Source organism: Roseateles aquatilis (assembly GCF_002205645.1).
GTDB classification, from domain to species: domain Bacteria; phylum Pseudomonadota; class Gammaproteobacteria; order Burkholderiales; family Burkholderiaceae_C; genus Roseateles; species Roseateles aquatilis.
The window spans coordinates 1028971-1085271 of record NZ_NIOF01000001.1; the positions used below are offsets into that span (position 1 = coordinate 1028971).

General features: G+C 69.7%; 50 protein-coding genes (1 of these 50 only partly in view). 30 read left to right on the top strand and 20 right to left on the bottom strand.

Annotated elements, in window-relative coordinates:
- The 4 genes from CDN99_RS04390 to CDN99_RS04405 all read left to right on the top strand — a co-directional run.
- Positions 1-398, top strand: the end of a protein-coding gene (locus CDN99_RS04390; protein ID WP_088382871.1) for a sensor histidine kinase. It extends 946 nt beyond the left edge of the window; 398 of the gene's 1344 nt are visible here — the last part of the coding sequence; its start codon lies off the left edge, out of view; the stop codon is at positions 396-398.
- 78 nt (positions 399-476) lie between these two features.
- Positions 477-1448 (top strand): translesion DNA synthesis-associated protein ImuA, encoded by a 972-nt coding sequence (gene imuA / locus CDN99_RS04395; protein WP_141100628.1) that lies wholly within the window; start codon positions 477-479, stop codon positions 1446-1448.
- Positions 1396-2913, top strand: coding sequence for a Y-family DNA polymerase (locus tag CDN99_RS04400; RefSeq protein WP_238139353.1), 1518 nt, complete (start codon positions 1396-1398; stop codon positions 2911-2913). The genes imuA and CDN99_RS04400 overlap by 53 nt, the downstream gene beginning before the upstream one ends.
- A gap of 193 nt (positions 2914-3106) precedes the next feature.
- Positions 3107-6457: an error-prone DNA polymerase gene (locus tag CDN99_RS04405; protein WP_088383412.1), complete on the top strand. Its 3351-nt coding sequence runs from the start codon at positions 3107-3109 to the stop codon at positions 6455-6457.
- On the opposite strand, the gene CDN99_RS04410 is transcribed toward CDN99_RS04405, so the two are convergent.
- Positions 6454-6870, bottom strand: a complete 417-nt coding sequence (locus tag CDN99_RS04410; RefSeq protein ID WP_238139354.1) for a type II toxin-antitoxin system VapC family toxin — start codon at positions 6868-6870, stop codon at positions 6454-6456. The genes CDN99_RS04405 and CDN99_RS04410 overlap by 4 nt on opposite strands.
- Positions 6871-6878: 8 nt before the next feature.
- A complete protein-coding gene (locus tag CDN99_RS04415) occupies positions 6879-7157 on the bottom strand; it encodes a transcriptional regulator (protein ID WP_088382875.1) in 279 nt (92 codons plus the stop codon).
- 248 nt (positions 7158-7405) lie between these two features.
- Here CDN99_RS04415 and CDN99_RS04420 point away from each other — a divergent pair, with 248 nt between their 5' ends.
- Entirely contained in the window at positions 7406-8209 is an 804-nt protein-coding gene (locus CDN99_RS04420) for an esterase/lipase family protein (protein WP_141100629.1), read from the top strand.
- A gap of 236 nt (positions 8210-8445) precedes the next feature.
- On the opposite strand, the gene CDN99_RS04425 is transcribed toward CDN99_RS04420, so the two are convergent.
- Positions 8446-9489 carry an ATP synthase subunit B family protein gene (locus CDN99_RS04425; RefSeq protein ID WP_088382879.1) on the bottom strand — a complete coding sequence of 348 codons (1044 nt, stop codon included), beginning with the start codon at positions 9487-9489 and terminating at the stop codon, positions 8446-8448.
- Positions 9490-9591: 102 nt separating this feature from the next.
- On the opposite strand from CDN99_RS04425, the gene CDN99_RS04430 reads away from it, so the two are divergent.
- The 4 genes from CDN99_RS04430 (at position 9592) to CDN99_RS04445 (ending at position 13496) form a co-directional block, all read left to right on the top strand.
- Positions 9592-9954, top strand: a complete 363-nt coding sequence (locus tag CDN99_RS04430) for a hypothetical protein (protein WP_088382881.1) — start codon at positions 9592-9594, stop codon at positions 9952-9954.
- Between the two features lie 368 nt (positions 9955-10322).
- On the top strand, positions 10323-11789 hold the full coding sequence (locus CDN99_RS04435) for a hypothetical protein (RefSeq protein ID WP_088382883.1): 1467 nt from the start codon (positions 10323-10325) through the stop codon (positions 11787-11789).
- 167 nt (positions 11790-11956) lie between these two features.
- Positions 11957-12838 (top strand): class D beta-lactamase, encoded by an 882-nt coding sequence (gene blaOXA / locus CDN99_RS04440; RefSeq protein WP_158218749.1) that lies wholly within the window; start codon positions 11957-11959, stop codon positions 12836-12838.
- A gap of 145 nt (positions 12839-12983) precedes the next feature.
- A complete protein-coding gene (locus CDN99_RS04445) occupies positions 12984-13496 on the top strand; it encodes a copper chaperone PCu(A)C (RefSeq protein WP_088383414.1) in 513 nt (170 codons plus the stop codon).
- 101 nt (positions 13497-13597) lie between these two features.
- On the opposite strand, the gene CDN99_RS04450 is transcribed toward CDN99_RS04445, so the two are convergent.
- The 3 genes from CDN99_RS04450 to CDN99_RS04460 are packed head-to-tail and all read right to left on the bottom strand — an operon-like array spanning position 13598 to position 16208.
- Positions 13598-14245, bottom strand: coding sequence for a GntR family transcriptional regulator (locus CDN99_RS04450; protein ID WP_088382887.1), 648 nt, complete (start codon positions 14243-14245; stop codon positions 13598-13600).
- The gene (locus CDN99_RS04455) at positions 14242-15540 is read right to left on the bottom strand and encodes a hydantoinase/carbamoylase family amidase (RefSeq protein ID WP_088382889.1); all 1299 of its coding nucleotides are present in this window, start codon (positions 15538-15540) and stop codon (positions 14242-14244) included. The genes CDN99_RS04450 and CDN99_RS04455 overlap by 4 nt, the downstream gene beginning before the upstream one ends.
- Complete coding sequence (locus CDN99_RS04460) at positions 15537-16208, bottom strand: orotate phosphoribosyltransferase (RefSeq protein WP_088382891.1); 672 nt, start codon at positions 16206-16208, stop codon at positions 15537-15539. The genes CDN99_RS04455 and CDN99_RS04460 overlap by 4 nt, the downstream gene beginning before the upstream one ends.
- 121 nt (positions 16209-16329) lie before the next feature.
- On the opposite strand from CDN99_RS04460, the gene CDN99_RS04465 reads away from it, so the two are divergent.
- Entirely contained in the window at positions 16330-17277 is a 948-nt protein-coding gene (locus CDN99_RS04465; RefSeq protein ID WP_088382893.1) for a LysR family transcriptional regulator, read from the top strand.
- Between the two features lie 71 nt (positions 17278-17348).
- Here CDN99_RS04465 and CDN99_RS04470 read toward each other — a convergent pair whose 3' ends face one another.
- Positions 17349-18287, bottom strand: a complete 939-nt coding sequence (locus CDN99_RS04470) for a LysR family transcriptional regulator (RefSeq protein WP_088382895.1) — start codon at positions 18285-18287, stop codon at positions 17349-17351.
- Positions 18288-18474: 187 nt separating this feature from the next.
- Here CDN99_RS04470 and CDN99_RS04475 point away from each other — a divergent pair, with 187 nt between their 5' ends.
- Together CDN99_RS04475 and CDN99_RS04480 are read left to right on the top strand one after the other, a co-directional pair.
- The gene (locus CDN99_RS04475) at positions 18475-19512 is read left to right on the top strand and encodes a zinc-binding alcohol dehydrogenase family protein (RefSeq protein ID WP_088382897.1); all 1038 of its coding nucleotides are present in this window, start codon (positions 18475-18477) and stop codon (positions 19510-19512) included.
- A 189-nt stretch (positions 19513-19701) separates the two neighbouring features.
- Complete coding sequence (locus tag CDN99_RS04480) at positions 19702-20730, top strand: ABC transporter substrate-binding protein (protein ID WP_088382899.1); 1029 nt, start codon at positions 19702-19704, stop codon at positions 20728-20730.
- Between the two features lie 111 nt (positions 20731-20841).
- Here the strand turns inward: CDN99_RS04480 and CDN99_RS04485 are convergent, their stop codons facing one another.
- Positions 20842-21942 (bottom strand): TFIIB-type zinc ribbon-containing protein, encoded by a 1101-nt coding sequence (locus CDN99_RS04485; protein ID WP_088382901.1) that lies wholly within the window; start codon positions 21940-21942, stop codon positions 20842-20844.
- A 66-nt stretch (positions 21943-22008) separates the two neighbouring features.
- Here CDN99_RS04485 and CDN99_RS04490 point away from each other — a divergent pair, with 66 nt between their 5' ends.
- Both CDN99_RS04490 and CDN99_RS04495 read left to right on the top strand, forming a co-directional pair.
- Complete coding sequence (locus CDN99_RS04490; protein ID WP_238139355.1) at positions 22009-22833, top strand: phasin family protein; 825 nt, start codon at positions 22009-22011, stop codon at positions 22831-22833.
- Between the two features lie 156 nt (positions 22834-22989).
- On the top strand, positions 22990-23583 hold the full coding sequence (locus tag CDN99_RS04495) for a DUF642 domain-containing protein (protein ID WP_088382905.1): 594 nt from the start codon (positions 22990-22992) through the stop codon (positions 23581-23583).
- A 292-nt stretch (positions 23584-23875) separates the two neighbouring features.
- On the opposite strand, the gene CDN99_RS04500 is transcribed toward CDN99_RS04495, so the two are convergent.
- Both CDN99_RS04500 and CDN99_RS04505 read right to left on the bottom strand, forming a co-directional pair.
- The gene (locus CDN99_RS04500; RefSeq protein WP_088382907.1) at positions 23876-25375 is read right to left on the bottom strand and encodes a carboxypeptidase M32; all 1500 of its coding nucleotides are present in this window, start codon (positions 25373-25375) and stop codon (positions 23876-23878) included.
- A 326-nt stretch (positions 25376-25701) separates the two neighbouring features.
- Positions 25702-26184 carry a YqaA family protein gene (locus CDN99_RS04505; protein WP_088382909.1) on the bottom strand — a complete coding sequence of 161 codons (483 nt, stop codon included), beginning with the start codon at positions 26182-26184 and terminating at the stop codon, positions 25702-25704.
- 131 nt (positions 26185-26315) lie between these two features.
- Between CDN99_RS04505 and CDN99_RS04510 the strand changes: the two genes are divergently transcribed.
- The 4 genes from CDN99_RS04510 to purH all read left to right on the top strand — a co-directional run bounded on the left by CDN99_RS04510 (position 26316) and on the right by purH (position 30367).
- Positions 26316-27203 (top strand): substrate-binding periplasmic protein, encoded by an 888-nt coding sequence (locus CDN99_RS04510; RefSeq protein ID WP_088382911.1) that lies wholly within the window; start codon positions 26316-26318, stop codon positions 27201-27203.
- A gap of 146 nt (positions 27204-27349) precedes the next feature.
- Positions 27350-28444, top strand: coding sequence for a tRNA dihydrouridine synthase DusB (gene dusB, locus CDN99_RS04515; RefSeq protein WP_088383416.1), 1095 nt, complete (start codon positions 27350-27352; stop codon positions 28442-28444).
- Positions 28441-28674, top strand: a complete 234-nt coding sequence (locus CDN99_RS04520; protein WP_088382913.1) for a helix-turn-helix domain-containing protein — start codon at positions 28441-28443, stop codon at positions 28672-28674. The genes dusB and CDN99_RS04520 overlap by 4 nt, the downstream gene beginning before the upstream one ends.
- Before the next feature lie 109 nt (positions 28675-28783).
- The gene (gene purH, locus CDN99_RS04525) at positions 28784-30367 is read left to right on the top strand and encodes a bifunctional phosphoribosylaminoimidazolecarboxamide formyltransferase/IMP cyclohydrolase (protein ID WP_088382915.1); all 1584 of its coding nucleotides are present in this window, start codon (positions 28784-28786) and stop codon (positions 30365-30367) included.
- A 62-nt stretch (positions 30368-30429) separates the two neighbouring features.
- On the opposite strand, the gene CDN99_RS04530 is transcribed toward purH, so the two are convergent.
- Positions 30430-31038: a PIN domain-containing protein gene (locus tag CDN99_RS04530; protein WP_158218750.1), complete on the bottom strand. Its 609-nt coding sequence runs from the start codon at positions 31036-31038 to the stop codon at positions 30430-30432.
- 17 nt (positions 31039-31055) lie between these two features.
- On the bottom strand, positions 31056-31460 hold the full coding sequence (locus CDN99_RS28590; RefSeq protein WP_158218751.1) for a helix-turn-helix domain-containing protein: 405 nt from the start codon (positions 31458-31460) through the stop codon (positions 31056-31058).
- Between the two features lie 201 nt (positions 31461-31661).
- On the opposite strand from CDN99_RS28590, the gene CDN99_RS04540 reads away from it, so the two are divergent.
- Genes CDN99_RS04540 through ruvC form a run of 5 tightly spaced genes read left to right on the top strand, consistent with a single transcriptional unit; the run spans position 31662 to position 36942 of the window.
- Positions 31662-33071, top strand: coding sequence for a coniferyl aldehyde dehydrogenase (locus CDN99_RS04540; protein WP_088382921.1), 1410 nt, complete (start codon positions 31662-31664; stop codon positions 33069-33071).
- Positions 33072-33093: 22 nt separating this feature from the next.
- Positions 33094-34722 (top strand): GMC family oxidoreductase, encoded by a 1629-nt coding sequence (locus tag CDN99_RS04545; protein WP_088383418.1) that lies wholly within the window; start codon positions 33094-33096, stop codon positions 34720-34722.
- A 43-nt stretch (positions 34723-34765) separates the two neighbouring features.
- Positions 34766-35395, top strand: a complete 630-nt coding sequence (locus tag CDN99_RS04550; protein WP_088382923.1) for a lysophospholipid acyltransferase family protein — start codon at positions 34766-34768, stop codon at positions 35393-35395.
- On the top strand, positions 35392-36378 hold the full coding sequence (locus CDN99_RS04555; RefSeq protein ID WP_088382925.1) for a phosphatidate cytidylyltransferase: 987 nt from the start codon (positions 35392-35394) through the stop codon (positions 36376-36378). Before CDN99_RS04550 ends, CDN99_RS04555 begins: the two co-directional genes overlap by 4 nt.
- Positions 36379-36393: 15 nt before the next feature.
- Complete coding sequence (ruvC, locus tag CDN99_RS04560; protein ID WP_088382927.1) at positions 36394-36942, top strand: crossover junction endodeoxyribonuclease RuvC; 549 nt, start codon at positions 36394-36396, stop codon at positions 36940-36942.
- An 87-nt stretch (positions 36943-37029) separates the two neighbouring features.
- On the opposite strand, the gene CDN99_RS04565 is transcribed toward ruvC, so the two are convergent.
- The 3 genes from CDN99_RS04565 to CDN99_RS04575 all read right to left on the bottom strand — a co-directional run bounded on the left by CDN99_RS04565 (position 37030) and on the right by CDN99_RS04575 (position 41549).
- A complete protein-coding gene (locus CDN99_RS04565) occupies positions 37030-38301 on the bottom strand; it encodes a sensor domain-containing diguanylate cyclase (RefSeq protein ID WP_088382929.1) in 1272 nt (423 codons plus the stop codon).
- A gap of 66 nt (positions 38302-38367) precedes the next feature.
- Positions 38368-39840 carry a putative bifunctional diguanylate cyclase/phosphodiesterase gene (locus CDN99_RS04570; RefSeq protein WP_088382931.1) on the bottom strand — a complete coding sequence of 491 codons (1473 nt, stop codon included), beginning with the start codon at positions 39838-39840 and terminating at the stop codon, positions 38368-38370.
- Positions 39841-39872: 32 nt separating this feature from the next.
- Entirely contained in the window at positions 39873-41549 is a 1677-nt protein-coding gene (locus CDN99_RS04575) for a methyl-accepting chemotaxis protein (RefSeq protein ID WP_158218752.1), read from the bottom strand.
- Positions 41550-41960: 411 nt separating this feature from the next.
- Between CDN99_RS04575 and CDN99_RS04580 the strand changes: the two genes are divergently transcribed.
- Entirely contained in the window at positions 41961-42143 is a 183-nt protein-coding gene (locus tag CDN99_RS04580) for a hypothetical protein (RefSeq protein ID WP_088382935.1), read from the top strand.
- Positions 42144-42267: 124 nt separating this feature from the next.
- On the opposite strand, the gene CDN99_RS04585 is transcribed toward CDN99_RS04580, so the two are convergent.
- Positions 42268-44844, bottom strand: coding sequence for a hybrid sensor histidine kinase/response regulator (locus CDN99_RS04585; protein WP_088382938.1), 2577 nt, complete (start codon positions 44842-44844; stop codon positions 42268-42270).
- Positions 44841-45527: a response regulator gene (locus CDN99_RS04590; RefSeq protein WP_238139356.1), complete on the bottom strand. Its 687-nt coding sequence runs from the start codon at positions 45525-45527 to the stop codon at positions 44841-44843. The genes CDN99_RS04585 and CDN99_RS04590 overlap by 4 nt, the downstream gene beginning before the upstream one ends.
- A 181-nt stretch (positions 45528-45708) precedes the next feature.
- Between CDN99_RS04590 and CDN99_RS04595 the strand changes: the two genes are divergently transcribed.
- Positions 45709-46938, top strand: coding sequence for a GGDEF domain-containing protein (locus CDN99_RS04595; RefSeq protein ID WP_088382942.1), 1230 nt, complete (start codon positions 45709-45711; stop codon positions 46936-46938).
- On the opposite strand, the gene CDN99_RS04600 is transcribed toward CDN99_RS04595, so the two are convergent.
- Complete coding sequence (locus CDN99_RS04600) at positions 46917-47429, bottom strand: cupin domain-containing protein (RefSeq protein ID WP_088382944.1); 513 nt, start codon at positions 47427-47429, stop codon at positions 46917-46919. The two genes, CDN99_RS04595 and CDN99_RS04600, sit on opposite strands and share 22 nt — an antisense overlap.
- A 151-nt stretch (positions 47430-47580) precedes the next feature.
- On the opposite strand from CDN99_RS04600, the gene CDN99_RS04605 reads away from it, so the two are divergent.
- The 5 genes from CDN99_RS04605 to CDN99_RS04625 are packed head-to-tail and all read left to right on the top strand — an operon-like array spanning position 47581 to position 53094.
- Complete coding sequence (locus tag CDN99_RS04605; protein WP_088382946.1) at positions 47581-47958, top strand: COG4315 family predicted lipoprotein; 378 nt, start codon at positions 47581-47583, stop codon at positions 47956-47958.
- A 54-nt stretch (positions 47959-48012) separates the two neighbouring features.
- Positions 48013-48543, top strand: coding sequence for an RNA polymerase sigma factor (locus CDN99_RS04610; protein ID WP_088382948.1), 531 nt, complete (start codon positions 48013-48015; stop codon positions 48541-48543).
- A 10-nt stretch (positions 48544-48553) separates the two neighbouring features.
- Positions 48554-49480 (top strand): anti-sigma factor family protein, encoded by a 927-nt coding sequence (locus CDN99_RS04615; protein ID WP_193531674.1) that lies wholly within the window; start codon positions 48554-48556, stop codon positions 49478-49480.
- Between the two features lie 40 nt (positions 49481-49520).
- Entirely contained in the window at positions 49521-51272 is a 1752-nt protein-coding gene (locus CDN99_RS04620; protein ID WP_088382950.1) for an ABC transporter ATP-binding protein, read from the top strand.
- Complete coding sequence (locus tag CDN99_RS04625) at positions 51259-53094, top strand: ABC transporter ATP-binding protein (RefSeq protein ID WP_088382952.1); 1836 nt, start codon at positions 51259-51261, stop codon at positions 53092-53094. The genes CDN99_RS04620 and CDN99_RS04625 overlap by 14 nt, the downstream gene beginning before the upstream one ends.
- Before the next feature lie 15 nt (positions 53095-53109).
- Here the strand turns inward: CDN99_RS04625 and CDN99_RS04630 are convergent, their stop codons facing one another.
- On the bottom strand, positions 53110-54453 hold the full coding sequence (locus tag CDN99_RS04630) for an LGFP repeat-containing protein (protein WP_158218754.1): 1344 nt from the start codon (positions 54451-54453) through the stop codon (positions 53110-53112).
- 241 nt (positions 54454-54694) lie between these two features.
- Complete coding sequence (locus tag CDN99_RS04635; protein ID WP_158218755.1) at positions 54695-56020, bottom strand: serine hydrolase; 1326 nt, start codon at positions 56018-56020, stop codon at positions 54695-54697.
- Between the last annotated feature and the right edge of the window lie 281 nt (positions 56021-56301).

The window sequence follows — 56301 nt, forward strand, 5'->3', positions numbered from 1 at the left end:
ATGCCGACCCGGACGCCGCCCACCTGGAAGTCCCGGCCCGTCCGGAGCTGGCCGCGATCGCGCTGGGCAACCTGATCCGCAACGCCTGCCAGTTCACCGAGCAGGGCCGCGTCGACATCCGGCTCGAGGCCGGCCGCGCCGTCGTCGAAGACACCGGCGTCGGCATCCCGGCCGCCGTGCGCGACCGCATCTTCGACCGCTTCATGCAGGTCGACCCGGCCGGCGCCGGCAGCGCCGGGCTGGGCCTGGCGATCGTCAAGCGCGTCGCCGAGCATCTGGGCTGGACCGTCCGCCTGGACGCCCCCGCGCAGGGCGGGACGCGCTTCGTGCTGGAGTTCGCGGTCATGCCCGCCACGGCAGCCGACGCCCCCGCTTCCCCGGACACCCTGCCCGGTTGAGTTGTAAGCACCCCTGGACGAGTCGGCCGTCAACCTATACTGTATGCAAATACAGTATTGAAGATTCGCTGACTCGCCATGCCATCCCTGCCCGCCGGGGAGGATCGCCCCTCTCCGTCCCGCGGCGGTGACGACGGACCGGTCTCCCCCACACAGAACCTTGCCCAGGACGCCTCCCGCCACGTGCTGCGGGTGCCGCCCACGCCCATTCCGCCCGCGGTGGCGGGGGCGTTGTGGCGCGGCGATTCGCTGGGGCGCGGCACCGACACGGTCTGGCCGAGCGGCTTCGAGGCGCTGGACGCCGAGTTGCCCGGCGGCGGCTGGCCCGCCCGCCAACTGACCGAGGTGCTGATGCCGCAGTTCTCGCTGGCCGAATGGCGGCTGGTGGGGCCGGCGCTGCGCGGCGTCGTGAAACGCGGCGCGCCGGCGGTGTTGGTCGGACCGCCCAAGCGCCCTCACCTGCCCGGGCTGATGCACCTGGGGCTGGACGAGCATCGGGTGGTCTGGATCCAGGCCCAGGCACCGTCCGAGCGGCTCTGGTGCGCCGAGCAATTGATCAAGTCCAACGCCGCCGGCGCGGTGCTGGCCTGGGTGCCGCAGGCCGCGCCGGAGCAATTGCGGCGGCTGCAGGTGCTGGCCCAGTCCTTCGAGGGCCCGGTGTTCCTGTTCCGGCCGCTGGAGGCCCGGCACGACCCGTCGCCGGCGCCGCTGCGCCTGGAGGCCACGATCGACGTGGACTGGGCGCTGCACGTGCGCGTCCTCAAGCGCAAGGGGCCGGCGCACGAGCCCCCGCTGCGGCTGCCCTCCGTCCCCGGCGGGCTGGCGCTGGTGCTGACGCCGCGCGTGATGCGACCCAGCGAGATGCGGCCCGTGCCGGCCCCGGTCGCGGTCCCGTCGCCCTCGCACGCGCCGGCCGGGGGCCCGGCATCCGCCCCGGTGTCCGCCCCGGCCCCGATGGCCGTGGCGGCCGCCGCCTCTTTCTTCCCGGAGTTGCACGATGTTGTGGGTCGCCCTGATTCTTTCGCCTCGTCCGCCGACGCCGGCCGATGACCCGAAGACGCCGCCCGGCATCTGTCCGGAGGCGCAATCGGGCCTGGCGGTCTGGTGCCTGCAGTTCACGCCGCGCGTGGCGCTGATGGAGGACGCCGTCGTCATGGAGGTGGCGGCCAGCCTGCGGCTGTTCCGCGGCTTGAGCGCGCTCAAGGCGCGGATCGGCGTGGAGGCGCCCGATCTGGGCGTGGCCGCCATCGGCTGGGCGCCGACCGCCACCGCCGCGCTGACGCTGGCGCGTTGCGGCGTGCTCGACCTGGGGCAACGGCTGCTGCAGGCGGTGCTGGATCCGCTGTCGCTGATGGCGCTCAGCGCCGCCGTCCCCCATGCCGAGCCGCTGACCCGCGCCGGCATCAACACGCTGGGCCAGTTGCGGGCGCTGCCGCGCGGCGCGGTAAGCCGGCGCTTCGGCGCAGCGCTGCTGACGATGCTGGACCAGGCCTATGCGCTGCGGCCCGAGGCGCATCGCTGGGAAGTCCTGCCCGAGGACTTCCATGCCCGCGTCGAGCTGCCCAGCCGCGAGGACCACGCGCCCGCGCTGCTGGCCTGCGCCCGGCCGCTGCTGATGCGGCTGTGCGGCTGGCTGGCCGCGCGCCATGCCGGCGCCACCGGCGTGACGCTGCACTGGGTGCACGACTCGATGCGCGCCAAGGACGCCGGCGACGGCGGCAGCCTGACCCTGCGCACCGCCGAGCCGATCCGCGAGCTGGAGCACTTCTGCCGGCTGATGGCCGAGCACCTCGCCAAGACGCGGCTGCTGGCGCCGGTCGGCGAGTTGCGGCTGGAGGCCGTCGGCGTGCAGCCGCTGGCCGAGGACAGCGGCTCGCTGCTGCCCGACGTGGTGCGCACCGGCGAGACGCTGTACCTGACGCTGGAACGCATCGCCGCGCGGCTGGGTCCGACGCGGGTGCTGCAGCCGGCGCCGGGCGACGATCACCGGCTGGAATGGATGACGCGCTGGCGGTCCGCGGTGGACGCCTCCGGGTCGGGGGCGGGATCGGGAGCGGGGGCCGCGTCCGGGCCGCGTTCGAGCCCGGGCCGGGGCATCGGTCGCCCGGCCGCGGCGCCGGCCCCCTGCGCGCCCGAGCCCACCTTCCTGCTGGAACCGCCGCTGCGCCTGGCCCTGCGCGATCATCGGCCGCATTACCAGGGACCGCTGACCTTGCTGATCGGTCCCGACCGCGTCGAGGGTGGCTGGTGGGACCGCCTGCCGCGTCGCGCGCCCACCGAGGCGGAGCAAGCCGCGGCCGCGCCGAGGCCGGCACCGGGCGCCGTGCAGACGCCAGCCTTCCTCTCGATGGCGCCGAACGAAGACGCCAAGGCGCTCGCGCACGGTCACCGCAACGTGACGCGCGATTACTGGGTGGCGGTCAACGAGCACGCCGGCGTGCTGGCCATCTTCCGGCAACACCGAGGCAAGGAAGAGGACGACGACGCCTGGTTCCTCCACGGCGTCTACGCCTGAGGCGGCATCAACGATGGCCACCGACCCCGCACACCCTCCCGGCTCGGAGGACCGTCCCCGCGGTCCCCGGCGCGATGCCGCCCGGGCATCGGACGAATCGCCCGCCGGGCGCGACATCGGGCCCGACATGGCGCGCGACATCGAGTATGACCTCGGGCATGACATCGACCGAGGCCCCGGTGACGACACCGGCATGGATGCCGGGAGCGACACCGGGCCCGATGCCGCGCCGTCCGACGGCCTGCCCGACTACGCCGAGCTGCGCTGCGTCAGCAACTTCAGTTTTCTCAAGGGCGCCAGTTGGCCGGAGGAACTGGCCGAGCGCGCCAAGGCGCTCGGCTACGCCGCGCTCGCGATCACCGACGAGTGCAGCATGGCCGGCATGGTCCGCGCGCATGTCGCGGCCAAGGCGCACCAGCTCAAGCTGCTGGTCGGCAGCCAGATCGAGATCGACTGCGGCCACCCCTTCACGCTGATCGTGCTGGCCTGCAACCTGAACGGCTACGGCAACCTGTGCCAGTTGATCTCGCGGCTGCGGCGCGCGTCGGAGAAAGGCAGCTACCGCTGCACGCCCGGCGACATCGGACCACGGGCCCTGGACGACTGCGTCGTCGTCGCCTGTCCCGACCGCCACGCCACGGCGGAGCAACTGCTGGCGCTGTCGAGCTGGCTGCTGTCGCGTTTCATGGGCCGGTGCTGGCTGGGCGTGGACCAGCCGCAACGCGCCGACGACGAGATCCGCCTGCTGCGGCTGCGCGAGGCCGGCGCGCAGAGCGCGATTCCGCTGGTGGCCGTGGGCGACGTGCTGATGCATGTGCGCAGCCGCAAGCCGCTGCAGGACGTGCTGACCGCGACCCGGCTGGGCCGGCCGTTGACCGACTGCGGCCAGGCGCTGGACCGCAACGCCGAGCGGCATCTGCGCCATCGCGGCCGACTGGCGTTGAGCTTCCCCCCCGACCTGCTGGCCGAGACGCTGCGCGTGGCCGATCGCTGCAGATTCAATCTCGACGAATTGCGCTACCAGTACCCCTCGGAGGTCGTGCCCGACGGCGAGACCCCGACCAGCCACCTGCGCCGCCTGACCTACGCGGGCGCGGCGCGGCGCTGGCCGGCAGGCATCCCGGCCGACACCGGCGAGCAGATCGAGCGCGAGCTGGCGCTGATCGAGGACCTGCGCTACGAGCATTACTTCCTGACCGTCGCCGACATCGTCCAGTACGCGCGCTCGCAGGGCATCCTTTGCCAGGGCCGGGGCAGCGCGGCCAACTCGGTGGTCTGCTACTGCAACGGCGTGACCGAGGTCGACCCGGCGCGCATGCAGGTGCTCTTCGAGCGTTTCATCAGCAAGGAGCGCAACGAGCCGCCGGACATCGACATCGACTTCGAGCACGAACGCCGCGAGGAGGTGATCCAGTACCTTTACCGCAAGTACACCCGCGAGCGCGCGGCGCTGGCGGCGGTGGTGATCTCGTACCGGGTCAAGAGCGCGCTGCGCGACGTGGGCAAGGCGCTGGGTTTCGAGCCGGAGGTGCTGGACACGCTCTGCGGCAATCACCAGTGGTGGGACGGCCAGACCATCGACGCCGAGCGGCTGCGCGAATCCGGCCTGGACGCCGACGATCTGGCGGTGCGGCAGTTGGTGGCGATCACGAAGGAGTTGCTCGGCTTCCCGCGCCACCTGTCGCAGCATCCGGGCGGCTTCGTGCTGACGCACGGTCCGCTCACGCGCATGGTGCCGGTGGAGAACGCGTCGATGCCGGACCGCACCGTCATCGAGTGGGACAAGGACGACCTGGACGCGGTCGGGCTGCTCAAGGTCGACGTGCTGGGGCTGGGCATGCTGACGGCGATCCGCAAGACGCTGGACTTTGTCGGCAAGCGCGAGCGGTATCCGTTCGAGATGCAGGACATCCCCGCCGAGGACCGGGCGACCTACCGGATGATCCAGCGCGCCGAAACCATCGGCGTGTTCCAGATCGAGAGCCGCGCGCAGCGCAGCATGCTGCCCCGGCTGAAGCCGGAGAACTTCTACGACCTGGTCATCGAGGTCGCGATCGTGCGGCCCGGTCCGATCCAGGGCGGCATGGTGCATCCCTACCTGCAGCGGCGCCAGCAGCGCGAGGCGGTCGTCTACCCCAAGGGCCTGAAGCCGGTCCTGGAGCGCACGCTGGGCGTGCCGGTCTTCCAGGAGCAGGTGATGCAGATCGCCATGGTCGCGGCCGGGTTCACCGGCGGCGAGGCGGACGATCTGCGGCGCTCGATGGCGGCCTGGAAACGCAAGGGCGGGCTGGAGAAGTACTACGCCAAGATCGTCGAGGGCATGACCTCGCGCGGCTACGACAAGACCTTCGCCGAGCAGATCTTCGAGCAGATCAAGGGCTTCTCGGAGTACGGCTTCCCCGAGTCGCATGCGGCGTCGTTCGCGCTGCTGGTCTACGCCAGCAGCTGGCTCAAGCACCACCGGCCGGCGGAGTTCCTGGCCGGGCTGCTGAATGCGCAGCCGCTCGGGTTCTACTCGCCGAGCCAGTTGGTGCAGGACGCCAAGCGCAGCGGCGTCACCGTGCTGCCCCCCGACGTGATGCACAGCGATTGGGATTGCACGCTGGAGCGGATCGACGGGCGCGTCATCCGCGGCACCAAACGTGGCAAGGAAGCCGAGGACGGCAACGCGGAGTTCGACGCGATGCTGGACGAGGAGGAAATGGCGGCGGAGCTGCTGGCCGAGGCGATCGCGGGCGATGGTGACGGCGCTGGGAGCAGCAACGGCAACGTCGATGGTGGGCTTGACGCGACCGAGCCCGCCGGGACGGATGCCGACGCTCGCCCCGCGGACGGTGGCATCGCGGTGCGTCTCGGGCTGCGGCTGGTCAAGGGGCTGCAGAAGGCCTCGGCGGACCTCATCCGCCGCGAGCGCCATGGCCGCGCCTTCGACGACGCGGAGGACCTGGCGCGCCGCACCGGCCTGAACCAGCAGCAGATGACGCTGCTGGCCTCGGGCGACGCGCTCGCCAGCATCAGCGGCCACCGCCGCCAGCAGGTCTGGGACGCGGCCGCGCAGCACGCGCCGCCGCCGCTGCTGAAGTCAGCGCCGGTGCAGGAGGACTTCCTGGCGCTGCCACAGGCGCCGGAAGGCGAGGAGATCGTCTTCGACTACGCGTCGCTGGGCCTGACGCTGCGGCGCCATCCGCTGTCCCTGCTGCGCCCGCTGCTGAACGAGCGCCACCTGATGACCGCGCGTGAGTTGAGCGAGATGCCCAACGGCCGCGCGGTCCGCGGTTGCGGCATCGTCACCGTCAAGCAGCAACCGGCGACGGCGAAGGGGACGATCTTCATCTCGCTCGAGGACGAGACCGGCGACATCCAGGTGATCGTGCATCGCGACCTGTGGCAGCGACAGCGGCTGGTGATGCTGCATTCGCGGTTGATGGCGGTGCGGGGGAAGTGGCAGCGCAGCGGGGAGGTCCGCAACCTGATCGCCGGACATCTGGAGGACCTGACGCCGATGCTGGGGCGGTTGAGGACGGAGAGCCGGGATTTTCATTAGGCGGCGAATTGGGTTTTCGCCCTCGCACTGTGAGGTGATCCGACCGACTCTCCCAACGCCAACAACCTCCGGAGGGCCGCCTTATCAAATGTCATGAAGACCTGTCCACCAGAGATCCGGCCCTCACAAGCAATGGCGCCATCCGCGAAGTCCCCACCCAGATCGAGCATAGCCAATCCAGCATCAACGGCCATTTGATTCACCTTGACGGTCGGCTTCGCCACGATGGATCGAATGGCCCTCGCGATGTCGAGTGCGCCGTACTGGTACGAGCGTCCCAACACCCAGGCGAATTCGCAGAGACACGCCACGGCAATCACGACGAGCTCGGCATCGGCAAACAAGCGCATGGCCGCTTGTGCCTGTTCGACGTTGTCCCGGACGATGATCCTCACCAGGACGTTCGTGTCCACCGCGACCTTCATGGCTCCCCCGCCCACCCGCGTGCGATCGCGTCATTCATCTCCTCGATGGACACCTCGCCCTCGCGGCCACGTGGTCGGCCAGCGAGTAGCCCGAAGAGCTCGCGGATATCCCCAGTGCGAGCGCCGCGAAGGACGCAACAACCGTTGGCCAAAAGATCCACTTCGATCTTCCCTCCCGGTCGCACCTTCAAGTGGTCCAGCACCAAACGTTCCAGTTTGACGGTGCGCTTCTGCGACACCGTCATCGGCAACAGATCGATCATCACGACGCTCATATCGCTTGTCCTTGCGCAACTGCATGAGGCTGGAAATCCTAGGCCGCGACGATCCTGAAAATCCGTCCTTCCCTCTGATTCCCGTCAAAGGACGGTGCGATAAAGCACCGGCGTTCCGAACGTCAGTTCGGTGTAGGTCAAGTCCCACGTGTTCATGCGCCCTTGTGGGGATGCCCCGGCCACGGACGATGAGGAATGATCGGATCAACTGCCTCACTGCCGACCTCACCGGGCGGCTGGCCGACACCATGAAAACGATCACCGCCCTTCCCGACGCCCTGCCCGCCGTGGTGCCCGTCATTTCGTCCCCGTCCTGGGCGCTGCTCGGCATCGAGCCGCTGCGCGCCGCGATGGAATACGCCAGTTGCCGCCTCATGGACCGCAGCGGCCATCCGCCCGGCGACGGTCATCCGGTGGTGGTCTTTCCCGGTCTCGCGGCCGATGCGCAGTCGATCGCGCCGCTGGTCGGCTTCTGCCACGGCCTGGGCTACGAAGCGCGGGACTGGGGCCGCGGCATCAACACCGGCCCGACGGGTGACATCGATCTGTGGCTGGACACGCTGACCGCCGACATCGAAGCCCTCGTGGCCGCGCATCGCCAACCGGTCTCGCTGATCGGATGGAGCCTGGGCGGCATCTACGCCCGCGAGGTGGCCAAGCGCATCTCCCTACCGGTGCGGCAGGTCATCACCATCGGCACGCCGATCACCGGCGAGGCGGCGCAGACCAACGTCAGCCTGATCTACCGATGGGTCAACGGCACGTTGCCGGTGCTGGAGAACGCCTTCAAGGCTCGCTTGCTGACGGCGCCCGACGTGCCGACCACCTCGATCTACAGCCGATCCGACGGCGTCGTCGCCTGGCAGGCCTGCCTGCAGCCCGACGACCATCCGATGATCGAGAACGTCGAGGTCGACGGCAGCCATTGCGGCCTGTGCTGGAACCCGGCGGTGTTGAAGGTCGTCGCCGACCGGCTCGCGCATTCGCCTGGGGCCTGGCGTCCGTACACCGCGCAAGGGGCCGCGCCGCAGATGCCGTTGCCGGCGAACTGATCCGCGTCGGCGCCGCGCGGTGCCGACGCCCTCACGACCCTCAACGCAAGCGGAGGCCGCGATCACTCGCGGCCTCCGCTGCGTCTTGCCCGTCGTGACTCGCGCTGTTTCAGCGGATCAGCGCGATGAGGATGATGATCGGGATGGGCACGCCCAGCAGGAAGAGCAGGATGGATCGCATGTGAAGTCTCCGGTTCGTTGATCTCGGAATCGATGGCGCGGCGAGGCCGGCCCCCTCATTCGATGCGGTCGCGCTGGCGGCCGCCGAAGGTGGCGAGCAGGCTCGCCGTGAAAGCGCCGATCAGCAGCGCGACCACCATCCACAGCGCCGTCTGCAGCGCCGTCTTGCGAGCCGCGTCCGCCGCCTCTCGCGCCTTGGTCTCCAGGGCCTGTGCTTCGGCGCGTGCGCGTTGCAGCGTGTCGGTCACGCGGCGCTCGGCGTCGGCCTGCGACAGGCCGGTGCGTTGCGCGACGAGCTGCGCCGCATAACGGGAGTCGTCCGGCGACAGGCTGCCGCCATCGCGAAGCGCGCGCAGCAGCAGGCGATTCAGTTCGGCGGACGAGTTGCCGTCGGCATGGACCATGGACGCATCCGGCCAGGCCCGCAGCGTCGCCGGGTTGGCGCCGGTCGGCGGCGTCGCGCCAGTCGCAGCGGTGCCGGTGGCCGAGGGCGACGACCTCAGCAGCGTGTCGACGTAGTAGCCCAGGTCGTTGCGGCCCAGCGGATCGGAAGCCGTCCTGTCCCCTTGCCCACCAGCTTGCAACTGGGATCCGGCCGCCGCGCCCGCCGCCGTGGCCGTGGCCGCGGTCGTCGCCGCGCCGGCCACGGCCGAGACGCCCTTCGCGCCGATGCCCACGATCGCGCCGACCGACGCGGTCAGCACCGCCGCCGTGAACAGCGTCGCCACCGCCCAGGCCAGCAGGCCATGCGCCGTGTCGCGGAAATGCACTTCATCGGGATCGGTATCACGCCAGCGCACCCGCAGGCGACCGGCCAGGTAGCCGCCCACGCCCGAGGCGGCGAGCTGCGTGACCGCCAGCCAGACGATGCCGGCGATGCCGATCGTCTTCGCGCCGGCACCTTCTCCCGCCCACGGCGAGGCGGCGGACAGCCCCAGGCCCGCGCCGAGCAGCAGCAGGATCAGCGACAGCGCCGCCGCCGCCGCCGCGCCGGCCAGCACGGCCGCCCACGACACGGCCGAACCCGTCGGTCGCACGACGGGTCCGCCTGCTCCTGCGACGGCGCGCTCGCCGCCGTGCCAGACTTCGTTCGACACCATGGTCGTCCCCAAAAGAGTTGTTGATGCATCGCCATGGCAAGCCGCGCACCCGATGCGACGCCGCCGACCACGACCCGGGTTCGCGGCGCACAATCGCCGGTCATGTCGACCGCCTTCGTCTACCTGAAGCTGCCCACCCACGCGCTGCCCGAGGACCACGGCCTCGAGGATCGGTTGGACCTCGCCCTGCGGGAAGCGGGCGCGGGCAGCGTGCTCGGCTGGGGCGAATCCCTTGGCGACGCGCCGCCGGGTCGCATGCGGCCGTTGGCCTTCCTGCGCATCGACATCGAGGCCGAGGACCTCGACGCCGCGCGCCGCCTGCTGCTCGCGCTGCTGCCCACGATGGACGTGCCGGACGGCACCGAGCTTCACTACACGCGCGCGCACCGACCGCTGCAGGACATCCTGACCGCGGGCCTCTGGCGCGAGGCGCTCGACACGGTCGCGCCGCGCCCGCACCGCTAGCCCACCGCCACCAACCCGTTGACGGCACGGGCACCAGCACCAGCACCAGCACCAGCACCAGCACCAGCATGGATGGTCGACGTCCCTGGTGGCAAACCGTGGCATGCGGAGGTCGCGGGGGACGGGAGGGCGTGGGGTTGGCGCGAAGGCGCGGGCCCCACACTCTCGCGGCCAACGCACCGAACGGCGACGTGAGCTTCCGGGCGAAGCGGGGATCACGACGACAGGCGCATCACCACGACATTGGCTTCATATCGACGTGAGCTTCACGACGACGCGCTCCTCACGCCTCCGTAACCTCCCGCCGTAACGCGCGTTACGCCACCCTCGTCACACACCCCCTCCGGACCGCGCAAAATCCCGCCTCGATGACCGCCGTCCCCGCCCCCCTCCCCGTCGCGATTGCTCACCGCATCCAGCTGCTGCCGAACGGTCTTCGCATCGACGGCCTGCCCGAGCTGCGCAGCCGCCTGCTGCCGCGCCTGCTGGCCGCGCTGTTGCAGGCGCACGAGCAGGGGCTGGCGCGCATCGACAGCCCCTGCACCCGCGCCGAGCTCTGCCAGCGCATCACGGGCATGGCCGAGCTGCACCGCACGCAGGTGTGGCGGGCGCTCGCGCTGCTGGCGGACGGTCCGCTGGCCGCGCTGATCGAAGCGACCGCGCGCAGCAGCGGCCCCTTCTGGCTGAACGCCGCCTTGCTGACCACGTGCCACTTCGACATCGAGGGCACGCCCGCCACCGGTGCGGAACTCGCGCGCTGGCTCGGCCAGCAGCGCCCCGTGCGGGCGCCCGCCGCCGAGCCCCTGCTGCCGCTGGCCTATGCCGAGGCGCTGGCCCGCGCCGACTACCTGCTCGACCGTGGCGAGCTTTACCCCGCGCGGCTGGCGCTGCAGCAAGCCGCGCCGCACGTGCCCGACGGCGACGCCTCGGCCGCCGCGGCGCTGGGCCTGCGTCGCGCCCGCATCGCGCGGCGGCTCGGCGACTGGGCGGCCTTGCAGGACGAGCTGCGAGACCTCGGCCAGGCGCTCAACAACGCCCGATTCCCCCGCCCCGAGCGCCGCCAGCTGCGCGCCCGCGTCGCGATCCTCGCCGCGTGGCACTGGTACGGCAGCCTCGGCCAGCCGGCGGCGGCGCTGGACAAGCTGGACGAGGTCGAGCCCGAGGTGCTCGCCACCGACTCGTCGCTGCGCTGCGAGCACGGCAACCTGCGCGGCATCGTGCTGCGCGAGCTGGCCGTGGCGCGCGGCGACGCGGCGCTCGCGCAGCAGGCGCTGGCCAGCCTGGGCGACGCGTTGCGCCATGCCTCGCTGGCGGGCCTGCCCGACACGCTGCAGGTCTGCGCGGCCAACTTGTCCAACGCGCTGGGCCAGCTCGCCGAAGCCCGCCTGCTGCCCACCGACGGGCCGGGCGTCGAGGACGCGCTGCGCTGGCTGCTGCTGAGCGACGCGCTGTGCGCGCGCTGGCAGCTCGGGCGCAGCTCGCTGCTCAACACGATCTTCCTGCTGCGCCTGGCGGCGCTGGGCGGGTTCCGTTTCGACGCGTTGCAGCGCCTGGCCACCGGCCAGGGGCTGCCGCTGCCGGCGTCGTCCTATGGCGAGCTGGCGGCACAGCGCTGGGCGGCCTGCCGCGCGCGCCAATCGCAGATCCCCGCGGATCAGCGCTGCGCCTTCCTGCTGCTGTGGGCGCGCCATGCGCTGGACGAAGGCGACGCCTTCACCGCGACCGACCTCGTCCGGCAGGCCCGCGTCCAGGCCCGCAAGCTGCGCGACGAGCAGGCCCGGCGGCGTTACCTCGCCGAGGCCGACGCGCTGATGCCGCAGTCGCGTCAAGCCTGAATCGGGCGCCGCCCTAGGGGGTTGCCACCGCCCGCCGGAGGGCGGGAGCGCGTCTGCAGGCCTCCTGACGCCGCCGCAACGCGCGTAACGTCACATCGGACCGTCGGCCGGCGCCCGGCTGCGCACACTGGCGCCGTCGTTCACCACCACACGTTCCGGAGATGCCCATGACCCCCACCCGCATGATGGCCGGCGGCCTGATGCTCAGCCTGCTCGCCCTGACCGCCTGCCGCGCGGCGCTCGCGCAGCCCGCCCCAGGCGCGACCAACCCCTCCATCGCCGCCGCGTCGCCGACGCCGGCCGCTCAGCGTGAACGCTGGGAGACCCGTCCCGAGCTGCAGCGCAACTTCTCCGACCTCGGCACCCACGGCGCGCTGACGCTGCTGGACACGCGCGCGCATCGCTGGATCGCCTCGGACAGCCAACGCGCGTTCGAAGGATTCATTCCGGCCTCGACCTTCAAGATCCCGATGTCGCTGATCGCCTTGGAGACCGGCGCCGCCGCGGACGAGACGCAGGCCTTCGCCTGGGACGGCCAGAAGCGCTCGCAGCCGGACTGGAACCGCGACCAGACGCTGGCCTCGGCCTACAAGGTCTCGGCGGTGTGGGTGTTCCAGGGCCTGGCACGCCAGGTCGGGCAGCCGAAGGTGCAGCAGTTCCTGTACGACTTCCGTTATGGCAACGCCATGGCCGGCCCCAAGGGCGACAGCTTCTGGCTCGACGGCGGCCTGCGCATCTCCACCGTCGGTCAGATCGACTTCCTGCGCCGGCTGAACGAGCGCGCGCTGCCGCTGTCCGACCGCACCTATGACATCGCCCGCAAGATCATGCTGCGCGATCAAGGGCCGGGCTGGAAGATGTACGCCAAGACCGGCTGGGCCGGGGACGGCAACCCGGCGGTCGGCTGGTTCGTCGGCTGGGTGGAGCAGGAGCGGGACCCGCGCCCGGTGTACTTCGCGCTCAACATGGACATGCTCAAGTCCGAGTTCGGACCGCGCCGCGAGGAGATCGTCAAGCGCGTGATGCGGAGCATGGGTTACCTCGATTGAGCGTGACGCGGCCATCAAGGCCGTCGGGGACGACGCGACCGATGACGCCGGCGACACCGGCCGCGCCGTCCCCGCGCGGCCGGCGTCGATGGCGCCAATGGCGCGATACTCGCGCCTCGTCATGAACCCTTGGATGGACGCCACGATGAAGTTCCCCACCCCCCTCGTTCGTTTCACCCGCGCGGCGCTGCCCGCCCTGCTGCTGTCCGCCGGCCTGGCGCAAGCGCAGGTCGTCGTCACCGGCCAGTGGGTCCGCGCCACGGTCGCGCAGCAGAAGTCCACCGGCGCGTTCATGCAGCTGAAGTCGCCGACGGCGGTCAAGCTGGTCTCGGTCAGCTCGCCCGCCGCGGGCGTCGCCGAAGTGCACGAGATGGCGATGGACGGCTCCGTCATGCGCATGCGCCCCGTGCCCGCGTTGGAGGTGCCGGCCAACAAGCCGGTCGAGCTCAAGCCCGGCAGCTATCACGTGATGCTGATGGACCTCAAGAAGCCCATCCAGGACGGCGAGGTCGTGCCGCTGACCCTCGTGTTCGAGGACGCCGCGAAGAACCGTCAGACCGTCCAGGTGACGGCGCAGGCAAGGTCGCTGAACAGGGCCGCGGCGCCCGCCAGCGGTGCCAAGGATCCGCACGCCGGGCATGGGGACCACAAGCACTGATCCCGTGAAGGACGGCGGGCTCCCGCAAGCCGTCGCCGGGCGGGACCGGGACGGCCCCGCCCTGTCATTCCTTCGCCATCCTCCCGGGTGGCGACGCGTGTCTACACCGCGGTCGTAGGCCGGCGGCGGGCTTGTCGACCCAGCAAGCCGTCGTGCGTCCAGCACAGATACCGATCCATCACCCCGTCCGCGCTTGCGAAATCGCCGGCTTCCAGGGCCGCGACGATCTGCGCGTGAGCATCGCAAGAGCGCACGGCGTCCGTGGATGCCTGGCACTGCATGGCAATCAGGGCGGTGCGCGCCGCCAGGCCTCGCACCGTGTCGGCAAGCAATCCATTGCCCAGGCACCCCGCCAGCAGCACGTGAAAGTTGCCAGACAGGAAGCTGCTTTCGCCGAGCTCCCCGCCCGCCACGGCCGCCCTCTCGCGCGACAGATGCGTCTGGAGCGCCTGGAGCGCCCCGCGATCCAAAGTCCTCGCGCCCCGGAGCAGGCCGCATTCGATCAGCCGACGGGCGGCCAGCGTCTCCCAGGCCTCCTCGCGCGAACGCTCGACCACGCGCCAGCCGTTGTCCTCGCCGCGCGCGAGGAAGCCCTGTGTCTCCAGCCGTGCCAGCGCGACGCCCACGAGCGGACTTCGGCAGCCCAACAGGCTTTCAAGATGTTGCTCGCTCAAATGCGTGCCGGGAGGCACCCTTCGCGCCATCATCGATTCGATCAGGCGCTTGCCGAGTTCAGCGGATGAAGTCATGGTGCGGTGACCGGCCGTTCCGACAGCGACGCGATCGCGGCCTGCAGCACATGCCGCGCGGCCTCGAAATCCGGGAGGTCCATGGCCTCGCGAGGGTTGTGCGAGCCGTGGTCATTGCGCACGAACAGCATGGCCGACGGGATGCCGGCCGCCGCGAACACCGCGGCGTCATGCCCCGCGCCGCTCGGCATGCGTTCTATCGGATGTCCCGAACGCTCGGCCGCCGTTTCAAAGCGGCGCAACCATTCCTCGTCCATCGTGGCCGGCGTCGAGGTCAGCGCCTCGTCGAACTCGAATCTCACGCCGCGCTCGGTGGCGATGGCGCTGCACTCGTCACGCATCAGCGCATGAAAGCGGCTCAGCGTGCCCGCGTCCTGGCTACGCGCCTCGAAGCTGAACACCACTTCCCCTGGAATCACCGAGACCGCATGGGATTGCGGGGGCGTGTTGCAGATGCCGGCCGTCATCACCAGGTCCATGCCCATCTGCAACAGCACGCGCCAGTGTTCATCCATGCGGGCGAGCAACTGTGCAACAGCCAGCATCGCATCGTGACGCAGCCAGCGAGGCACCGCGCCGGAGTGCCCCGCTTCCCCCAGGCAACGCACGCGGTTGTGGCGCACATTGCCACGTATGCCGGTGACAGCCGCCACGGGCCACCCTCGGGCCACCATCACGGGCCCCTGCTCGATATGCAGTTCCAGGTAGGCCGCGACCCGATGCGGGAGCAATGACTCGCGTCGGCCGATCGCCGCGACATCGGCGCCGCAACGCGCCATGGCCTCTCCCAGGGTCTCGGGACGGTCGCGATGCCTCAACGTCAGCGCTTCGGACGGCAGCCGTCCCAACAGGGCCAGGGAGCCGGCGTAGGCGCGGCCATACCAGGCGCTCTCTTCCCCGCGCAGGGCCAGGACGCGCAGAGGCGGCAATCGCGGCAGATCCACCTTCAAGCCCTCCAGCACCGCCAGGCCCGCCACCACGCCTGCCAGGCCGTCGTAGTTGCCTCCGCGAGGCACCGAATCGACATGCGAGCCGATCACGATGGCGGGGTCGTCGCGGTCTTCGCCGATCGACGAAAGCCAGAGATTGCCGGCGCGGTCGCGCTCGCATGCCAGCCCGGCGTCACACCCGTGCCGCTCAAGCAGCGCAAGTGCGACGTCCTCGCCGGATCCATAGCTCTCACGCGTGACGCCGGGGCCGTCGCGCGTGGCCTCGGCGATGGCCGCGAACAATGTTTCACTGCCGCCCGCCGACTTCGAGACGGGCGACGCCCAGGGCACTGCACGCGTGCTCATGCGAGTGCTCCCGTGCCGCCGTGGGCCACCGACCAGGAAGTCGGGGACTCACTGAAATCCTTCAGCGTTCGACACTGCGCGTCGGTCAGCTTGCCGCTGTTCTGAAGCGCGACATGCAAGTGCTCCCAGCCGACCAGCGCGAGCAGGCACAGCGGCGGCTGCACCGGCGCCACTTTCGGATAGATGGCGTAGTCGAGCAGCACCAGCGCGTCCTCGACAGCGGCTCCCACCTGGCGCAACGCGGCGGCGGCAGCATGCTTGGAGCGGCCATCCGTGTTCACGTCGTCGACCAGCAGCACCTTGCAGCCCTGGGGAAGACGCCCCTGCAGTTGCGCCTGCACGCCCCAGCCGATGGGCCGCTTTCGCAACGTGAGCATCGGCAAGCGGAGTCGGTCCGCCAACCAGGCGGCTATCGCGATGCCCGAACTCTCGGTGCCCACGACAGCCCCGATGCCGCGCCGACCTATGAGCGGTGCAACGGCCTCGGCCATCCCGTCCATGAGCGCCGTGCGTTCCTTGGCATCGCCAAGCAACGCATGGACGTCCACGTAGACAGGGCTGGCCCAGCCCGAGGTGTAGAAGAACGGCGTGTCCCCCGCCAGACGGACAGCGTCCGCGGCGACAAGGGCCTGGGCAATATGCGGTGCACCGGAGGGTGAAAGTAGCATGTCGGCCTGCTCTCGAAGCGTAGGACACGAATGCTAGGGAGGCTCGAACGAAGGCAGAAGTTCAAAGCAAGCCACAATCCATTCCATTCCGCGATGGCTCGCATTTTTTCATCGGACCACCATGCCGCGCGCGCTGTCTCTTCGTAGCTTTCTCCGCAAGATCGACGTCGGCTCGCTCGACCTGTTCGTGCTCGTCTGCGAGAGCGGCAGCATGGCGCGCGCGGCGGAATCGGGCCAGCTGGCGGCCTCGGCGATCAGCAAACGCATCGCCGAACTTGAAGCGCTTGCGCAGGCGCCGCTGCTAACGAGGCATGCGCGTGGCGTTCGGCCCACCGAGATCGGCGCGCTGCTCCTGGAGCATGCGCATGCGATCCTGATGTCCGTCGGAAATCTGCACATGGATCTGGCCGAGGTGGCTCAGGGCGTGCGCGGGAGAGTGCGCGTGTGCGCGAGCGCTTCCGCCGTCGAGCAGTTCTTGCCGGCTGACATCGCGAGCTTCCTGCGACGGCAGCCGGACATCCGCGTCGACCTGCGCCAGGCATCCAGCCGCATGGTGGCGCAGGCCGTCCACGAGGGCACGGCGGACGTCGGCGTCTGCGGCCCCAGCGACGGCGTGCTGGGGCTGGAGCACCGGCCCTACCGACAGGAGCATCTGGTGCTGGTGGTGCCACGGGGACACCCGCTGGCGCGGCTTCGGCGGGTGGACTACGCCCGAACACTGGAGTTCCCCCAGGTCGGGCTGCGTGACAGCAGCACCGTCCAGCAATCGCTGGCGCAGGAGGCGATCAGTACGCGGCGCGTGCTCCGTCGTCAGATCGAGGTGGACAGCCTCAGCGCGATGTGCCGAATGGTGGAGGCGGGACTGGGCATCGGCGTCATGCCTCAAGGCGCGTTTCGTGCCCTCGCCGATGTCACGCCGTTGCGGGCGATCCCCCTCGCGGATGCGTGGGCGCGGCGCGAGTTGAGGCTCTATGCACAGCGCTTCGCCGATCTGCCAGCGGTGGCCCGCAGATTCGTGGACCAGATCACGTCCGCCGAGTCCGCGTCGCCACAATCGCGCCCACCTTGAACGCCTGCGTCCGGGGCGAGCTCGCGAATGGTCTTGACGCCATGGGGCACATCGACACCGCGGTCGCCGCGTCAGCCCTTCCGCTTCAGGCCTTCCGCCAGGTGATCGACGAGCGCCTTCAATCGTTGCGGCATGAAGCGCTGGCTCGGCAGCAGCGCATGCAGCGGCATCGGCCGTCCCACCCAGTCCGGCATCGCCGGGACCAACGCGCCGCTGGCCAGGCTGTCCCGGATGTCCAGCTCGCTCTTGTAGGTCAGGCCCCGCCCCTCCAGCGCCCACTGGTGCGCGACGCCGCCATCGTCCGCCGTGCGTCGCCCCTGCACCGTCACGTCCACCGGGGCGGCCTGCATAGCGTCCCGTTGCCAGAAGCGCCAGTCGCGCTCCAGCCGATCACCGATCTTGAAACGGATGCACTCGTGCCGCGTCAACTCGCCCGGGTGCGCGGGACGCCCGTGGCGCTTCAGGTACTCCGGCGACGCCACCAGCATCCGCCGTCCGTCATGCAACTTGCGCGCGACGAGCCGCGAGTCCGCCAGTTCGCCGTACCGCAGCGCCAGGTCGACCTCGTCGCGCACCACGTCCTGCAAGGCGTCGCCGACGTTGAGCTGCAGCTCGACACCCGGATGCAGGTCGAGGAATTCGTCCAGTAGCGGCAGCACCACGCGCCGCGTCAGGTCGCTCGACGAGCTGATGCGGATCCGCCCCCTCAACGCAGTCCCGCCGCGGCCCTTGCCCGACGCGACCTCGCCCTCCGACAGCAGCGCGATGCCTTCGTCCAGCAGCTCCAGCGCGCGCTGCGCATAGTCGCGCAAGCGCTCGCCGGCCGGCGTCAGGCGCAAGGCGCGCGTGCTGCGCTCGGCCAGCCGCACGCCCAGCCGCGCCTCCAGCTTCTTCAGCATCGCGCTGGCCGCCGCGGGCGTGGTGCCCATCTCCCGCGACGCGGCGGTCAGGCTGCCGCCCCGCGCGCACTCGATCAGCAGCCGCAGCTCCGCGATGTTCTCGACTTCCATCGACGACTTCTCCTGTCTATGGCCCGGCCCGGGCGATCTTCAAGCAACGATTGAAACTGATAGCAATTCAACTCGCTTCATTGATTCTGCCGGAGCGCGCAACATCCGTCCCATTGCACTCAGCCTCACGCCGTCCCGGTTGCCCCGCGGATGCATCCTTCGAATCCATCCTGCTCAAGGAGTTCCCATGAAAGCCGTCGGCTACTTCAAGTCCCTGCCCCTCACCGAATCCGAGTCGCTGCTCGACCTGGAACTGCCGATGCCCTCGCCCGCTCCGAAGGACCTGCTGGTCGAGGTCTCGGCCGTGGCCGTCAATCCGGTGGACACCAAGGTCCGCGTGCGCCGCGCCAGCGCCGACGGCACCACGCCGGTGATCCTGGGCTGGGATGCGGTCGGCACCGTCCGCGCCATCGGGCCGGAAGTCACCGGCTTCGCCGTCGGCGATCGGGTCTGGTATGCCGGCGACATCACCCGGCCAGGCAGCAACGCGCAGTTCCAATGCGTCGACCACCGCATCGCCGCCCGGGCGCCGACGTCGATCGGCGACGCCGAGGCCGCCGCGCTGCCGCTGACCGCGATCACCGCCTGGGAGCTGCTGTTCGACCGCCTGCAGGTGCAGCAGCAGCCGGAGCGCCCGGTCGCCCTGCTGGTGACCGGCGCGGCCGGCGGGGTCGGCTCGATCCTGGTCCAGCTGGCGCGTCGGCATGAGCACCTGACCGTCATCGGCACCAGCTCGGATCCCGACGGCGAGGGCGGCACGTGGCTGCACGGCCTCGGCGCCCATCACGTGATCAACCACCGCGAGCCGATCGCGCCGCAGATCACGAAGCTCCAGCAGCAACATGGCGTGCCGCCGCTGCGTTACGTCACCAGCCTGACCCACACGCCGCAGCACTTCAAGGACTTCGTCGACGCGCTCGAGCCGCAAGGCAAGCTGGCGATGATCGACGACTTCGGCCCGGCCGACCTGGACGTGATGGCGCTGAAGGGCAAGTCGCTGTCGCTGCACTGGGAGCTGATGTTCACCCGCAGCATGCACGCCACGCACGACATCGCCGCCCAGGGTCGCCTGCTGGCGCAGGTCGCGCAGGCGGTGGACGCCGGCCACGTCCGCACGACGCTGGCCGAGGTCGTCGGCCCCATCGATGCGGCGACGCTCAAACGCGCCCATGCGCTGCAGGAAAGCCAGCGCCAACGCGGCAAGCTGGTGCTGCTGGGCTTCTGACGCCAGGCGGTCTTCGGCGCCTGTTGCGCGCAGACCGCACCGCCCGGCCACGTTCGTGACGACTTACCGCCCCGGCCCGCCCGGGGCGTCTTCTTTTCTGGAAGCTCGGGAAAACCTCAGTGCGCGACAGCTCCGCGCAGGCGATACCTCCGGCCTCGACTCGACAACAGCAAAGAAGCGAGGGACCGGATGATCGCCAAGCATGTCTGCCTCCAACGAACCGGCCAGGGAGCCGCCCGTCGACTGGGCCGAGGCCTGTCGGTCCTGCTGACCGCCGCGGCGCTGCTCGGCGCCGCCGCCAGCGCCACCGCCGCCACCATCGGCGTCATCCTGCCGGCCACCTACCCCAGCGCCGAGCAGGCCGAGCAGCTCAAGCTCGGCATGACGCTGGCGCTCAAGACCTGGCCCGGCGGCGCGGTGCCGACCGTGGTCTACAAGGACAGCGGCTGCGACGCCCGCAAGGCCGAGGCCGCTTCGCGCGAGCTGATCCAGGCCAAGGTCGACGTCGTGCTGGGCAACTGGTGCGAGATCAACGCCGGCGCGGACGCGCTGCGCGCGGCGGGCATCCCCTTCATCTCCAGCAACGCCGAGCGCGTGAAGGACCAGGACCTGCAACTGCAACTGGGCCGCATCGAGCTCAACGCCGCCGACCGCATCGCGGCCGGCCTGCGCCGCGAGACCGGCTTGCGCATCAGCGCGCGCACCTCCTGCTGGATGGACTTCGACGCGACGCTGTCCGATCGCGTCGACGCGGTGCTCTGCCCGGTGCTGACCGTGGACAAGAGCCGCTGGGACCAGATCGCCAACACCTACGGCGCGGCCTTCCGCAAGCCGTTCACCACGTCCTCCGCCCGCGGCTACGCGGCGATGGAGGTGGCGCTCAACTACCTGCGCCGCGCCAAAGGCGCCAAGCCGGCGGTGGCGTTGAAAGACATCCAGTCGATGACGACCTTGCTCGGCCCGCTGCCCGCGGCCGACGCACCGACTTCGGCCAATGCGCTGCAACTGGTCTTCGCGCCGCGGCTGCCCAAGCTCAACGCGCAGCAGACGCAGACGCTGGACAAGCTGGTCAAGACCAAGGGCTGCGCCTGTCCGGGCGGCACCTTGCGCAACGGCTGCCCGAAGGATTCAGGCCCGTGGGGCGAGCTGCCCTTCGTCGTGCGCGGCGGCGGCACGCCCGCGGCCTGCGCGAAGGCGATCGGGCTGCTGGAGCTCTGAAGCCGGCGACGCCGGACGTGCGAACGCCCGGCGTCGCCGCGATCGGTTGATCGGTTGATCGGTTGATCGGTTGATCGGTTGATCGCGACGGCACCGCGGCAGCGGCGCCGCTCAGGCCAGGACGAAGATGACCACGGTCATCACGGCGAGCACCAGCAAGAACAGCGCGAGGCGGGTCGGCCACTCGACATCGCTGCCGCGCCGGAACGCATCGTCATCGACGTGGAGGCCGATCGCGCGCAGCGCCGTGATGATCAGCCAGTCCAGCGGCCACGGCAGCCACCGGTCATCCTCGTCGTCGCGGCTGAAGGACGGCCACTCGCCGCGCCGCGCCTGCGACTCCTGCTTGTACTGGGCGGCGAGCCGCGCCTGACGTTCTCCCCCGTACAGCGCCTCGGCGTCGCGCCAGTCGCGCTCCAGGGAGTCCAGCAGCGGTTCCAGGTCCGCCATCGACGGCACCACGAGCGTGTGATGGCACTGCCCGCAGCGCGTGTCCTTGCCGGGGTTCATCGGCGCGCCGCAGCCCCGGCAGGCCCAGGCCAGCGGCCGCCCGCCGCTGGGCGCCAGCAGCGGCTCCGTCGGCGAGCGCATGCGCAGCGCGTGCGCCAGCCGCGGCAGGTCGATCATCAGCAGCGGGCTCTTGCACCAGGCGCAGTGCTCGCCCTTGCCGTCGCTGGGGCCGCCGCAATTCAGGCACAGCAGCTGTCGCTTCTCGGCCATCAGCGCGCCGCGCTCGGCCGGCAGCAGCGGACGGATCAGGCCGCGCTCGGCCAGCATGCCCGCCTGGCTGTGCAGATGGCCGCCGCAGGCGACGCACTCCAGCGCCGGGAAGCGGCCGAAGCGCGACAGGTTGCTCACCTGCTTCAGCGGCACGCGGCACAGCGGGCAGGCGCGTCGTTCCTGATGCGGCGGGTCGGGTCGATGGTGGTGATGCAGCTCGCGCAGCAGCCGGATCCAGGCCAGACCGGACAACTGCACCGATTCGCGCGCGTCGAACCACACCAGGCCGCACGGGCCGCAATGGTCCACGTCCACCGTCGCCGGCGCATGGTGCCCCGGCAGGACAAGATGCCGCATCGGTGCGCGGCACTGCGGGCAATCGATGGCCGCGCCCGGCCGCGCCGGCACGGACCGCTCGCGCGCCGGGTCGGGGACGGTGTCCTGGAAGTCGACCATCGGATCGGGTCCGGAGACGCTGGAGGACGATGACATGGCCGGCGATTCTCGGCCACGCCCCGCGCGCGCCGGGAGGTCACGGCCGTTCAGGTCGACGTCAGCGTGACGGCTGACACGCATCCTATAGTCCGACTCTTGAGGGGCGGTCGACGCCGCGTCCCCGCCCTCCGACGACAAGGAACGCCCATGGTCAAGAAGCAACAGAAGACGGCCGCCCGCAAGCAAGGCCGCGCGGGGGATGCCTCACGAGCCGCCCCGCCCGCCGATCAGAACGAGAGCCCGTTCGCGCGGCAGGTGAAGGATTCGGCGCAGCAGATCTGGTCCGCTGGGTTGGCCGCGTTCGCGAAGGCGCAGGGCCAAGGCGGCACGGTCGTCGACACCCTCGCGGACCAGGCCGCGACACTGCATCCCAAGACGAAGACGAAGACGAAGCCGGCGAAAACACGCCCGGCGCAAGCGCAGTTGGACGAGGTCGCGCACCGCATCAGCGACATGGCCGGCGAGGTCGGCACCCGCGCGGGCCCGCATTGGGACAAGCTGGAATCGATCTTCGAGGACCGCGTCGCCCGCGCGCTCGCCCGCTTGGGCATGCCGACCGCGAAGGACCTGGCCCAGTTGTCGGCGCGCGTGCAGACGTTGACCGAGGAGGTCGCGGCACTGCGCCAGGCGTCCCGCCTCCCCGCCGCCGCGTCCGACGCGAAAGCCCCGGCAACTGCGGACGCCAGAAAGGCAGCCCCCGTCGTCAAGGCGGCCAAGGCGCCGGCGAAGGTCGCGAAGGCGTCCGGCACGGGCCCCAAGGCGGCCAAGCAGGCCGGCGCGAAGGAAACCGCCAGGAAAGCCTCGAAGCGCGTCGCGAAAAAACTCGCGAAGAAGCATGACAAGACGCCCGTGACCAAGACCGCCCGAACCCGCCTTCAGGTCGCATAGCGCCCACGCCCCCGGCCGCGGCGTGCGGTCGTTCACGAAGTACCGCGCGCTCCCCATCGGCCAGGGGGATGGCATCGGTCGGACGGTCTCGAACAATTCGTCACATGCGCAGAGCCACCGTGCTCTGACTCCCCGCAGACGAACCGAGACCTCCCCATGAAGCGCCTGATCGCCGCCGCCCTCTTCGCCGCCCCGCTGTTCGCGATGGCCGCGCCCGTCAACCTGCTGACCAACGGCAGCTTCGAGTCGACCGTCGTCGGCAGCGGCAGCTACACGATCGTGAACAGCACCGCCGGCTGGACTGTCGGACCGAACGGTCTGGAGATCCGCAACAACGTCGCCGGCAGCGCGTTCGACGGCGTCAACTTCGTCGAGCTGGACACCACCGCCAACAGCTGGATCAGCCAGACGCTGAACACCGTGTTCGGCGCGACCTACACGATGAGCTTCGCCTACGCCAACCGCCCGGACCAGCTCGGCGCCGCGAGCAACGGCCTGTCCTGGAGCATCGGCAGCCTGAGCGGCCTGGTGGGCAACAACACCAACACGACCTGGCAGACCTTCACCACGACTTTCACCGGCACCGGCAGCCCGATGACGCTGAAGTTCGCCGCCGCCGGCATCAGCGATTCCTACGGCACCTCGCTGGACAAGGTCAGCGTCACCGCCGTGCCGGAACCCGAAAGCCTGGCGCTGCTGCTGGCCGGCCTGGGTGCGATGGGCGTCGTGCTGCGCCGCCGCAAGGCCTGACCCCGGGCGGACCGGCGCCGACCCAGCGGGCCGGCGCCAGGATGCACGATCGATGCACCAGCTCGGCGCCGAGCTCGGCAAGCCGGATTCGCAGACGAAGTCGGAAAGACTCGTTGGGAGCGTCGTGGGTAGAGACCGCGGACGCTGAAGGAAGAAGGGCACCCCTGGCGGGGTGCCCTTTCTCCTTGCGCGGACTCGTCGAGACGCGGGTTCGTCGAGCCGCAGTCCCGTCGCACCGTGCGACCGTCGCGTCGCATGCCGGCCGCGAAGCGCCGGCACGGACGCCAGGACCTCAACCGAGGTAGCGCGATTCCAGATGGCGGCGGAAGTGCGCCGGGTTCAGCGCCTCGCCGCTGGCGCGGCGCACCAGTTCAGGCGTTTCCCAGCGGCTGCCTTGCGACCAGACCCGATCGCGCAACCAGTCGAAGACCGGCGCCAGCTCGCCGCGAGCGATGTCGGCGTCCAGCGTGGGCCGCTCGCGGCGCATCGCCGCGAACCATTGCGCCGCGTACATCGCGCCCAGCGTGTAGCAGGGGAAGTAGCCGAACAGGCCCGCGCCCCAATGCACGTCCTGCATCGGTCCATCCTTGTAGTTGCCACGCGTGTCCAGGCCCAGCAGCTCCTGCATCTTGGCGTCCCACAGCGCGGGGATGTCCTCGACCTCGATCTGGCCCTCGATCAGCGGGCGCTCGATCTCGTAGCGCAGGATCACGTGCGCGGGATAGGTCACCTCGTCCGCGTCGACCCGGATGTAGCCCGGCGCGACACGCGTCATCAGCCGGTTGAGGTTTTCCGCCGAGAAGCCGCGCTGATGGCCCAGGTGACGCTCCACCAGCGGCTGCAGCAGGCCGGCGAAACCGGGGTGCGCGGCCAGTTGCATCTCGAAGGACAGGCTCTGGCTCTCGTGCAGGCCCATCGAGCGCGCGTTGGCGATCGGCAGGCCGAGCCATTCGCGCGGCAGGTTCTGTTCGTAGCGGCCGTGGCCGGTCTCGTGGATGGTGCCGGTCAGGCTCTGCAGGAAGCTGTCGTCGCGGTAACGCGTCGTCATGCGGACGTCCTCGGGCACGCCGCCGCAGAACGGATGGGCGCTTTCGTCAAGCCGGCCGGCCTCGAAGTCGAAGCCCAGCAGCTTCATCGCGTCCAGGCCCAGCGCGCGTTGCGCCGTCGCGGGGAACGGCCCCTGCGGGTGGATCACACTGTCGTCGGCCTGACGCGCCATCACCTGCTGGATCAGGCCGGGCAACCACTGGCGCAGCTCACCGAAGACACGGTCCACCTCGGCGGCGCGCATGCCCGGCTCGTACTGGTCGAGCAGTGCGTCGTAGCGGCTCAGGCCGGTGTCCTCGGACAGCAGGCGGGCCTCCTCGCGGGCGTGGCGCACGACAGGCCGCAGGTTCTCCACATACCCGGCCCAGTCGTTGGCGCCGCGCTGGCTGCGCCAGGCGTGCTCGCAATGGGAATTGGCCAGCGACTTGGCCTCGACCAGGCTCTGTGGCAACGCGTTGGCCGCGCGCCAGACCCGGCGCATCTCCCGCAGCGACGCGCGCTGGAAGTCGTCGAGCGGCTCCTGCTCCGCGCCGTCCAGCAGTTGCCGCAGCTCCGGATCGGTGGCGAGCTGATGGATCAGCCCGCCCATCTCCGCGAGGGCTTCCGCCCGCGCCTGGGCGCCGCGCGCGGGCATGAACGCGGACTGATCCCAGGACGCGATCGATTGCAGGTGATTGAGACGGTGCAGACGCTGGTGACGCTGGCACAGGGCCTCGTAGGCCGGGGTGGTGGCGAGGATGCTCATTTGGAATCTCTCCTGACGGACGCCCGATTGTGCAAGCGCCGAACGCCCCCTCCCCCTGGTCACCCCCGAAGTGACGAGAAGCCGCCGCATCGCAACAACAACCGGCCCCACCACAACGACCACGCCAAGGGATGCTCGGGGACGCTCCGAGACGCTTGGGCGCTTGGGCGCTCAGCGGCGCTCAGGGACGTTCACGGATGTCTCGGTCGGTGCCAGCTGGGGCCGCTGAACGCCACTTGGGACTTGTGGAGAAAGGCGGGCCCCGGCTTGCGCCGACGCGCGCGGTGCCACGCCGGCCCACGGCCGCGACGGCCCGCCCGCCTCGATCAATGCAACACAGCCATGCCGATGGCGGTCATCAACACGTACCGGATGAACTTGCCCACCGCCATGTAGCCGACGCACGGCCAGAACGGCAGCCTCGACCACCCGGCCAGCGCGCACAGCGGATCGCCGACGATGGGCAGCCAACTGAGCAGACAGGTCTTGGCACCGAAACGGCGCAACCAGCCCAGCATGCGCTGGTCGCGCGGCGTGTGATGGACGGCGGCCTCGTAGGCCCGCTCCGCGCCGTAGCCCATCCACCAGGTGATCGCTCCGCCGAGGGTGTTGCCGACGGTGGCCACCAGGATCGCCGGCCAGAACAGGTCGGGCCGCGCGTTGACCAGCAGCAGCACCACCGGCTCCGACCCCAGCGGCAGCAGCGTCGCCGAAATCAACGCCACCACGAAGACCGCGCCGAGCCCGACTTGCGGGAGAGCAAGGGTCTCCAGCATCAGGTGAATCATGTGTTGCAGCCAGGCTTCCATGCGTGGGATTATCCAAAGTCCATTCAGGGGATCCGCGTCTGCACCGTCACGCCGCACAGCGGCATCGTTCCGCGGCGTTCGTGCCGACCGCGGGGGGTACAAGAACGGGCAGACGATCAAACGAGGTCGCTATGTCCTTTCGCAGCCTTGCTGCATTGTCGGCCGCGCTGATCGGTCTCGCCCTCTGGGGAGGGGGCACCGGCCCGCGCGCGCTCCTGGTCGGCGCCGCGATGGCGCAGCCCGCGCCGTCCACGCCCGCTTCGGCAAGCGCGGGGCCCGCGCCCGCGCCCATCCCGGGTTGCCCGCTGCTGGTCGCGTCCGGCAATCCGCAATACCCGCCGTACCTGTGGCGCGACCCGGCGGACGACCAGAAGCTCGTGGGCGCCAACGCCGACCTGATGCAGTGGCTGGCCGCGGAGCTCGGCATCCCGATCGAGACCCGTTATGTCGGCCCCTGGGGCCGCGTGCAGGAGGAGATGCGCGCCGGCCGCATCGACCTGATCGCCGGCGCGTTCTTCACGTTGCCGCGCACCGAATACATGGACTACTTCCACCCCGCCTTCCGCGAGACCCGCAGCGTGGTCTGGTCGCGCGCGACCGCACCGGTGCCGTACAAGCGCTGGAGCGACCTGGCCGGGCGCCAGGGCGTGACGGTCATCAACAACAGCTTCGGCGTCGAGTTCGACAACTACGCGCGCCAGTCCCTCAAGATCACGCAGGTGGCCAGCATCGAGCAAGCCATCCAGATGCTGCAACGCGGCCGCGCCGACTACCTGATCTACGAGGACACCCCGGCCGAGGCCTATGCCACCCGCAACGGCGGTCCGGCGATCCGGCCGCTGATGCCGGCGGTCGCGCACGAGGGGTTGTTCCTGACGCTGTCCCACCGCTCCCGCTGCAACACGCCGGAACTGCGCGGCCGCCTGTCCCGCGCCATCTACAAGCTGAGCCAGGAGCGCGTCATGGCCCGCTTCGTCGAGCAGGGCTTCACGCTGTGGCGCAAGCAGTCGGCGCTGTGACCCCGCGCTGGCGCTGAGGTCCCGGTCCGGCTGGCGGCCCTTCGATCTCCCCCTTGGGGAGGATCGAGGGGGGACCCGATGGGGGGATGTCGAGGGAGGGGCGGTATACTTCTGCCTCTTTTTTGTGCAACCTCAGCACCCGCTCCATGTCGACGCCACTGCCCGGCCCTCTCGCGCTGGGTCCCTACCTCTTGCCGAACCGCCTGTTCGTCGCCCCGATGGCGGGTGTCACGGACCGGCCCTTCCGCGTGCTGTGCAGGAAGCTCGGCGCGGGGTATGCGGTGAGCGAGATGGTGACGTCGCGCAAGGACCTGTGGAACAGCCTGAAGACCTCGCGCCGCGCCGACCATGAGGGCGAGTCGGCGCCGATCTCGGTGCAGATCGCCGGCACCGACGCGGCCATGATGGCGGAGGCCGCCGCCTACAACATCGACCGCGGCGCGCAGATCATCGACATCAACATGGGCTGCCCGGCCAAGAAGGTCTGCAGCAAGTGGGCCGGCTCGGCGCTGATGCAGGACGAGCCGCTGGCGCTGGCGATCGTCGAGGCGGTGGTCGCCGCGTGCGCGCCGCGCGGCGTGCCGGTGACGCTGAAGATGCGCACCGGCTGGTGCCAGGCCGAGAAAAACGCGGTGGCGCTGGCGCGCGCGGCAGAGTCGGCCGGCGTGGCGATGGTCACCGTGCACGGCCGCACCCGCGAGCAGGGCTACACCGGCCGGGCCGAGTACGACACCATTGCCGCGGTCAAGGCCGCGGTGAGCATTCCCGTTGTCGCCAACGGCGACATCGACTCCCCGCGCCGCGCGCGCGAGGTCCTGGCTCACACCGGCGCCGACGCGATCATGATCGGCCGCGCGGCGCAGGGCCGGCCGTGGATCTTCGCGGAGATCGGCCACTTCCTGGCCACCGGCGACGACCTGCCCGCGCCGCGCGTCGCCGATGCCAAGCGCTGGCTGATCGATCACCTGCACGACCACTACGGCCTGTATGGCGAGCTCACCGGCATGCGCAGCGCGCGCAAGCACATCGGCTGGGCGGTGCGGTCGCTGCCAGGCGGCGAGGACTTCCGCCGCCGCATGAACGGCCTCGAGAGCTGCGACGCGCAGGTCGAGGCGCTGACGGACTGGCTCGACGCCCTGGCGGCCGAGCACGAGCGGCTGCCCTACCTGACGGTCGAGCCCGGCGCCGCGAACGACGAACAAGACCAAGACGAAGATCAAGAAAGAAGGCTGACGGCATGACGCCCAAACCGATCGAAACCTGCGTGCGCGAGAACCTGGAAGCCTACTTCCGCGACCTCGGCGGCGAAGACCCGCATTCGATGCACGAGATGCTGATCCGGCTCGTCGAACGGCCGCTGCTGGAGGTGGTCATGCAGCACAGCGACAACAACCAGAGCAAGGCCGCCGAGTGGCTGGGCATCAACCGCAACACGCTGCGCCGCAAGCTGGTGGAGCACAAGCTGATCTGACGCGCGACCGGCCCCGGCCACCGCGCCCACCCACGCCCAGCCGCGCGGACGTCCGACCTGCCCCGCCTCCGTCGCCGCCCCTACCGAATCCCCTTTCAGAGAGCTCCCCATGGCACAACTCACCGCCCTGATCTCGGTCTCCGACAAGACCGGCATCGTCGACTTCGCCCAGGCGCTGCACGCGCTGAACGTGCGCCTGCTGTCCACCGGCGGCACCGCCAAGCTGCTGGCCGACGCCGGGCTGCCGGTGACCGAGGTGGCCCAGCACACCGGCTTCCCGGAGATGCTGGACGGCCGCGTCAAGACGCTGCACCCGAAAATCCACGGCGGCCTGCTGGCCCGGCGCGACCTGCCGGAGCACGTCAGCGCGATCCAGCGGCACGGCATCGACACGATCGACATCCTGGCGGTCAACCTCTATCCCTTCGAGGCCACCGTCGCCAGGCCCGGCTGCACGCTGGAGGACGCGATCGAGAACATCGACATCGGTGGCCCGGCGATGGTCCGCAGCGCGGCCAAGAACTGGAAGGACGTGACGGTGCTGACCGACGCGTCGCAGTACGCGCTGGTGCTGGAGGAGTTGAAGGCGCACGGCAAGACCAGCGACAAGACACGCTTCGCCGCGTCGGTGGCGGCGTTCAACCGCATCGCGCAGTACGACGCCGCGATCAGCAACTACCTGAGCGGGCGCCTGGAAGACGGCACGCTGTCGGTCTTCCCCGACCAGCTCAACAGCAGCTTCGTGAAGGTGCAGGACCTGCGCTACGGTGAGAACTCCCACCAGAGCGCCGCCCTCTACCGCGATCTGTACCCGGCACCCGGCTCGCTGGTCACCGGCAAGCAGCTGCAGGGCAAGGAGCTGAGCTACAACAACATCGCCGACGCGGACGCCGCGTGGGAGTGCGTGAAGAGCTTCGATGCGCCGGCCTGCGTGATCGTCAAGCACGCCAACCCCTGCGGCGTGGCCGTCGCCGCGACGGCCGCGGACGCCTACGCCAAGGCCTTCAAGACGGACCCGACCAGCGCCTTCGGCGGCATCATCGCGTTCAACCGCGAGGTTGACGGCGCGGCGGCGCAACTGGTGGCCAAGCAGTTCGTCGAGGTGCTGATGGCGCCGTCGTTCAGCGCCGAGGCGCTCGCGATCTTCGCCGGCAAGGTGAACGTGCGCCTGCTGCAGATCGCGCTGCCCGCCGCCGGCGGCACGACGCCGTTCGAGCAGGGCCGCAACGCGCAGGACGTCAAGCGCGTCGGCTCCGGCCTGCTGGTGCAAACAGCCGACAACCACTTCCTGACCCAGGCCGACCTGAAGGTCGTCACCGCGCTGCAGCCGACCGCGCAGCAGCTGGACGACCTGATGTTCGCGTGGACTGTCGCGCAGTACGTCAAGAGCAACGCGATCGTGTTCTGCGGCGACGGCATGACGCTGGGCGTGGGCGCGGGGCAGATGAGCCGCATCGACTCGGCGCGCATCGCGTCGATCAAGGCGGACAACGCCGGCCTGACGCTGAAGGGCTCGGCCGTGGCCAGCGACGCGTTCTTCCCGTTCCGCGACGGTCTGGACGTTCTGGCCGATGCCGGCGCCTCGTGCGTGATCCAGCCGGGTGGCTCGATGCGCGACGAGGAAGTCATCGCCGCGGCCAACGAGCGCGGCATCGCCATGGTGTTCACCGGCGTGCGGCACTTCCGCCACTGATCGCGGCAATACCTGACCCCGTCGAAGCCCGGCCAGTCCGGGCTTCGGCGTTTCTGGAACCGTCAGAGCTGGATATCGCCGGCGTCGGCGGCGCTGGCGAGCAGCGCGCACGTGAGCGTCAAACCATCGCCCAGAAGGCTGTCGAGCAATCGATCAACGCTGGGCCGACTCTTGAAAGAGACGCGCAAATGGTGAAAGGCGTCGGCGACGGACAGGGGCTGCGCCTTGAAGAGGCGGACAAGAAACTCATCGAGCGTCGTCACCAGGATGCGCTTGCGGGCCAACGCACCAGCCCGGAAATCCTTCAGATTGCGGGTGATCAGCACCACGGATGACACATCGCCGCGAAACCAGAGCACCGCCGCGGCACAGGCCGCGACGTGTAAATCCTTGGGTGACTTCACCGCCGGCGCCACATCCTTGAAGCGCGCTTGAACCTGTCGGACTGAAACGTCCGCATCCCTGATCGCGTCGCGCATGCGCGCGGTGTTTCTCTCCGCCGTCTCTCGACTGCGCTGCCGGCCGGTTTCCACCAGCGCCCGGGCAAGTTCATCGAGAATGAGCTCGCTCCAGTGAAGCCGGATGTGCCGGAGCTGGCACAAGGCAATCAACAGTGCTCGACTTGCGGCGCCGAACAGCACGTTTGCATCGGGGACGACCACCGGAACCACGGCGCCACACTCCGGTCTCAGCCGAAGATTTCTTCGTCCAGCGCGTCGTACAACGCTTGGTACGCCTGGCCCGCCCGCTGCTGCTCGCGGACATGCCAGGCCAGCACCTGGGACCGCAGAACACGGCGTTGATTGCCCACGCGCTTGAACAACGGTATTTCTCCCGCATCGACACGCGCCGCGAGGTAGGGCCGCGAGACTCCGATCAGATCGGCCGCCTGCTGGGTCGTCAGCACGATCTCGTCGCCGGCGTCCCGGGACACCTCCCGTGACATGACCGGCTGAAGCAGTTGCGCACGCAACACGGCTTCAAACTCTTGCCTGAGCATGATCGCCTTTCCTTTCGACACGGTGAGGTGACGCTTCACCGCCTCGATGAACGGCTCCACGTTGATGATCGTCACGACCTCGGGAGCGCTCAATTCGGCGTCCGTCGCGATCGTGGTTCGGAGTCTACGCATGCTCGAAATCCTCGCAATACTCGAAACAGTAGTTGTTATACCGATTAATGCGAACTCCTCCAAGCGCTGGGTGCGCCTCTCTAGTCGAGGGTCCCCGCCCTTGGCCCACCCCATGATTGCGCTTAGCCTTCGGCATCCAGAAGAATGCGAACGGAGACCCTCATGGACCCAGCCCTGCACGACCGCCTGCGCCTTGTGTTGGCGCAGCAGCGCGCCGCGTTCGACCGCGAGCGCTTGCCGACGCTCGCGCAGCGCAGGGACCGGCTGGAGCGGCTGCGCAAGATGACCTCCACCCATGCGACCGCGCTGGCCGAGGCGATGGCCCGGGACTTCGGCCACCGCTCGCATCACGAGAGCCTGCTGGCGGACCTCTTCACCGTCGAGTCCGGCGCGCGCCATGCGCTGCGTCACGTGAAGCGCTGGATGGCGGTCAAGCGCGCCCCCACCGCCCTGCACTTCCTGCCCGCCGGCAACCGGCTGATGCCGCAACCGCTGGGCGTGGTGGGGATCGTCTCGCCCTGGAACTATCCGTATTACCTGGCGATGGCACCGGCGCTGGCGGCGCTGGCGGCCGGCAACCGCGTGATGATCAAGCCGTCGGAATTGACACCCGCCACCTCCGCGCTGATGGCCAGGATCGTCGCCGAACACTTCTCACCCGACGAGATGACCGTCGTCATCGGCGATGCCGAGGTGGGCAAGGCCTTCACCGAACTGCCGTTCGATCACCTGTTCTTCACCGGATCGACCGCCGTCGGCCGGCTCGTCGCGCAGGCCGCGGCGCAACACCTGACCCCGGTGACGCTGGAGCTCGGCGGCAAGTCGCCCGCGATCGTCGACCGCAGCGCCGACCTGACGCTGACCGCCGAGCGGCTGGCCTTCGGCAAGCTGCTCAACGCGGGACAGACCTGTGTCGCGCCGGACTACGTGCTGGCGCCCCAGGAACTGGTGCGACCGCTGGCAGACGCGCTCGCCGCCGCCGTGCGCCGCCACTATCCGCGCATCGCCGACAACCCCGACTACACCGCCATCGTCAGCCCGCGTCATCACGCGCGGTTGAAGGGCCTGCTGGACGACGCCCGCGCGCGCGGCGCCACACTGCTGCCGACGCACGACGACACGCCCGCCGACCGGCGCCTCGTACCGACGCTGCTGCTCGACACGACGCCCGACATGACCGTGATGCGGGAGGAGATCTTCGGCCCCCTGCTGCCCATCCTCCCCTACGGCCATCCGTCCGAGGCCATCGCCCATGTCAACGCGGGGGACCGCCCGCTGGCGCTCTACTGGTTCGGCGATGACAAGGTCGCGCGGGACGAGGTGCTCGCGCGCACGCATGCCGGCGGCGTCACCGTCAACGACTGCATCTGGCACCTCGGCCAGGAGGACCAGCCTTTCGGCGGCGTCGGCGCCAGCGGCATGGGCGCGTACCACGGCGTGTGGGGCTTCAACACGTTCAGCAAGCTCAAGCCGGTGTTCCTGCAGTCGCGCTTCGCCGGCACCAAGCTGTTCCATCCGCCGTACGGGAAGACCTTCGACCGCCTGCTCGGGCTGCTGAAGAGGATCGCCTGAGCGCGCCGGCATGAGCGCCGACATGAGCCTCGGAACCAGGCCGGTCGCCCCGGCCGCCGACGCCGATGCGGACTACGTGATCATCGGCGCCGGCTCCTCCGGCGCGGTGCTGGCGAGCCGCCTCAGCGAGGATCCGCGTTGCCGCGTCCTGCTGCTCGACGCGGGCGGGCGCGGCGATGGCTGGGTGACGACGACGCCGTTCGCGGGCGTGCTGCAGGTCGCCACGCGGCTCAACAACTGGGGCTTCGAGACCGAACCCCAACCCGGCCTGAACGGCCGCCGCGGCTATCAACCGCGCGGCAAGGCGCTGGGCGGCTCGTCGGCGATCAACGCGATGGTCTACACGCGCGGACATCGCAGCGACTACGACGCCTGGGCCGCCGCCGGCAACCCCGGCTGGTCCTACGACGAGGTACTGCCCTACTTCGTCCGCTCGGAGCGCAACGCGCGGCTCGGCGCGCCCTGGCACGGGCGGGACGGTCCGTTGCGCGTCGGCGACTTGCGCACCGACACGCCCTTGCACGCGGCCTGGCTGGCCGCGGCGCGCGAATGCGGTCACGCGGAGCGCGACGACTTCAACGGCGAGCATCTGGAAGGGCTGGGCGTCTATCAGGTCACCCAATTCGAAGGCGAGCGCTGGAGCGTCGCGCGCGGCTATCTGCACCCGCACCTGGCCACCCGCCCCAACCTGCGCGTCGAGACCGGCATGCGCGCGTTGTCTCTCGCGATGGACGGTCGCCGCGCGGTCGGCGTCGAGGTGCTACAGGACGGACGCCGACGCACGCTGCGTGCGGCCCGCGAGGTGATCGTCAGCGCCGGCGCCTTCCAGTCGCCGCAGTTGCTGATGCTGTCCGGCATCGGCGACGGCGCCGCGCTGCAGGCGCTGGGCCTCCCCGTGCGCCACCACCTGCCCGGCGTGGGCCGCAACCTGCACGACCATCCGGACTTCGTCTTCGGCTACGAGTCGGACAGCCTGGACCTGGCGGGCTTCTCGTTGCGCGCAGGCGCCCGCCTGCTCCAGCACATCGCGCGCTACCGGCGCGAGCGTCGCGGCCAGATCACCAGCAACTTCGCCGAGTGCGGCGGCTTCCTCGCCACGCGGCCCGGCCTGCCCGCGCCCAACGTGCAATTGCACCTGGTGGTGGCGCTGGTCGAGGACCACGCGCGCAAGCTGCGCTGGGGGCACGGACTGTCCTGCCACGTGTGTTTGCTGCGCCCGCGCAGCCGGGGCGCGTTGACGCTCGCCAGCGCCGATCCGCTGGCCGCGCCGCGCATCGATCCGGCCTTCCTGCAGGATCCCGAGGACGTGCGCGAGCTGATCGAAGGCTACAAGCTGACCCGCGACCTGATGCGCGCGCCCAGCCTGAGGGCCTTCTGGCGACGCGAACTGTGGAGCGCGGGCGTCGATGACGAGGCCGCGATCGAGTCGCTGCTGCGGCGGCGCGTCGACACCGTCTACCACCCCGTCGGCACCTGCCGCATGGGGCGCGACGAGCTCGCGGTCGTCGACGCGACGCTGCGCGTGCACGGCGTCGACGGCCTGCGCGTGGTCGACGCCTCGATCATGCCGGCGGTCGTCAGCGGCAACACGAACGCGCCGGCGGTGATGATCGGGGAGAAGGCGGCGGATCTCATCCGGCGCGGCGTTTGACCGACCGCGGTCGCCGCCGGTGGCGCGGGGATAATCGCGCCCCATGGTCCTCGCCGAAATCACCGGCCTCTTCCTCGCCTGGCTGGCGCGCCTGATCACCGGTGCGCAGGGGCACTGGAAAGGCTGTCCGCCCACGTCGGAACAGCGCATCTACTTCGCCAATCATCAGAGCCACTTCGACTGGGTGCTGATCTGGGCCTCGCTGCCCGGCGAGCTGCGCTCCCGCACCCGTCCGATCGCCGCGCGCGACTACTGGACCTCCAGCAAGCTCAAGACCTGGCTCACCAGCGCCGTCTTCAACGCCGTCTACGTCAGCCGCACCCGCGCCACTCCGGACGAAGACCCGCTCGAGCCGCTGGTCGACACGCTGCAGGGCGGCGACTCGCTGGTGATCTTCCCCGAGGGCACGCGCTCCAACAAGGGCGCGCCGCAAGCCTTCAAGGCCGGCCTGTATCACCTGTCGGAGCAGTTCCCGGACGTTCAATTGATCCCCACCTGGATCGACAACGTGCAGCGCGTCATGCCCAAGGGCGAGGTCGTGCCGGTGCCCATCCTGTGCACCGTCACCTTCGGCGCGCCCATCCGCATCGAGCCCGGCGAGGACAAGCGCGCCTTCCTCGAGCGCGCCCGCGCCGCGGTGATGGCGCTGCGCCCGGGAGGGTGGAAGGCATGAGGTGGCTCAAATCCCTGAACCCCGGCGAGCAGGTCGCCTTCCTGTTCGTCGTGCTGTTCGGCGCGCTGCTGGTGGTAAGCATCGGATCGGTGCTGTGGTCGTTGCGCGAGCGGCCCGAGGACGAGCAGGAGGAGTGGCAACGCCGCTGGTCCCATTTCCGGCACGAGCTCAACATGGTCTGGGTCGGTGCCTGCCTGTTCTGGGCCGCCTGGGTCTCGGGGCCGGTCGGCGCGACGCTGCTGTTCGGCGTGTTCTCGTTCCTGGCCTTCCGGGAATTCATCACCCTGCTGCACACCCGCCGCGCCGACCACCGCGGGCTGATCCTGGCCTTCTTCGTCATCCTGCCGCTGCAGTACGTGCTGGTGGGGACGCGCCACTTCGACCTGTTCTCGGTGCTGATCCCGGTCTACGGCTTCCTGGCGATCCCGGTGGCCAGCGCGCTGGCCGACGATCCGGCGCGGTTCCTGGAGCGCAACGCCAAGATCCAGTGGGGCATCATGGTCTGTGTCTACGGCCTGTCGCACGCACCGGCGCTGCTGCTGCTGGACATCCCCAAGTACCAGGGCCGCGGCGCCTTCCTGCTGTTCTTCCTGGTGGCCGTGGTCGCCTGCGGGCAGATGGCGCAGCAGGTCGCGACCGGCAAGCTGCGCGCGCGCCCGGTGGCGCGGCGCATCAGCCGCTCGTTCTCGATGCGGGCCTGGTGGATCGGCGCGTTCACCGCCGCGCTGGTGGGCGCGTTGCTGTACTGGATCACACCGTTCAAGGCCGGGCAGGCGGCGATCGCGGCCTTCGTGGCGGCGGGCTGCGGCAGCTTCGGCAGCTTCGTCATGCAGGCGCTCAAGCGCGACGCCGGCATCCACGCCTGGGGCAACCGCAGCGCCATCACCGGCGCGGTCGGGCTGTTGGACCGGATCGCGGTGATGTGCTTCGCGGCGCCGGTGTTCTTCCATTCGGTGCGCTGGTACTTCGGCGCGTGGATCTGAGGCGAAGGACCTGACATGCGCATCCTCGGCATCGACCCCGGCCTGCAGACCACCGGCTTCGGCGTCATCGACGCGGACGGCTCGCGGCTGGCCTACGTCGCCAGCGGCACCATCAAGACCAACGCCCTGCCCACCGGGGACCTGCCCGGCCGGCTGAAGATCCTCTACGACGGGATCCGCGAGGTGGTGTCGCGCTACCAGCCGCAGTGCGCAGCGGTGGAGATCATCTTCGTGAACGTCAACCCGCAGTCGACGCTGCTGCTGGGGCAGGCGCGCGGCGCGGCGCTGACGGCGCTGGTGTCCTGCGACCTGCACGTGTCGGAGTACACCGCCGTGCAGATGAAGAAGGCCATCGCCGGCCATGGCGGCGCCGCCAAGGCGCAGATCCAGGCGATGGTGCAGCGGCTGCTGGCGCTGCCGGGCGAACCCGGCAAGGACGCCGCGGACGCGCTGGGCATCGCGATCATGCACGCCCACGCGCGCGTGTCCTTCGAGGCGATGGGCCGCAGCACGACGCTGCAACGTCGCCAGCACGCGCAGTTCAAGGGCGGACGGACGTACTGAATCGAAGACGGCGCGCCGGGCCGGGCGCCGCCCGGATCCAGCGCCGGCGCTCGACAGTCGGCAGTCAAGCTGCGGGGCTGCCGGCGTTCATGCCATCGGCGCGTTGGTGCGCAGTTCCTCGTCCTGCCGTGCGACCTTGACCGCGTTGCGCCCGCTCGACTTCGCCCGGTACAACGCGGCATCGGCGCGCGCGAGCAGCTCGTTCGTCGACTCGCCGGGCAGCCATTCGGCGACGCCGAAGCTGGCGGTGACGGGCACGTCGCGCCGGACCCCGTCCAGGCCCACCACGCGGAACGGCGTCGCCGCCACCGCCTGCCGCAGCGCATGCGCGCGCGCCGACGCGATCTTGCGCTTGCAGGCCGGCAGGACCACCAGCAGCTCCTCGCCGCCGTAGCGGCCGATGACGTCGGCCTCCCGGACCACCGCGTCGATGCGCTGCGTGACCTCGCGCAGGATCTGGTCGCCGGCCAGATGGCCGTGCGTGTCGTTGATCAACTTGAAGTTGTCGAGGTCCACGAAGATCACCGACACCGCGCGCTCCTCGGCGCCGGGACCGGTGAGCAGGTCCAGCACGTCGAGCACGCTGCGGCGGCTGGCCGCGCCGGTCAGCGCATCCTCGGACGCCAGCTTGCGCCAGGCGTTGCCGGCCTTCTGGATCGGGTCCAGTACGCGCCGGCGCAGCCCTCGCCGCAGTGCCGCGAAACCGGCCGCGAACGCCAGCAGCGAAACCCCCAGGTAGTAGGTCAGATGCTGGTTGCGCCGTCCCTGCAGCGGGCCGGTGGGGATGGAGACCACCTGCGCGCCCACCACCTCGCCGGACTGCCACCCGAAGCCGTGGACCGGCCCGTACCGGTCCAGCAGGTTGGTCGGCGCGAGCGCCGGACTGCCGTGGCAGGCCAGGCATGAGGTGGAGGACACGGTGATGGGACGCGCGAAATGCATCGCGCGGCCGTCTTCGGTCGCGGCCGAAAACTCCGACGCCCGCGTCTTGCGGAACTGGTCGATGGCCAGCACCTCCCAGCCCGTCGCCCGGTTCTTCGGATTCATCGGATTGAGCGCCACCTCGCGATAGAGCTGGCCCGGGTGGAGCGTGTGCAGGTATTGCATCGTCTGGTTGGCGGCGAAGCTCGGCACCGAGGCGGGATGAAACTCCGCGGCGTCCTTCAGCAGCGTCTCTCGGACGTGCTCCGTGGTGAACTGGCGCACCGCCTGCGCCACGTCCATCTGCCGCAGCGCCGCATCGCGCAGATCGCGCTCGTACTCGCTCTGCAGGTGCAGATAGAAGCCCACGCACATGCATGCGTACACCGTGGTCAGGCCGGAGAAAAGGACGATGTCGAGACGACGAAGGGTACGCATGGCAAATCACCGACACGGCATCGCACGGTCGGGCATGAAGGCGGCGAGGGGCGGCGCGCGACGAGCTCAGCTCGTCAGCACCTGCGGTCGTGTCTCGCCGTACAGGGTGGGATGGAAGCTCAGGCTGCCGTCGGGCGGCGAGGTCGCCCACAGCAGCAGCAGCTCCGACGACATCGGCTTGGCGAAGAAATAACCCTGCAACTCGTCGCAGCCGAGCGCCACGAGGATCTCCATCTGGCGCTGGTTCTCCACGCCCTCGGCCACCACGCGCTTGCCCAGCGCGTGGGACATGCGGATCACCGCGTCCACGATGGAATGGGCGTGCTCGCTCTCGCCCAGATCGGTCACGAAGCTGCGGTCGATCTTGAGCTCGCGCGCCGGCAGCTCGCGCAGGTAGCTCAGGTTGGAGTACCCCGTGCCGAAGTCGTCGATGGAGATGTGCATGCCCGACTTCTGCAGATTGATCAGCGCCAGCCGGTAGGCCTCGGTGCTCTCCACGGCCAGCGACTCGGTGATCTCGCAGGTCAGCAGCGACGGGTGGATGCGGTAGCGCCGCAGGATGCCGCGGATGCGCTGCGGCAGGTTGGGCTGGAGCAACTGGCGGGCCGAGAGGTTGACGGCGATGCGCATGCGCACGCCCTGGCGGCGCCACAGGTGCGCCTGCCGGCAGGCCTCCTCGATCACCCAATCGCCGATCTCGTCGATGAGGCCGAACTGCTCCGAGATCGGAATGAAGACGGACGGCGGCACGATGCCGCGCTCGGGGTGCGTCCAGCGCAGCAGCGCCTCGGCGCCGGTGATCTGCGCCGAGCCGGCGTCGATCTTGGGCTGGAACATGAGGTGCAGCTCGCGACGCGCGATGGCGCCGCGCAGATCGCGCGCCAGATCGAGGGCCTCGTCGCTGGCCGGCGCGCGTTCCCCGCGGTAGAAACCGACCGAGCCGGCGCCCTTGACCTTGGCGCCGTACATCGCCAGGTGGGCGTGCGGCATCAGCTTCTGCGTCGGCCGATATTCCGGGTAGCAGCAGATGCCCACCGAGCAGGTGACGGAGATGTCCACGCCGGTCATGCCATGCGGCTCCGCGACCGCGGCCAGGATGCGCTCCGACGTCTTCTTGACCAGGGAGCGATCCCGCGGAGTCACCGCGAAGGCGGCGAACTCGTCGCCCCCGATGTGCGTGATCGCGTCGAAGGCGCCGGGCAACGCCCGCAGGCGGGCCGTCACGCTGAGCAGGATCCGGTCCCCGACGTCGTGGCCGAACTCGCGGTTGATGCGCTTGAAGCCATCCATGCCGATGAAGAAGACCGCGATCCCGTCCTGCGACTGCGCGCAATCGAGGGCCGCCTTGTTCAAGCGCTTCTCGAAGGCCTTGCGGCTGATCAACGGGCTGCCGCTGCCGCGGCGACGCACCGCCGTCACGGCCGATCGTGTCGATCGTTTCGATCCACGCCGGCGCCTCGCCAGGAAGCTCAGCACGACGAGGACCACAAGACCGGTCGCCGCGGCGACGGCCAGGGCCGACTGGATTGCAGGGGGCATGACAGTGAACTCCGCCAGATCAATCCGTCTCGTCAGACGCCGACTGCACGAACACGCGCGGCATCCATGGAACGAGCTCCGATACGGCCATCCCCCGTCGAGGCGCGCGCCGCGGCCCGTGCCGGCTCGGCGGCCGACGCGGTCGCCCGGGCGGGACGCCCCGCCTCGGAGAGCTGGAAGAAGTCGACCAGCAGCGACAACTGCACCGCCTGCTCCTTCAGGCTGTCGGCCGCGGCCGCGGACTCCTCCACCAGCGCGGAGTTCTCCTGCGTCATGCGATCCAGCTGCGTCACGGCCTGGTTGACCTTGTCGATGCCCTGGCTCTGCTCGATGGCCCCGGTGCTGATCTCGCCGATGATGTCGGCGACGCGCCGCACGCTGTCGACGATCTGGCCCATCGTCTGGCCGGCGTCGCCGACCAGGCGGGTGCCCGATTCGACCTTCTCGGCGGAGGCGCCGATCAGGCTCTTGATCTCCTTGGCCGCGGTGGCGCTGCGCTGCGCGAGGTTGCGCACCTCGGTGGCGACGACGGCGAATCCGCGCCCTTGCTCGCCGGCCCGGGCGGCTTCCACGGCCGCGTTCAGCGCCAGGATGTTGGTCTGGAACGCGATGCTGTCGATGGTGCTGATGATGTCGAAGATCTTCTGCGAGCTGGCGTCGATCTCCTGCATGGTGCCCACCACCTGCGACACCACCTCGCCGCCGCGCACCGCCACCTGCGAGGCCGCCAGCGCCAACTGGTTGGCCTGCCGGGCGGCGTCCGCGGCGCTGCGCACCGTGCCGGTCAGCTCTTCCATCGACGCCGCCGTCTCTTGCAGGCTGCCGGCCGCCATTTCCGTGCGGCCCGACAGGTCCGCGCTGCCCGACGCGATCTGCGCGCTGGCCGTGGCCACCGATTCGCTGCTGTCGCGCATGCCGGACAAGGTCTGAACCAGGTTGTCGCGCATCGTGCCCAGTGCCCGCAGCAGGTCGCTCACTTCATCGCGGCCGTTCGTCTCGAGGCTCTGCGTCAGGTCGCCGTCGGCGATCGCCCGGGTCAGCCGCACCGCCTCGTTGAGCGGCACCACGATCCGGCGCGACACGAACCAGGCCAGCAGGACCGCGAGCACCGCCGCGAAGACGACCTCGCCGATGATGAAGAGGCGGCCTTCGGAGAAGGTCTCGCTGCTTTCCTTGGCTTCGATGTCGGCGCGGTCCTCGTTGTGCTTCACCAGCTTGGCCAGCGGCTCCCTCAGCGCCAGGAACACGGTCCGGCCATCGCCGTTGAGCAGCGCCAGCGCTTCCTCGCGGCGGTCCTGCTCGATCAGCCGCTGGAAGCGGTCGTGCATGGCCATCCAGGCCGGATGACGGGCCTTGACGGTGTCGTAGATGGATTGCTCGGTCGAGTCCCCGATCGACGCGGGGTAGGCCTTGTCCAGTTGGTCGTACTCCTTGGACACCTCCGCGATCTGCCTGCGGATCTCCGCCTCGTCGCGCTGGGTCGTGGTGGCCAGGCGGTAGTCCAGCATGCGGAGCTGGTTGGCCTTCTCGCTCATCTGGCCGGCGTCGCGGACGCTCGCCATCCGGGCGGTGACCATGAAGTTGGTCTGGTCGTTGAGACGGTCCAGCCGGTCGATGGCGAAGGCGCCGAGCACCACCATCAGGACGACGAAGACAAGGAATGCCACCGCCAACTTTCCGGAGATCTTGAGTTGATTGAAGAGATTCATGATGGGGTACTGAAATGCATTGCGGGGACTCGATGCCCGGCAATGCGAGGCATCGAAACAGCGATCCGTCATCGGCCTTCCGGATCGGCGCCGCCAGGGGCTCCGATGCCACGTTCGGCAATGAATGCATGGTTCCATCACGGACGCCGTCCCACCATCCCACCATCCCACCTTTGTCCCGAAGCACGGGGCACATGTCATGCACGGGCTCCGTCATATGTCCGGGCCCGAATGGATCGAGGAGATGGCTGGGACCGCGCCATCGGTCCTCGACGGTGCGCCGATCGCCCGCCCGCGGCGCCCGTCGGACATCAGTCGGATGGCACGACCGCAGACCAGCGGCGAAGCTGACGATCAGGATCGAGCCGCCCATCGCGGGGGCTCGCGCAACGCAGCGCAGGTGTGATTCGAATGATCGTCTTCAAGCCGGGCAGCAAGTTCCTGCTCAATCAACAGCTGGTCACCGTGGACTACGTGATCGTCAACAAGAACGACCTGTTCATTCAACTGGTCGAGGTCGAGCAGCGATGCCGCCCGCAGGATCTCAAGCCCGTCGTCGCGCCGCCGCGCAAGCAGCCAGTCAAGCCGACCTGAGGTCTCGTGGCGCCAATGCCGCGCGCGTCTGGGCGCACGGCTTGCAGCTCGCGGTGCTCGCCATGCGGCACGCAGCACATGGCACGCGCTGGGCCGCGGTCGTTTCGCGCCCCGCTCGCCGCGGCTACAGGGTGCCGAAGTTGGACGGCGCCGTATGGCGCGATGCGCTCGCCGCGATGCGCCGCAACAGGTCCAGCGGCGCGATCGGCTTGTAGCAGAGCGAGACGCCGCGCAACGACATGCCCAGCTCGGGGTTCAGCACCTCGCCGGTCAGGATGATCATGGGCACCTCGGGCCAGTGCTCGCGCATCAGGCGCATCGCGTCCAGCGCGTTCTTCTCGTCGGGCAGGCGGTAGTCGCTCAGCAGCACGTCCGGCGCCCGTTCCAGGTAGGGCAGTTCCTTGCGCATCTCCGCGATCGATCCCCAGGCCTCGTAGAGCACGCCGTGCGCCGAGAAGACGGCGCCCAGGGTCTCGCGCACCAGCACGTCGTCCTCGATCACCACCACGTACTGGCCCCGCGCCGCGTCGATGCCGCCCTGCGCGAAGTCCTGATGTGGGATCTCCTCGAACAGCGGGGCGACCACCGACGTCGGGATCGCCAGGCTGAAGGTGCTGCCCTGGCCCACGGTCGAGACGATGGAGAGCTTGTGGTCCTTCAACAGCGCCAGCATGGCCGACACGATGGACAGGCCCAGGCCGACGCCCTTCTCCGCCTCCGCATGGCGGTTGTTGATCTGGAAGAAGGGCCGGAAGATGACGCCGCTCTGCAGCACCTCGGCGGAGATGCCGATGCCGTTGTCCTGCACGGCGATCCGCGTCGTGGCGCCGTCCTCCACCAGCTGCACCTTGACGTGGCTCTGCCGCGCGCCGGACATCGATCGGTACTTGATGCCGTTGCTGATCAGGTTGGTCAGGATGCGCTGCAGGAAGTGGCGGTCGCTGCGCACGAAGACGGGTTTGCCGACGGGGCCCTCGAACTCGATGAGCGTGTGGCTGGCCTGCGCGATCGAGCGCGTCTGCTCGACCGTCTCGCGGATCGTGGAGACCAGGTCGAAGTCGGACAGCTCGGCCTCCACCAGGCCGGAATCCAGTCGCGAGAGGTCCAGAATCGCGGACAGCTGCGAGCGCATGTTGGCGGACGCGCGGGTGGCCATCTCCACCAGGCTCAGCGCGTTGGCCGTGTGCCCGGCGCGGATGGCGCCGCCGATCGGATCGAGCGCGTTGCCGATGGCCTGCAGCGGCTGGCGCAGGTCGTGGACCGCGTCGGCCAGGAAGCGGGACTTGTCCTGGTCGCGCCGCTCGGCCTCCAGGCGCAGGCGGTCCTTGAATTCGAGCAGGGACTTGGAGCGCTCCTGCTCGGTGCGCATCGCCGCCTCCAGCGATTCATTCATCTGCCGCATGCGCGCCGCCGTGGACTGGTGGCGGCGCTCCTCCAGCAGGCGGTGCGCCAGCGCGAGCGAGAACAGCAGCACCGCGATCGCCGACCCGATCTGCGGAGCCACCTCGAAGTTGATGCTGCTCTCCAGGATCCGCGTGGCGCCGACCATGTCGAGGGTATGCAGGGCCGAACCGACCAGCACGCCCGAGAAGGCCACGAGGAAGATCTTGGCGGGCACGTAGCCCTTGCGGGCCTGATGGAAGGCCAGCGCGAAACACCCGATCGTCACGACCAGTTGAACGCCCAGCGCCACCCGCACCGCGACCGGGAAGTCGAGCCGGCTGACCGCCGCCACCAAGCAGGACGCGACCAGCACGGGCCACCCGTGGAACCGGGTCCACCACGGCGGCTTGCTGCCGCTGCGCACCAGCTGGATGGTGAACGAGGTCAGGAAGCCGCCCGCCAGCAGCAGGAAGACGATGCGGCACCAGTCGTTCCAGCCGATGGCGTTGGGCCAGAGGTACTGGAAGGCCAGGCCGTTGTAGCTGAGGATGAACGCCGCCGTCATCAGGATCCAGCCGCTGTAATGCAGGTAGATGCGGTCCCGCACGACGAGCAGGATGATGAAGTTGCTCAGGAAGATGGCGCCCATCAGCCCGACGTAGATGCCGTTGACCAGCATCGAGAAGCGCTCCTCGCGCTCGAACGCCTGCGGCTGCCAGGCGCTGAGCGGAAAGCGCATCGAGCCGGCGGTATCGACCCGGGCGATGATCTCGATCACGTCGCCCGGCCTGGCGGCCACGGGCACGACGAAGTTCCTGGTCAGGTAGGGACGCTGGTCGAAGGGCTGCCTGTCCCCGAAGTGCCAGGCCTGCCACGGCTTGCCGGCGTTCAGCCGGACGTACAGGTCGACGTTGTCCAGCAGCGGGTAACTCACCTCCAGCAGCACGGGTCCCTCGGCGGGCCCCACGCGCAGCGGCTCGCTCTTGAACCAATGGGGTGCCGTCCCGAAGCCGTAGCTGGCCGACGACCAGGGCCGGCGTTTCCAGGCCGCGTCGGGCAGCGCGGCGACGTCGGTGATGCGCAGCGGCTCGCCCTGCTCGATCAGGTAGGCCACCGCCAGGCGTTGGCGCCCGGGCTCGGTTGTCTCCGCGGCGGCGGGGCCGTCGGGGGCCTGCCCCGCGGCGTGCGCCGGACGCGCCGTCCACCACCCGCAGAGCAGGATGAGCAGCAGCAGCAGCAGCAGCGGCAGCAACGATCGCGCGAGCGAGCCAACGCGCATCGCGTCACGCCGACGCGTCCCGGCCGAGGCCGTGTTCACGTGCGCCCCTCGCGGGGCGACGAGACCTTGAGCCGGCGGCGCGACACCTCGATCATCAACTCGGTGCGCCGCGCCACGCCGAAGAAGCGCAGCAGGTCCGACACATACGACTTGCGCACCGTGCCTTCGCTGATGCCCATGCGATTGGCGATCGCTTTGTTGGGCAGGCCCTGGCAAAGGTAGTACAGCACCTCGCACAGCCGCGGCGACAGGCCCAGCGCCTCGGTCGAACAGCCGTAGGGCCCGTCCGCTTCCGCCTTCGCGCTGCGCTTGATCATGGAGGCGGGCAGGTAGACCCCGTCGCCCAGCACGGTCTCGATCGCCTTCTGGAAGACGCTGCCGTCGCCGACCGCCTTGGTGATGTAGCCCGACGCGCCCTGAGAGATGCAGGACAGCACCGTGGCGCGGTCATCGTCGCCGGACAGCATGATCGCGCGGCACGGCATTTCCCGCTCGCGGATGAACTGCAGGATGTCCAGTCCGGAGTTCGGCGTACCCAGGTCGATATCGAGGAAAACGAGTTCGAAGGTCATGCCCGCCAATCGGGCGATGGCCCCCTCGTAGGTGCTTTCCTCGTGAATGCGATATTGCGGCGCGGCCTTCTCCAGCAGAGAGCGCATACCCGCCCTGACCAGGCCGTGATCCTCGACGATCAATACATCCGCCTTGCTCGCTCCATCCATCATCGTGTCCACATCGGCACACCGTGCCATTTCCTGACTGAAGATCCCTGATCGCGTGATTTCCGGCGGCGACGCGCCATGCCTCGTTCTGTCTGAAACGATAACAAGCTTGCCCAGGCATCGCCACCGGACAAATGTCCCAGCAAGCGAGGCCTTCCGCGCACAGCATGACAGGTGTCGGATGGGCGAGACGGATCGGAATCGAAAAACTCCCTGGAAACGGACTTTCAACCGCGCGCCGCGCCGGCGCGGGCCCGGCGTCCAGGCGCCGGTGTCGCGGCCGTCATGCCGCCATCACGCGGCGCCGCCACGCCCGATCGCCGCCCGCGGCGTCCGGGCGGCGGCCGGGCACGGCACGGGCCCGGTCATCCAAGGGATATCAATGAGAAGTAACGAAGAAACTCGAGTCGCGGAATTCCTGGTATTGATCAAACCCGTTTCCCTGGGGTTTCAGATCCTGGGCCTGATGTTTTTCATTCTGGCGTGGGGACTGGCCGACGCGTCTTACCGATACGAAGCCTGGCACGTATTGCTGATCATCGGGCTGGCCGCCGCGTCCATGGCGGGCAGCTGGTTCACGAGGTTTCTCTCGAACTTCTCCATCCTCACGGTCTGGATCGAGGCGGCCGGTTTCGTCATCCTGGCCCAACCCACCGTCGACCGCGTCTTCTGGGAAACTTGCCTGGGCATCATCATTTCACTCGTGATCGCCCCGGTTTACTCCCGGCTGCGCGAGTACATTCTTGTCGCCTGCGGCGTGTGGCTGATCTTCGGAGGAGGCGCCCTGCTGCAGGCCCCGCATGGCGGCGACACGTTGTGGGCCGCGATATTGATGCCGTCCGTGATCGCGCTGGGGATGCTCTTGAACACCATCTTTTCAAGAATCCACCTCGAGAGCGTGACCTTGCGCAAGGAGCTGGAGCGGCTCGCCTACAAGGATGCGTTGACCGGCATCGACAACCGGCGGCGGCTGCTGGAAGAGATCCAGCGGCTGCATGCGTGCGGCGGTCTGACGGACGCGTGCTTCCTGATGATCGACGTGGACGACTTCAAGCGCATCAACGACGAGTTCGGACATGCCCAGGGCGACCAGGTCCTGCAGGCGGTGGCGGACGCGATTCAGCGCATGGCGGAGGACGGCGCCGTGGGCCGGCTGGGCGGCGAGGAGTTCGGCGTCCTGCTGGCCTCGGGCGGCGAAGCGCGCGCGGCGCGGGTGGCGCGGCGGATCCTCGACGAGGTGCGCCGGCTGGAGGTCGGCGGCCGCCCCGTCACCGCCAGCATCGGCGCCGCCGCGGCCGGCGGGTCACGGCCGGTCTCCGAGATGCTACGCGAGGCGGACGTGGCGATGTACGACGCCAAGCGGCAGGGCAAGGACCGGCTCGTGTTCCGTCACGGCTCGTCGTGCCAGTAGTCGAGGTCGCCCTCGCCCGCCTTGCGGATCGCCTCGAAGTCGCGGCCGCCGTCCGCGCGCCGCTCGGTCTCGGCCATGAACTTGCCGGAGTCGGGATAGAGGCAGACCTCCGGCTGCTCCATGGTGCTGATGGACAGGTACTTGATGGGCGCGTCGGAGGTGTTGAGGATCTGGTGCGAGTACTCGGGGCCGGCGGGGATGAACATCACGTCGCCGGCCTTGATCGGCAGCAGCTCGCCAGCCACGCGCAGCGTGCCGTGGCCTTCGAGGACGATGAACATCTCTTCCTGCGCGAAGTGCAGGTGGTAGGGGCAGGTGCACTTGCCGGGCTCGACGATGTCGTAGGACGCGCCGAGCTTCCTCGCCGCGGTGCCCGGCGCGAGCCGCACGCCACGCGCGTCATAGTTCGGCGGCCGCTGGAAAGGCTTCAGCTCCGCCTCGTGGAAGTTGCGGATCAGCAGCGCGGCGAGGGCCTGGGCGCGGTCGTTCATGCGGGATCTCCTGGCGGATGGCGAGGGTGGGCGACGAAGGCCGCAGGCTAGCCGCCCGGCCTGCCGACAGCAAATGCGGGGAAATGACGCCGACGTGGAATAAGCTGGGCCTCCCCGGTGTTCCTGCATTACCCCAACCAAGGAGACCCGCATGACCGCATCCCTGAAGTTCATCGCCGCCGCCGCCCTGATGGCCTTGGCCGGTCTGGCCACCGCGCAGCAAGCCCCCGCCATGGTCAAGGACGGCACGCTGGTCGGCGCCAACGACATGACGCTCTACACCTTCGACAAGGACATGGCCGGCAGCGGCAAAAGCGTCTGCAACGGCCCGTGCGCCACCAACTGGCCGCCGCTGATGGCGCGCCCCGACGACAAGACCTCCGGCGACTGGACCATCATCACGCGCGACGACGGCAGCAAGCAGTGGGCCTACAAGGGCAAGCCGCTGTACTTCTGGACCAAGGACGCGAAGGCCGGCGACCGCGGCGGCGACGGCATCAACCAGGTCTGGCACGCCGCCAAGCCCTGAGCGCCGAGTCCCGCGCGTCGACGACGTCCGCCCCGCCTCCGATCCGACTGCCCGATGACCCTGGTCCTGGAAGAAGCCCTGCCGCTGATCCCGCGCCTGCGCCGCCATGCGCGGCTGCTGTGCGGCGACGCGGCCCGGGCGGACGACCTGCTGCAGGACACGCTGGAACGCGCCGCCCGCAAGGGCGCGCTGTTCCACGCCGACGGCCCCGGCCGGCCGGATGCGCTGCGCGGCTGGTTGCTGACGCTGATGCATCGGCTCTACCTCAACCAGCGCCGCGACGCGCGCGAGGCGCTGCACGATTCCCTCGACGAGGACGACACGCCGCTGCCGCTCGCGCCCGAGCCCCAGCAGCAGGTCGCCCTGCGGCTGGACCTGGAACGCGCGCTGGCCGCGCTGCCCGCCGCCTCGCGCGAGATCCTGCTGCTGATCTGCGTCGAGGAGCTCAGCTACCAGGACGCGGCCGGCGTGCTGGACGTGCCGCTGGGCACGGTGATGTCCCGACTCTCCCGCGCCCGCGACCGGCTGCGGACCCTGATGACCGACGGCGCCCCGGCACGCGCGCCGCTGCGGGTGGTGAAGTGAGCGCCGCGCCATGACCCAAGACAACGACATCGACGAGGCCACGCTGCATGCCTACGTGGACGGACAGCTCGGCGCCGAGCGCGCCGCGGCCGTGGCGGACTGGCTGCTGCGGCACCCGCGCGTGGCGCAGCAGGTGCTCGGCTGGCGCGAGCAGCGCGACGCGCTGCGGGACCTGCGCCGCGACTGGCTGGACGAGCCCGTCTCGCCGCACCTGACCGCCGCGCTGCGCCGGCCCGACCCGCGACGTCCGTTCTGGTCGCACGCCTGGGCGGCCGGGCTGCTGCTGGTGGTGGCGATCGGCGCCGGCGCGGCCGGCGGCTGGGGCGGCCACGCCTGGTGGTACGCCAGGAAGGAAGCCGCGGCCATGGCGGCGGCCGATGCCGCGGCACGCGCCGCCGGCCGCGACCCGTCGGTGCCGGAGTACGTCCGCGACGCCGCCATCGCGCACGCCGTCTATCAACCCGAGAAGCGCCATCCGGTGGAGGTCGGCGTCGACCAGGTCGATCACCTGATCCAGTGGCTGAGCAAGCGGCTGGGTCAGCCGCTGTATGTCCCCACGTTGCACGACTACGGCTGGAAGCTGGTCGGCGGCCGCCTGCTGCCGGCCGGCGACGACTCCTCCAGCGACGGCGCGCTGGCCCGCGCGCAGTTCATGTACGAGAACGACGCCGGCGAGCGCTTCACGCTCTACATCAGCACCGGCGCGGCCTCCCGCGAGGCGCCGGTGGCCTTCCGCCTGACGCGCCGCGTCGAGGCCGGGCAGACCACGCGCAGCCTGTACTGGATCGATGGCAAGCTGGCCTACGCGCTCAGCGGCGGCTTCGATGAAAAACGCCTGCGCGTGCTCGCCGATCTGGTCCATGCGCGGATCGGCATGATCGCGCGTGCCTCGACGTCGTCATCAGCGTCGCCGTCGCCGTCGGCGTCATCGCCCTGACCTTTCGACGGTCACAAGCCGGCGGGCACAATGCGCCGCCATGTCCCTCACACGCCTGATCGCCGGCCACATCCGTGGCCATTGGCGGCCCTATGCCGCCAGCGCGCTGATGCTCAGCACCATCGCCGTCCTGACGGTCTGGATCCCGCGACAGGTCGGCCACGTCGTCGATGCGCTGGTGTCCCACCGGCTCGCCGGCTGGGACCTGGTCGGCCAGCTCGGCCTGCTGGTGCTGGCCGGCCTGGCGATCTACCTGCTGCGGGTCGGCTGGCGGCTGGCGCTGTTCGCGACCGCCTATGAGCTCGGCCGCACGCTGCGCATGCGGCTCTACGCGCAGCTGACGCGGCAAGGCCCGACCTTCTTCCACGCGCAGCGCACCGGTGACCTGATGGCGCTGGCCACCAACGACGTCGACGCCATCGAGATGGCGGCCGGCGAGGCGCTGCTCGCCGCCTTCGACGGCACGCTGACGCTGATCCTGGTGCTGGGCATGATGACGCTGGGCATCGACTGGCGGCTGGGCCTGGCGGCGCTGATCCCGTTCCCGTTCATGGCCTATGCGTTCTGGCGCATCTCGAATCACGTGCACGTCGCCTGGGCGGACTCGCTCAAGCGGTTCTCCGCGCTGAACCAGCAGGTGCAGGACAGCCTGGCCGGCGTGCGGACCGTGCGAGCGCTGGGCTTGATGAAGCGCAGCCGCGAGCAGTTCGGCGAGCTGGCCCGCGATGCCGGTGGCGCCGCCTATCAGGCGCAGCGCTGGGAGGCGATGTTCGAGCCCGCCGTCGGCCTGTCGCTGAGCGCGGCGACCGTCATCGCGCTGGGCGCCGGCGCGTGGCTGGTGGGCACGAACGCCATCAGCATCGGCCAGCTCACCGCCTTCACGATGTACCTGGGCCAGTTGATCTGGCCGATGTTCGCGGCCGGCTGGGTGCTGTCGCTGCTGGAGCGCGGCCGGGCCGCGTGGTCGCGGCTGCACCCGGTGCTGGACGCGCCGGACGGTCTGGTCGACACCGGCACCCGCGACGTGCCCGCTCACGCCGACATCGCCTGGGACCACGTGGGCTTCCAGTACCCCGGCATGGCGGTGCCGGCGCTCGCGGACATCGCGTTGACGCTGGCGCCGGGCTGCACGCTGGGCATCGTCGGCGCGACGGGCTCCGGCAAGTCGACGCTGCTGCGCCTGCTGCTGCGGCAGTACGAGCCCACCTCCGGCAGCGTGCGCCTGGGCGGCGTCGCGGCGCCGGAAATCCGTCTCGACGCGCTGCGTCGCGCGCTGTCGTGGGTGCCGCAGGAACCCTTCCTCTTCTCCGCCTCGGTGGCCGACAACATCGCCCTCGCCCGCCCGGACGCGACGCGCGAGCAGATCGCGGAGATGGCCGAGCTCGCCGCCGTGCACGACGACATCGCGCGGCTGCCGCAGGGCTACGACACGATGGTGGGCGAGCGCGGCGTGACGCTGTCCGGCGGCCAGCGCCAGCGTGTCGCGATCGCGCGGGCGCTGCTGGCGGGCGCGCCGGTGCTGCTGCTGGACGACGCGCTGTCGGCCGTCGACAGCGGCACCGAGACGCAAATCCTCGACCACTGGCGCGAGCTGCGCCAGCGCCATCCGGAGCGCAGCCTGGCGGTGGTGAGCCACCGGCTCTCGGCCGTGATGGAGGCCGACGAGATCGTCGTGCTGAAGCAGGGCCGCATCATCGAGCGCGGCCGGCACGACGAGCTCATCGCCCGTGGCGGCTGGTACGCCAGCCAGTGGCGTTATCAACAACTGGAGGCCAGCCTTGACGCAGCCTGATACCGCCCCCGTCGACGACGACGTCGGCGCGACTGCTGGCGCGACGGCCAAGGGCAGGCCCACCCCGAGCGAGCAGCCCAACACCGACCATTCCCCGCGCGAGGCGCTCGCGCTGCTGGCGCAGGCCGCCGCGCCGGAACGCCGCGGCCTGATCAAGGGCCTGGGCTGGCTGGTCGTGGCCGCCGCGCTGGAAGCGATCGGCCCGATCCTGGGCAAGCACTTCATCGATGCGCACGTGCTGCCGCGCGACTTCGACCTGGGCGCGATGGGACTGCTGCTCGGCGCGATGCTGCTGGCCGGCTGGACGGCGAGCCTGCTGCGTTACTCGCAACTGCGGCGCATGGCCTCGGTCGCGCAGCGCTCGGTGCTGCGGCTGCGCGAGCAGGTCTATGCGCACGTGCTGGCGCAGCCGATGGCCTTCTTCGATCGCAGCATCACCGGCCAACTGCTGAGCCGCATCACCAACGACACGGACGCGGTCAACAACCTGTACCGGCAAGTGCTGTTCGTGATGCTGGACTCGACGATCGTCGTGCTGGGCGCGCTGGTCGCGATGGCATGGCTGGACTGGCGGCTGATGCTGATCGTGCTGGCGCTGGTGCCGGCCAGCTCCACCATCATCTGGCTCTACCAGCGCGCCAGCAGCGGCCCGGTGCAACGCGCCCGCGCGCTGCGCGCCGAGCTCAACGCGCAAATGGCCGAGAGCATGGCCGGCATGGCGATGCTGCAGTCGGCCGGCGCCGCGCAGCGTTTCGCCGCGCGCTACGAGAAGGCCAACCGTGCGCAGCTGGACGCGCGCGTGCAGGAGCTGCGCGCCAACGCCTGGCTGCTGCGGCCGGCGCTGGACCTGCTGAACGTGCTGCTGATCGTCACGGTGATCTACGGCTTCGGGCTGCGCGAGCTGTCCGGCCTGGAGATCGGCCTCCTCTACGCGTTCCTGGCCTACATCGCGCGCGTGGTGGAGCCGCTGATCCAGATCACGATGCAGTTCAGCCAGTTGCAGCAGGCGCTGGTGGCCGCGTCACGCGTGCGGGCGCTGCTGCGCGAGCCGTCGGAGCCGCGCGCCTATCGGCCGGAGCTGGTGGTGGGCGCGGGCGCGATCCACTTCCAGCACCTGCACTTCGCCTACAAGCCGGATCACCCGGTGCTGCAAGACCTGGACCTCGACATCCCGGCCGGGAGCTTCGTCGGCATCGCGGGTCACACGGGCTCGGGCAAATCGACGCTGCTGGCGCTGCTGCTGCGTTTCTATCAACCGCAGCAGGGCCGCATCCTGGTGGATGGACTGCCGCTGGATCAACTGCCGGAAGCGACCTTCCACGACGCGTTGGGGCTGGTGCCGCAGGAGCCGTATCTGATCGCCGACACCGTGCGGGAGAACATCCGCATGGGCCGCGCGATCTCGGACGAGAAGATCGAGCAGGCGGCGCGCTCGGCGCGTGCGCATGAGTTCCTGTCGGCGCTGCCGCAGGGGTATGACAGCCGGTTGGGGGATGGCGGGCTGGCGGTGTCGACGGGGCAGAAGCAACTGATCGCGCTGGCTCGCGCGCTGGCGGGGGATCCTCGCATCCTGCTGCTGGATGAGGCGACGGCCAACATCGACAGCGCGACGGAGGCGCAGGTGGGTGAGGCGCTGAAGGCGTTGCGGGGACAGGTCACGGTCCTGGCGATCGCGCATCGACTGTCGACGATCCGCGAAGCGGATCAGATCGTGGTGCTCAACCACGGCAAGCTCGCGGAACGGGGGACCCACGAGGCGCTGATGGGCATCGAAGGCGGGCTGTATCAGAGGTTGGTGCAGTTGCAGGCGTTGGAGGAGTGAGGGGTCCCTCGTCGCTCAACGCGGCCCTGGAGGCGCAGGCCGGGTCGTGGCCACCACCGCCACGAGGTCGGCCTCCGGCATCAAGTCGATCCGCGTGCCTGCCGGCACGCTGCTGCGAAGCTGGGCCAGCTTCTGGTTGAGCTGTGCCGTTCCTGTGTTCACTCCGGACATCTGCGCGACGCCGCCTTGTCGCATCGCCGCGAAGAGATCGGGGCCGCCCAGGAAGCCGATGAGGTCGTTGACGGCGATCGCGAGGTTGCCGGTGATGCTGTGCGTCTGGGGCTCGCTGACGTTCAGCCCCTGCACCGTGATGGGCCCTTGCACCACGCTGCCGGCGACCGTGTCGGGGAAGGTGATGGACGTGCGAACGACCAGGTCATAGGTCACCGCGAAATTCGGATCGAGCCCCCCGGGAAACCCGTCAGGCGTGGTCACGCGCACAAACAGCCGGTTGTGCGGCACCACGAGCCGGATCGAGACCGAGCGCGACCACAGTTCCGCCCGCGCCGCGCAGCTCTTTCCCAGCGCGTGGTTGGACTGCGAATGAATACCGAAGCCCCGCGGGAGCTTCGGGCGAATTCTCGACAACAGAGCATTGCGCAGCGTGTCGTCGAGACCGGGCTGATTCAGGAAACGGGCACAGAGCTCGGACGGTGAGAACAACGTGGGATCACGGAAGAGTTCCGCGCGGCCGCCGGTGGGCAGGTCGGCATAGGCGACCAGGCCGTTGACGACGTTGCCGGCGAATCCCCCGCCCTCGTGCGGCGCGAGGCCCGTGGGAATGACTTCGGCCCCGGTGCCGGCGCTCCAGCGAATGAAGCCGCGCTCGAAGGTAGTGCGGCGGAACGCGCCATCGGCGGTTTCGTCGGCGGTGGGATAGCCCACGCGGCCGCGCTCCCAGCCCTCGGACGCCCACTTGTCGCGGATGGCGCCATACACCGCCACGGCGCCCGTCTGCGGCGTCCAGTAGATCGACGATTCGGGCTTACCCGGCAGTTGGATGGCGCGGAAGTGGTTGTAGCGCCCGCGCTGGTCAGGTGTCGTCAATTCGTCGGTGATGGGATAGCCGTATTCGACGCGGCCCAGTTGATTCCATTTGGCCCCGATGGCGCCCCAGACCGCGAACGCGCCGACATCCGGATGCCAGTAGATGTAGCCGTTCCTGAACGTGTTGAAGCGCCCGCCATGCGGCGCGTTCGCCTCGTCGGTCAAGGCGGGGCCAAGCGGCCCGTTCTCGCGCCCGAGGGCGTTGTACTTGTCCCCGATCGCGCCGTAGACGGCAGCGGCGATCGCTCCCGTGGCGACGAACAGAGAGAACCAGAGCGTCAGACTGCGTCCCGCAAAGTGGCCATGTCGCATGGCTTGCTCCTTGAGCCGTTCCGGAGGTTGCCGGCGTCGCGGCGCATCGCCCGCCCGGGCGGCGCCGCGGCCACCGGCCATCGTCGGACGCCGGGTCCGACGGTTTCCAAGACTAGGTCAGCACGCGCGGCAAGGCATCCTCAATGAAAAGGAGGTGAGCCCGGTACGCGCGGGGCCGGCCTGATCCACCGGTCCAGAGCCGCGATCGACGTCGGCAAGGACGTTCGATCCATCAGCCAATTCATGGTTTGGCCAGCTCGCGCGCCTTCTCCCGTGACTCCCTTGCCTTGATGGGATCGCCCTTCACCCGATAGACCTCCGCCCGACCTTCCCAGGCCCTCGCGGACTCGGGGAACAGCGTCGTGCCCAGATCGAAGACACGGAGTGCCGCATCCGGCCCCAGGTTCTCCAGCACGGCATAGCCGGCGGTGTTGACGGTCCGCTCCGAGAGGGGCGTCTTGTCGATGGACGGGGCACCCGTTTCACCCAGCGCAAAGGCGATCAATTGCTCCGCCAGGACTTCCTGTGGGAACTGGTCCGGCGCCGCCGCGGCCATCGCGCTGTCCAGGAGCACACGCGACCAGACATTCCTCACGCTGCCATTCGTGAGGTAGATGACGATGAAGTTGTCGCCATCGACCTTGTCCTTGAAGAGGAAGCGCACCCGCACCTGGGTCCCGCCGTCGTGGCCCACGTGGTGATAGGCGCCGCTCTCGCCGTACTCCCAGCCCGTGGCGAACATGCCCGGCCGGTCATTGGTCAGGCGGGGTGGCTGCCAAAGCTGCTGCAGGGCCTGCTTGCCCACGAGCTCGCCGCGGGAGATCGCTTTCAGAAAGCGCGCCAGATCGTCCAGCGTCAGGAAGAGGTCCGAATGTCCGTAGCTGTAGACCGGCCAGGGGACGGTCTCCGCGTCCGTCAGCTTTCCGCCCTTGCCGGCGTAGGCCTTCAGGACACCGCTCTTCGGCAGTGTCGGGGCGCCCAGAAAGGTGTGCTTCATTCCCAGAGGTCGCAGGATCCGCTCGCTGGCGATCTGCGGATAGGGCTTGCCGTATTGCGTCTCCAGCAACAGGGTCAGCACCAGATAGTTGGTCTGCGTGTAGCGCGACGCCGAGCCCGGGGTGAAAACCAAAGGCCGTTCCGCCAATGACGCGAACGTGGCTTGGACGGTCGGGAGGAAATCGTGTTTGCTGTCGAAGTACTCCGGCAGGCCGGAGGTGTGATTCAACAGCTGGCGTACCGTGATGGGCTGCCATCGGGTGGGAAGGCCGGTGAGATACGCGCTGGCTGGTTTGTCGAGATCGATCTTTCCCTGCTCCGCCAATTGCATGACGAGCGTGCTGACGAAGAGCTTGCTGACGGAATAGACGGGGAAGATGCTGTCTTCACTCGCGCCCATGATCCCTTTGAATACGACCTGGCCGTCGTGCATGACAAGGACACCTTGGGCGGCGATGCCGTAGCGCTTTTGATTGATCGCCATCTGCTCCGTGGGCGTCACGGCGTGCGCCACTGGGGACAGGAGGAGAACCAGGATCAGCGCGAGATGGCGGGGGAATCGAATGGTCACGGGGGGCCTTATCAATGAGCAGGCAGAGGCGGTGGGGCGATGTGAGGGTCGCGGTGTTGGGTCGGATGGTACGGGGAGGACGAACCGCTGGAGTTGGGCAGGCCTTGGGGGTGGGCCTGTGATATCGCTGCTAGCGGCTTCATCCCCGCTCATGCGGGGCAACCCAGCCCTCGCTGGGTGCTGTGTAAGCGTCCAGCCAAGTCGTGTTTACGTCAAGACAGCCAGCGGTTATAGGCCCAATCTGAGATCAGGGGCGGCGCAATGTGAGCGCATGGGCCTTT

Bases quoted from the DNA above. Each gene is read 5' to 3' on its own strand.
- CDN99_RS04495 (WP_088382905.1), top strand. From the start codon at position 22,990: ATGAAGCGCCTGATCGCCGCCGCCCTCTTCGCCGCCCCGCTGTTCGCG.
- CDN99_RS04575 (WP_158218752.1), bottom strand. From the start codon at position 41,549: ATGAATCTCTTCAATCAACTCAAGATCTCCGGAAAGTTGGCGGTGGCA.
- CDN99_RS04465 (WP_088382893.1), top strand. From the start codon at position 16,330: ATGCCGCGCGCGCTGTCTCTTCGTAGCTTTCTCCGCAAGATCGACGTC.
- CDN99_RS04405 (WP_088383412.1), top strand. From the start codon at position 3,107: ATGGATGCCGGGAGCGACACCGGGCCCGATGCCGCGCCGTCCGACGGC.
- ruvC (WP_088382927.1), top strand. From the start codon at position 36,394: ATGCGCATCCTCGGCATCGACCCCGGCCTGCAGACCACCGGCTTCGGC.
- CDN99_RS04595 (WP_088382942.1), top strand. From the start codon at position 45,709: ATGGGCGAGACGGATCGGAATCGAAAAACTCCCTGGAAACGGACTTTC.
- CDN99_RS04605 (WP_088382946.1), top strand. From the start codon at position 47,581: ATGACCGCATCCCTGAAGTTCATCGCCGCCGCCGCCCTGATGGCCTTG.
- CDN99_RS04600 (WP_088382944.1), bottom strand. From the start codon at position 47,429: ATGAACGACCGCGCCCAGGCCCTCGCCGCGCTGCTGATCCGCAACTTC.
- CDN99_RS04540 (WP_088382921.1), top strand. From the start codon at position 31,662: ATGGACCCAGCCCTGCACGACCGCCTGCGCCTTGTGTTGGCGCAGCAG.
- CDN99_RS04480 (WP_088382899.1), top strand. From the start codon at position 19,702: ATGATCGCCAAGCATGTCTGCCTCCAACGAACCGGCCAGGGAGCCGCC.
- CDN99_RS04475 (WP_088382897.1), top strand. From the start codon at position 18,475: ATGAAAGCCGTCGGCTACTTCAAGTCCCTGCCCCTCACCGAATCCGAG.
- CDN99_RS04425 (WP_088382879.1), bottom strand. From the start codon at position 9,489: ATGGTGTCGAACGAAGTCTGGCACGGCGGCGAGCGCGCCGTCGCAGGA.
- CDN99_RS04590 (WP_238139356.1), bottom strand. From the start codon at position 45,527: ATGGATGGAGCGAGCAAGGCGGATGTATTGATCGTCGAGGATCACGGC.
- CDN99_RS04455 (WP_088382889.1), bottom strand. From the start codon at position 15,540: ATGAGCACGCGTGCAGTGCCCTGGGCGTCGCCCGTCTCGAAGTCGGCG.
- CDN99_RS04430 (WP_088382881.1), top strand. From the start codon at position 9,592: ATGTCGACCGCCTTCGTCTACCTGAAGCTGCCCACCCACGCGCTGCCC.
- CDN99_RS04520 (WP_088382913.1), top strand. From the start codon at position 28,441: ATGACGCCCAAACCGATCGAAACCTGCGTGCGCGAGAACCTGGAAGCC.
- CDN99_RS04615 (WP_193531674.1), top strand. From the start codon at position 48,554: ATGACCCAAGACAACGACATCGACGAGGCCACGCTGCATGCCTACGTG.
- CDN99_RS04580 (WP_088382935.1), top strand. From the start codon at position 41,961: ATGATCGTCTTCAAGCCGGGCAGCAAGTTCCTGCTCAATCAACAGCTG.
- CDN99_RS04505 (WP_088382909.1), bottom strand. From the start codon at position 26,184: ATGGAAGCCTGGCTGCAACACATGATTCACCTGATGCTGGAGACCCTT.
- CDN99_RS04555 (WP_088382925.1), top strand. From the start codon at position 35,392: ATGAGGTGGCTCAAATCCCTGAACCCCGGCGAGCAGGTCGCCTTCCTG.
- CDN99_RS04500 (WP_088382907.1), bottom strand. From the start codon at position 25,375: ATGAGCATCCTCGCCACCACCCCGGCCTACGAGGCCCTGTGCCAGCGT.
- CDN99_RS04450 (WP_088382887.1), bottom strand. From the start codon at position 14,245: ATGACTTCATCCGCTGAACTCGGCAAGCGCCTGATCGAATCGATGATG.
- CDN99_RS04545 (WP_088383418.1), top strand. From the start codon at position 33,094: ATGAGCCTCGGAACCAGGCCGGTCGCCCCGGCCGCCGACGCCGATGCG.
- CDN99_RS04485 (WP_088382901.1), bottom strand. From the start codon at position 21,942: ATGTCATCGTCCTCCAGCGTCTCCGGACCCGATCCGATGGTCGACTTC.
- blaOXA (WP_158218749.1), top strand. From the start codon at position 11,957: ATGACCCCCACCCGCATGATGGCCGGCGGCCTGATGCTCAGCCTGCTC.
- dusB (WP_088383416.1), top strand. From the start codon at position 27,350: ATGTCGACGCCACTGCCCGGCCCTCTCGCGCTGGGTCCCTACCTCTTG.
- CDN99_RS04470 (WP_088382895.1), bottom strand. From the start codon at position 18,287: ATGGAAGTCGAGAACATCGCGGAGCTGCGGCTGCTGATCGAGTGCGCG.
- imuA (WP_141100628.1), top strand. From the start codon at position 477: ATGCCATCCCTGCCCGCCGGGGAGGATCGCCCCTCTCCGTCCCGCGGC.
- CDN99_RS04550 (WP_088382923.1), top strand. From the start codon at position 34,766: ATGGTCCTCGCCGAAATCACCGGCCTCTTCCTCGCCTGGCTGGCGCGC.
- CDN99_RS04570 (WP_088382931.1), bottom strand. From the start codon at position 39,840: ATGCCCCCTGCAATCCAGTCGGCCCTGGCCGTCGCCGCGGCGACCGGT.
- CDN99_RS04565 (WP_088382929.1), bottom strand. From the start codon at position 38,301: ATGCGTACCCTTCGTCGTCTCGACATCGTCCTTTTCTCCGGCCTGACC.
- CDN99_RS04415 (WP_088382875.1), bottom strand. From the start codon at position 7,157: ATGAGCGTCGTGATGATCGATCTGTTGCCGATGACGGTGTCGCAGAAG.
- CDN99_RS04445 (WP_088383414.1), top strand. From the start codon at position 12,984: ATGAAGTTCCCCACCCCCCTCGTTCGTTTCACCCGCGCGGCGCTGCCC.
- CDN99_RS04620 (WP_088382950.1), top strand. From the start codon at position 49,521: ATGTCCCTCACACGCCTGATCGCCGGCCACATCCGTGGCCATTGGCGG.
- purH (WP_088382915.1), top strand. From the start codon at position 28,784: ATGGCACAACTCACCGCCCTGATCTCGGTCTCCGACAAGACCGGCATC.
- CDN99_RS04630 (WP_158218754.1), bottom strand. From the start codon at position 54,453: ATGCGACATGGCCACTTTGCGGGACGCAGTCTGACGCTCTGGTTCTCT.
- CDN99_RS04460 (WP_088382891.1), bottom strand. From the start codon at position 16,208: ATGCTACTTTCACCCTCCGGTGCACCGCATATTGCCCAGGCCCTTGTC.
- CDN99_RS04400 (WP_238139353.1), top strand. From the start codon at position 1,396: ATGTTGTGGGTCGCCCTGATTCTTTCGCCTCGTCCGCCGACGCCGGCC.
- CDN99_RS04420 (WP_141100629.1), top strand. From the start codon at position 7,406: ATGAAAACGATCACCGCCCTTCCCGACGCCCTGCCCGCCGTGGTGCCC.
- CDN99_RS04610 (WP_088382948.1), top strand. From the start codon at position 48,013: ATGACCCTGGTCCTGGAAGAAGCCCTGCCGCTGATCCCGCGCCTGCGC.
- CDN99_RS04435 (WP_088382883.1), top strand. From the start codon at position 10,323: ATGACCGCCGTCCCCGCCCCCCTCCCCGTCGCGATTGCTCACCGCATC.
- CDN99_RS04510 (WP_088382911.1), top strand. From the start codon at position 26,316: ATGTCCTTTCGCAGCCTTGCTGCATTGTCGGCCGCGCTGATCGGTCTC.